The sequence below is a fragment of the Desulfovibrio sp. genome (genome assembly GCF_009712225.1).
GTDB lineage: Bacteria > Desulfobacterota > Desulfovibrionia > Desulfovibrionales > Desulfovibrionaceae > Desulfovibrio.
This window is the reverse complement of the sequence record NZ_WASP01000019.1, coordinates 1-41641: the sequence shown is the minus strand read 5'-3', so window position 1 is coordinate 41641 and position 41641 is coordinate 1. Positions and strand designations below refer to the sequence as shown.

Below are 41641 nucleotides of genomic sequence, written 5' to 3'. Positions count from 1 at the left end.
CCTCCACCCCCCCCCCCCCCCCCCCCCCCCCCCCCCGCCAGGCTACTTCAGGCTTTCGGCGTACAGCTCTATGGTGTGCTTGACACGCACAGAGTCATGGTTATGCGAAAGCACGTCTTCAAGCTGCATCATGCATGCGGGGCAACCAGCGGCCACAATCTTGGCGCCGGAAGCCACCACGTTGTTGCGCTTGCGCTGACCGATCTTACGCGAGAAGTCATAGTGGAAAAGGTTGAACGACCCGCCGCAACCACAGCAGCGGTCGGCTTCGGCCATTTCCGTAACCTTGTAGGCGGGGTTGGCCGCAATGATGGCGCGGGGCTGGCTGACCACACCCAGCGATTTCTTGAGGTGGCAAGAATCGTGGTAAGTCACGCTAACCGCGTTGTCCTGGGCCTGTTCGGCGGGCTGCACCTTAAGCACATCCACCAGGAAGGCATTGATATCCATCGCCTTGGCGGCAATTTCTTCAACCTTGCGCTTCTCAACAGAACCGAGGCGGTGCGCGTAGCGGGGCCACAGTTCCTTGACCGTAGAGGTGCAAGAACCGCAGGGGCTGAGGATGTAGTCGAAGTCGCCGTTTTTAAGGGCTTCCACGTTTACGCGCATCTGCTCCACCATGCCCTTGGCATCGCCGGACGAAAGGGCCGGAATACCACAGCAGGTGAGGTTTTTGGGCATAAACACGGCCACATTGTGGTGACGCAGCACCTTCATGCAGGCTTCGGCCATTTCAATATACATTTTGTCGCCCACGCAACCGGGGAAGAAAGCCACCTTGAGTCCGCCAGCGCGGCGGGGCTCGTCAAGCGCGCCATAGCGGGCGTGCAGCGGCGTTTTTGCCAGGGGGTGGATATGACGGTCGCCCAGCATAAAGTTGAGCAGGGGTGCGCACACGGTGCCCTGGGCGTCGTTGCTGGAGCCAAAGATCAGGCCCTGCATGGGTGCGCCCACGCGCATGGCAAAGTTGAACAGGCCGGGCTTGGTCAGAAGCGAACGGAAGATCATCTTCTTGACCGGGTGCAGTCCGACAAACTCGTTAACAATTTCGCGGGCTTCCATGAAGACGTCCATAATCTGGACGCCCGGAGGGCAGGATGCCTGACAGGAACCGCACAAAAGGCAGCGGCCCAGTTTTTCGGCAACAGCCTCGGGATCCTTGATCATCTCATGGGCCAGATTATCAATAAGGGCCAGTTTGCCGCGAGCCACGTCGGCTTCCATGCCGGTGGCACCGAACATGGGGCACACGGCCTGGCACATGCCGCATTTCATGCAGGCAGTGATCCTGTCGTCCAGGGCCATAAGGCGCTGGGCCAGTTCGTGCATAGTACTCATGAAACGCTCCTGGAGCGGTTGAATTTTTGCTCTTGCCCGGCAGCGCCAGCCCTGTGGCCGACCGCCGCCGGATGACACGGGGGCAGGCCCCCGAATCGCTGCAATGCCAGGCTGTGCCTAGATGCCCACCAGTTTGGTGGAGTTGAGCAGGCCCTTGGGATCAAGAGCGCGGCGCAACCGCTGCGAGAACAGAATGGTGCCGCGGGAGGTTTCCTTTTCCATCCACTTGGACTTGGCGGTGCCGATGCCGTGCTCGCCCGAAAGGGTGCCCTGCAGCTTGATGGCCGTATCGAACATTTCGTCGATGGCTTCTTCCACTCGCTTGAATTCGTCCGCGTCGCGCTTGTCGCACAGGAAGGTGGGGTGCAGGTTGCCGTCACCAGCATGACCAAAGGTACCCACTTCGAGGCGGTACTTGGCGGCGATGTCGTTAACAGCCTTGACCATGGCAGGAATCTGCGAACGCGGCACGGTGGCGTCTTCAAGCACAGTGGTGGGACGGGCACGAGCCAGCACGGGCAGGGCCATGCGGCGGGCTTCCCACAGCTTGAACTTTTCAGCGGCGTCCTTGGGCACGTGCACGGCGGTGGCGCGGTTGGCCTTCAGCACTTTTTCAACGGCTTCGGCGTCGTCGGCAACCTGTGCGGGGTGACCGTCCACTTCGATCAGCAGGATGGCGCCAGCTTCGCGCGGCAGGCCAGCCTTGGTGAAGTCGTCAACGCGCACGATGGTGTTGTTGTCGAGGAATTCGAGAGTACAGGGCACAACGTGGGCGGCAATGATGCCAGCAACGGCATCGGCGGCGTCCTGCACGTCGGAGAACACGGCCATCAGGGCCTTGGAGGCCTTGGGCGGCGGCACCAGCTTGAGGATGGCTTCAGAAATGATGCCCAGCGTGCCTTCAGACTGCACCATCATGCCGGCGAGGTTGTAACCGGTAACGCACTTGACCGTACGCGAGCCGGATTTGACCACTTCGCCCGTGGCGTCGAAAAATTCGATGCCCATGAGGTAATCCTTGGTAACGCCGTACTTGAGGCCGCGCAGGCCACCGGCGTTTTCAGCAATGTTACCGGCAAGGGTAGACACAGCCTGAGAGCCCGGATCGGGGGGGTAGAACAGATTTTTCTTGGCCACGGTGGCGGCAAATTCGGCGGTGATAACGCCGGGTTCAACCACGGCGTACAGGTCGTCGGAGTTGATTTCAAGGATGCGGTTGAGACCGGTGGTAAGAATAACCACGGTTTCAGACTTGTCGGGAATGGTGCCGCCGGAAAGATTGGTACCCGCGCCGCGCACGGTCATGGGAATGCCGTTGTCATACAGCTTTTTCACACACTGGCCGAGCTGTTCCTTGGTGGTGGGACGCACAACCAAAGAGGGCATGACCGGGGGCAGAACCGCCGAATCATACGAGTAGCTCATGCGGTCGGCTTCGGAACTGAAAACGTTTTCCTTGCCGATCATGTCTTCGAAATCTTTAATCAACGCCTGGCTTGCCATAAGGCCTCCTTAAAAGTCCGTCGTCAACGTCTTTATGGTAAGGCACAGACCGCGCGCCCCTTGCGCGGGCCTGATAGTTTCGATTCTCATACGGCTGTTTGAACAGTCGGTCAACTTTTTTACGAGAATGAAGACCTATAGCGTTGTTTGACAAGTTTGCAAAGGGCACAAGCCAAAAAACTTTGGTATCACAGTCTGACCTTTGCAAACCAGCATAACGCCCTGCGGCAGTTTACCTGCCGCTGCTGAAACCAACGCAACAAGGCAATCTGAATTGTTACAGAGAGTTAACAATGAGACAAGGAGAGTAAAAAAACAGAACGCCGGGGGTCTTCATACCCTGTAGCCGGAAAGAATATGTGAAAAAAAAGATGACAGCCATTGCCGCAACAAACAAATACCCGTTTGCCGTCTGGTTTTGCAGATCGTGCTTTAAAAGCCAACCCGCAAACAGCGCAGCCTTTTTGAGCGTCAGGCCAGGGCCCTTCACGCTGTCATCACCTCTGCGCCAGCATGCGGCCAAAACCCTGCCAGGCGGACGCATGCAGCACAAATTTTATCCGTGTGCCTGCTATTTTTTGGCTGCGGCTTTTTTCCAGAAGAAAAAATGCCCCATGGCCATACCGCCGTGCCCAACAGCATAGGCAACCAGCAGAAACACAAATATGCCGTGCATGGTAGCGGCAGCGTGCGATATTTCACCCATCTGCCACGAGCGGAAGAGCCACAGGCCGGAGATCATGCTCATGGCCAGCGCGCCCATGCCAAGACCCTGCACCACGCAGGCCAGCCCCTTGGGCCGGGGTGCGATGATGAGCTTGCCACTGCGAATGGCGGCCACATCTCTCTTCAGCTGATCCATGTCACCCCAGAGATAGGGATAGTAGTGGCGCGGCCCGCGCGTGCCCAGTCCAAGGGCTATGAGCCCCAGCCCCAGCATGCTGAGCACAAGACCCGAAATGGCGTGGGTCATGCTCATTCCCGCCAGTTGGGTCAGTACCTGCAACACCACCAGACCAACCACGCTTATATGCAGCAGGCGCAGCAAGGGCGGCTGAAAAAAGCCCAAAAACCGCCACAACAGAGCAAACTGAGATTTAAGCATTTCGATCGGACCCATGATGTCGCCTCCCTGTATTTTCTGCTCCGGGTGCTGGCAGCGCTCTCGCCTGCCACTCCTGCGGCTTGTCAAAAAAACAAGCGCCGCCCCGGATGGGGCGGCGCAACAGGTCTTAACGGTGGCACGAGCACGAAAGCATGTGTGCCATCTTTTCTTTTTTGGTTCGCAGGTAATTTTCGTTTTCGGGGCAGGCTTCCATTTCGATGGAAACCCGCTCCACAATCTCAATGCCGTAGCCCGAAAGCCCCACGATCTTTTTGGGGTTGTTGGTGAGCAGGCGGATTTTGTGAATGCCAAGGTCCACCAGCATCTGCGCGCCAGTACCGTAGTCGCGCAGATCCGGGGGGAAGCCCAGCTTGCGGTTGGCTTCCACGGTGTCGTAGCCCTGATCCTGCAGCGCGTAGGCCTTGATCTTGTTGGCAAGGCCGATGCCGCGCCCTTCCTGACGCATGTACAGCAACGCGCCGCGCCCTTCCTTTTCAATCTGGTGCAGGGCGGCACCCAACTGACCGCCGCAGTCGCAGCGCAGCGAGCCCAGCGCATCGCCCGTGAGGCATTCGCTGTGGATGCGGGTGAGCACCGGTTCAGGCGTGGAAAGATCGCCCTTGACCAGTGCCAGATGGGTTCCAGGTTCGTTTTCGCTTTCGTAGGCCATCACGGTAAAGTCACCAAAGCGGGTGGGCAGGTGGGCCTGGGCCACGCGACGCACGGAAACCTGACCACGGTCAAGGCGGTAGCGGATCAGGTCTTTGACTGCCGCAATCTTGAGGCCGTGCTCTTCTGCAAAAATTTCCAGATCGGGCATGCGGGCCATGGTGCCGTCGTCGCGCATGATCTCGCAGATGACCGACGCGGGTTTGAGACCCGCAAGACGGGAAAGGTCAACGCCGCCTTCGGTCTGCCCGGCGCGCGAAAGCACGCCGCCAGCCTTGGCGCGCAGCGGAAAGATATGGCCGGGGGTCACGATGTCGTCGGGGCGCACATTGTCGGCCACGGCAGCCAGAATGGTGGTGGCCCGGTCTGCCGCGGAAATACCCGTGGTAACGCCCTCACGCGCCTCAATGGAGATGGTGAAGTTGGTTCCAAAACGCGACCCGTTGCGCTGGGTCATGAGAGGCAGCTGCAGCTTGTCAATAATTTCGGGGGCCATGGGCAGGCAGATAAGGCCCCTGCCGTATTTGGCCATAAAATTGATGGCTTCCGGGGTCACATGCTCGGCGGCCATGGTAAGGTCGCCTTCGTTTTCGCGGCCTTCGTCATCCACCAGAATAATCATCTTGCCCTGCCGGATGTCGGCAATGGCCTCTTCAATGCTGCACAGTGGCATGTTGCTTCCTTCATTGCCCGCCGGGGGGCGTGAATTTTTTTACTTGAAGCAAAGTTAGGTACGCAGGCCAGTTCTGTCAACCACAGGCCTGCCAGACGATTCAGTATACTGCCGGTGAACGGCTGGCTGGCTATCGGCCTTGCGCGGGTTTGAGGCCCACCTCTGCCAGCAGGTCCCTGATGGAACGGCCCAGCAAAAAGGGCAATATGGTTGCGGGTATGCCACCCCGCTCGACACACAGTTCGCGAAAGGCGGCGTCCGTGCGGGCGGCTTCGCCCAGCTCGGCCACGGCCTGCTCGCGTTCGCTGCCTTCAAGCGGCGTTTCGTGCCCGGCGGTGCGCTCCACGGCAAGACCATGCCCCTGTGCGGGATAAAAGCCCAGCCGGTCGGCCAGCTCAAGGGTTTCACGCACTGAAACCTGTTCTTCGTGGGCACTCACAAGGTCGGGCAATATGGCGATAACCGAGGCGTTCAGATTGCTGAAACCGGGTACGCCGCCGCTCAAGACATTGAGTGCCGCAAAACGCCCCATGTGCCGCCCCTTGGCCAGCAGCACTTCCAGTGGCCCGGTATCCATGCAGAACAGGGCCTCGCACTGGGCAGGCCGCTGCTTGTAGATGCCGCAGCCCACGCCCTCGCGGTAATACAGGCAACGCCAGGGGTGCACCCTGCCCCCCGGCCCGGCTATCTTGATGCGCTCCCCTTCCAGGGGACGCAGGGCATTGCGCGAATCGTCGCGCGCCCACTCGCCCGCACGCAAGCACACCAGCGCGTCGAGAGTCAGTGTGCCGGAAACAAGCAGGGCCGTATCACTGACCATCAGTGTGGGCCCGCCCCGCAAACAGCACATGCCGCAACGCCTGCACGACGCGGATTCGCCGGGATCGGCAGGTGGGGGTGAAAAGGGCTGATGCTGCATGCTCATGAGGCCTCCAGAACCGGTCTAGTGAGAATTGGGGAGGGGCTGCCCCTTGTCGTCGCTCTCCTGCGCTTTCTGCTTGAAGCGCGTACCCCAAAGGCGTCCCAGCCTGCGGGAGAGTTTTTCCATATAATAATAGTACACGGGCGTGATGTAGAGCGTTACCAGCTGCGAAAAACACAGCCCGCCCACAACGGCCAGCCCCAGAGCCCGGCGGGCGTCCGCGCCAGCGCCAATGCCCACGGCAATGGGCAGCGCGCCCATAAGCGCGGCCACCGTGGTCATCATGATGGGTCGAAAACGTACATGGCAGCCCTGCGTGATGGCATCGAGGGGGTCAAGGGCGGGATTGTTCTTCTGCGCTTCAAGGGCAAAGTCGAGCATCATGATGGCGTTCTTTTTTACGATGCCCAGCAACATGATAATGCCAACAAATCCGTATAGATCAAGCTCCATCCCAAACAGCCACAGTGTCGCCAGCGCGCCAAAACCGGCCGAGGGCAGGCCCGAAAGAATGGTGAATGGATGGATGAAACTTTCGTACAAAATGCCCAGCACCAGATAGATGACCACAATGGCCAGCACCAGCAGCCAGCCCATACCTTTGAGCGAGCTCTGGAAGGCCTGGGCCGTGCCCTGCGATTCTGCGGTGACGGTATCGGGCAACAACGGACGCGCCGCCGTCTCCACCGCTCCCACGCCCTGACTGAGCGAAACGCCGGGCCGCAGATTGTACGAGATTGTCACCGACGGGAACTGACCGTTGTGGTTGACCGCAATGGGGCCAACGCCGGTCGAAAGCTGGGCCAGGGTGTCCAGCGGCACAAGATCGCCGCTCTTGGACCGTACATACAGCCGCGAAAGGGCCGAACGGTCTTTCTGGAAGGGCTTTTGCAATTCCACAAAGACCGAATAGTCGTCCGTGGGCGCGTAGATGGTCGAAACCTCGCGCGAGCCAAAAGCCGATTGCAGGGCCAGTTCGATCTGCTGCGGGGTAACACCAAGGGCTGCCGCACGGTTGCGGTCGATGGTAACACGCAGTTCGGGATTTTTGAGCTGCAGATCGCTGTTCACGTCCTGCAATTCTGGCAGCTTGCGCAGGGCTCCTTCGATACGCTGGGCACTTTCAAACAGCTGCCCCATGTCCGGCCCGAACAGCGTGTACTGATACAGGGCCTTGGACGCACGGCCACCAATGCTGATGGTGGGTGGTACGCGCACAAAAACACGCATGGACGGCGAGGTATTGAGATCCTTGCGCAGCTTCTGGGCCACAGCTTCGATGCCTGGGCGCTTGTCGTGCTCTGCCAGCCGCATGAGCAGGATGCCGTTGTTCATGCTCTGGCTGCCGCCCACAATACCCACAATGGAATTGTAGGCCGCCACATAGGTGGATGACTCCAACGCGGGATCAAGGCTGTGCTGCGCGCGCACCATGCCCTCGAACGATACCCCCTGCTCAGCCTCTGTGCTGGCCTGCAACAGCCCCATGTCTTCTGTGGGCAAAAAGCCCTTGGGCACAACCATGCCCAGCCATACCGTCAGCCCAAGCAAGGCCAGCGAGGCAAAGAGCGTAGCGCGCCGATGGCGCAAAACCACATCGAGCGAGCGGGAATACCGGTCTGCCAGCCAGTCAAAACATCGCTCCAGGGCACCGTACAGCCCGGCCGTGGCAACCTTGTGCCCGGCCATGTTGTGCGCCTGAGCCTTGAGAAAGTACGCGCAGAGCATGGGGGTAAGCGTGAGCGAGACCACGCCCGAGCTGAGAATGGCGGCGATGATCACCACGGCAAATTCGCGGAACAGCCGCCCCACGATACCGCCCATAAACAGCACGGGAATAAATACCGCCGCCAACGATAATGTCATGGAAACAATGGTAAAGCCGATTTCCGCCGAGCCGTCAAAGGCGGCGGTTTGCGGGTCTTTGCCCATTTCCTGATGGCGCACGATGTTTTCAAGCATGACGATGGCATCGTCTACCACAAAGCCCACGGCCAGGGTGAGGGCCATGAGCGAAAGGTTGTCGAGGCTGTAATTGAGCACCGACATGATGGCGAATGTCGAAATGACCGACATGGGCAGGGCAAGACTGGGAATGATGGTAGCGGGCAGATTGCGCAGAAAGATGAAGATAACCAGCACCACCAGAAAGACCGTGAGCACCAGGGTAAATTTAACGTCCGCCACCGATTCGCGGATGGATTCTGACCGGTCGTAAAAAATCTCGACCCTGGCTGAAGGCGGCAGCTGTTTTTCCAGCGCTGGCAAAAGCGCGCGGATGGAATCCACCACCTGCACAGTGTTGGTTCCCGGCTGGCGCTCCACGGCCAGCATGATGCTGGGCGCGCCGCCGTTGCTCCATGTCAGCTGCTTGTCCTGCTTGAAGCTGTCCACCACTTCGCCCAGATCGCGCAGCCGCACGGGCGCGCCGTTGCGGTAGGCCACCACCGTATCACGAAAGGCCCTGGCGTTCATGAGCTGGCCCGACGACTTGATGGAATCGGCGTGGTGTGTGCCCTCCAGCGAACCAGTGGGCAGCATGCTGTTTGCGGCGGCCACGGCGTCGGCCACCTCGTCAATGCCAAGACCGCGCGTTGCCAGTTCGTCCGGGTTCAGCTGCACGCGCACGGCGTACTGCTTCTGCCCGTAGATAACCACCTGGGCCACGCCGTCCACCATGGAAAGCCGCTGTCCTATGAGCGTGTCCGCATACTCGTTGAGCACATAGAGCGGCAGCGTGGCCGACGAAATACGCAGTTGCAGGATGGGCAGGTCGGCGGGGTTAACCTTGCGGAAACTGGGCGGCACGGTCATGTTGGAAGGCAAACGACGCTGGGCAAGGCCAATGGCCGACTGCACGTCGAGGGCCGCCGCGTCTATGTTGCGGTCGAGAGCAAACTGTATGGTTATGCGCGTACGGCCAGTGGAACTGACCGAAGAAATGGAATCAATGCCCGCGATGGTGAAGAATTCCTTTTCCAGGGGCGTGGCAACAGACGAAGCCATGGTTTCCGGGTCGGCCCCGGCCAGTTCGGCCTGCACCTGAATAGTGGGAAAATCGACCGTGGGCAGCTGGTTGACCGGCAGGTTGCGGTAGCCCGCAATGCCAAAAAACAGCATGCCCAGCATGATCAGCACGGTGGCCACAGGTCTGCGGATAAAAAGCGCGGCAATGTTCATGCGGCTCCCTCTGGGGGTGCACGGTAGGCACGGTTTTCTTGCAACAGGCAGGCGCAGAACTTTCCGGATCAGCCAGAAATCCCGCGAACCAGCAATACCAATCCCAACAGGCAGCACACGCCGCCGATCAACGTACGCAGGGTGGCAGTGGGCGTGCGCCGGGCAAGGGCCACGCCAAGACCAAAGCCTGCGGTTTCTAGCAGGCACAGCGCGGGCAGCAGCTCAAAATCCACATGCCCGGCCTGAATGTTGCCCACAGTTCCAAACAGGGCTGTAACCACCTGATACGGCATGGCAAGGCCCACCGCAGTCATGGGTGAAACCCCGGCGGCGATCATCCAGGGGATGGAAAGCACGGGCCCGCCCGCGCCTGTCATGCCCGCCAGAAAAGCCGTGGCAGCGCCGATAATAAAAAATCCCGTACGACTCTGCCAGAATACGCTGCCCCCGGCCTTTGGGGGCCGCAAAACACACACACCCGCAAACAGTATGATGCTTGCCAGCAGTATCACCAGCGGGCTCGCGTTGATGTGCGCATTGATCATGGCACCCGGCAACGCGGCAAGCCCGCCCATCATGTAGGGCACGGCCTGTGACCAGTCCACATGCCCCAGACGGCGGTACATGTAGGTTCCCACCAGCGCGATTGGAAAAAACGAGGCCAGCGCGGTACCCATGGCTTCGTGCGGTTCAAGACCGCTCAGCAGGATCAGGGCCGGGGGGATCAGAATACCGCCCACGCCCGTAAGCCCTACCAGCAGCCCCACCAAAAGGCCTGTCACACACAATACTGATAACAGCATGGCATCCTCAGAATAAGGGAACCCGGGCCACCATTGCGCACACCCAGAGGGCCAGCCCCCCACACAAGGCGCTATAGCGCAAGAGTTCGCAAAGAGCCAGCAGACGCGCATGGTCCCAGGGGGCAGCCTCGCCCTGCTCCGGCCCCAGCCAGGGCTTGGGGGTAAGCGTGCCAAAATAGACGGATGGCCCGCCCATGCGTGCGCCGCACAGCCACGCGCAAGCGGTCATGGACCAGCCTGAATTGGGGCTGGGCATGCCCACGGCCTGCCGGGCCACAACGCCAAGACCGGGCCAGCGGCCCTGCCATTTGTTTTTTGGCAGCAATCTGGAGGGCAAAAATCGCAGGTTGGCCACACACCTGTCTGCAAGCCATGCCGCACAGGCAGACAGTCGGGCAGGAACATAGGCCAGTGCGTCGTCTCCGCGCGCCCCGGCCCAACCCAGCCAGCGCCACTTTTCGGTCACATAGCCCCACATGGAATCAGTGGTGCTCACAGCCTTGTAGCACCACATGGCCACGGGGCCACCCACCAGCAGCCAGAAAAACGGGGCAATAAAGGCATCCGTAAGATTTTCAGAAAGCGTGTCGGCCAGCGTTTTGCGCATGAGAGGGCGATCCATGCCTGAGGTATCGCGACTGACCAGCCACGAGAGCGCCTCCCGGGCTTCAGCTTCTTCATAATTTTCCACCCGGCGCAGCACCTCTCGCCCGGTGCGCAGCAGGCTGCCCATGGCAAGCCCGGCCCATGCCAGATACAGAGCCAGCAACCCGCCCAGCACCGGCAGGGAAACCAGCCCCCAGGCCGCAAGACCCGTTAGCCCCACAAGCGCGGCCAGCGCCACGGCCCCGGCAAAACGCCCGCGCACCCGCTCGGCCTCTGCCCCGCCAGCGCCCATAAAATTACGGGCGGGAGTCTCCAGTTTGTCCAGCAGTTTGCCCACGGCGCACACGGGGTGCCGCCACGGCAGGTCGGGGTCTCCCAGCCAGATGTCGAGAATCAGGGCCGCAGGGGCAAGCCACCAGCATTCCCATACGGAATAGGGAAACAGCTGCGCCAGGCTCACTTCCAGTCCTCCATCAGTCCCGTGCGGGCAAGGGCCATGTACAGCACTATGCCCGCCGAGGTGGAGAGATTCAGGCTGCGCACACGGCCTTCGATCATGGGAATGCGGATGCGGTGGGGCGAAAGATCCAGAATTTCCTGCGGCAGGCCGCGCGTTTCTGGCCCGAACACAAGGCAGTCGTCCGGCTCAAAGGCAAACTGGTGGGCCGGGGCGCTCACCTGCCCCTTCTTGGCCGAGGTAAGCACGAGCCGTGCGCCCTGCTGCCCCTCCGCCGCAAATGCGGCCCAGTCAGGCCACACACGCAGGCGCACGTTGGGCCAGTAATCCAGCCCGGCACGCTTGAGGTAGCGGTCCTCAAGCTTGAAGCCCAAGGGCTCGATGAGGTTGAGCGTGGTGTCGGTGGCGGCGCACAGACGGGCGATATTGCCCGTGTTCGGGGGAATTTCCGGCTCGAAGAGAACTATCTGCATGATGAATATGGGTAATAATGTGTTGTTAGGCTATTATACGTCGCGTTGTCAGGATAAAAAATTCTGGTTTGTCTTGTGCCCAAGAAGCATCCTCATGCCACTGCGGTTGATCAAACCATGACGCCTTTCTTCTTCAAGAATATTGTGAAGAAACAGGGGCGAATTCGCTTCATCCAGGGCAACAAATCCCATTTTGCCATAAAAGGCTGCATTCCAGGGCACATGGGTAAATGTTGTGAGGTAGAGGGCTGGCACATTGCGCACCCGCAAGGCTTCGGCAATCTGCCCAACCAGCGCTGTGCCGATACCTCTGCGCATGTGGCCGGGGTGTACATCCATCTGCGCCAACAGGGCTACATTTTCAACCATTTGCACAAAGGCATAGCCCACAGGGGAGCCTTCATGGGCAAGTGCCACCCAGAGCAAACCTTTGTGAACAGCCTCAAACAGTTTGTCCACGGGTGTAAAATCGGTACGAATATGATCGGGTATGGAACCAGAGGGGAAAATACCCGCAGCGGCCACTTCTATGGCCGCCAGCAAGGGGACATGGACTTCCGTACCCTGCGTTATGTTGTATCCGTGGAGAATTTTCATATCAGTCTGCTGCGCAAAGCAACGTGCTTTTCTGCAACAAGTGGTTGCAGTTTTGATAACTTTTGTTTTCCAGCAAAATTGTCATCCATCCATGCTTCCGTAAGCGGGTGCGGTGTGCGACGGATTTTTTCTTTCGACAAGGAAACTCCGGTTTTCATGCAGGGAGTGTACATTGCCGAAAGGGAAAAGACACTCCCGCCGCACCCGATCACGCCAGATTCATGAAAGCGGAGAGACCGGGGACAACCTGACAGACAACCCGAATATCGCGACTGCCGTATCCGGCATCATCAAGCGTGGCAAAGATGTCGGCCTCGGTCACTTCCACCCGCGAGCCGCTTTCACCCGCAGCCTCCAGCCGCTCCCGCAGCAGGTCACAGGCGCGCTGACGGGCCTCGTTGAGGCTGTACGACTTGCCGATGCGCTCGGTTATGTCCAGCGCGGGTACGGTCAGCACGCAGCGCCCGGTATCGGCGTAAAGTTCAAGCGCGTCGGTGGGAAGGGTGAGGGCCGCGCCCACGGCATTGGCAACATCGGCGTGCGGAGGCGTTTGCACCTCCATGTCCAGCACCTGCGACAGGCGCTTGGCCACACAGCAGGCAGGGCCGCCCACCAGCCAGGCATGGGTGGGACGTGCCTCGCGCAGGGCCTTGAGCCCCGCCAGCGTATAGATGGGCCGCGCGTTGACGCCCTCGGTCAAGGCCCGGGCAGCGGAGGCCACCTGCTGCAGTGCGTCATCCACCGCCAGTTGAGCCAGTTCAATGGCCGACAGACCATGCCGGGCTGCCAGCGCGGCAATCCCCCTGGCCGAAGCGGGCACATCGCCCGCCACGGCATCTGCCAGAGCGTCGGGAAGACCATCTGGCAGTGTATTTGGGCCGCCTGCGCTTGCTGCACAAGAATTGAGCACGTTCAGGGCATCCAGCAGGGTGGGCTGCGCACCGCCAAAAGCCATGGCCGGGCCTTCGCGCAGGGGGCCGACCCTTACAGGGCTGGCTGCGCCCGAAGCCGTATCCACCGCAAGCAGCGAATCGCCGCCAACGCCAATGGATACAGTGGCCAGCGCGCGCACAAGGGTACGCCGACCTTCAAGCAGCATACCGTCCCTGTCCACCACGGGCGAGCCATTCACAAAAAGAGCCATGTCGGTGGTGGTGCCGCCCATGTCGAGCAGCAGCGAGCAGCCCTGCCGCATGACGTCGCTGCAGTGGCACAGGGCCAGCACGCCCATGACACTGGCCGCAGGGCCGGAAAGAATGGACTGCACCGGCTCGCGGCGCGAAAGCTCCAGCGGCACGGCCCCGCCGTCTGCCTTGAGCAGACGCACCGAGGCGCGAATGCCCGCCGCGGCCAGAGCGGCCTCCACGGCATCCAGAAATTCACCGTGCAGGCGAGCCACCGCAGCGTTGAAATAGGCAGTTGCCAGACGTCGGGGGAAGTTGAGCCTGCCCGAAAGCCTGTGCCCTTCGGTAACGGGCATGTTCGGCACGGCATCGCGCACGGCATCGGCCATGGTTTGCTCATGCGCGGCATTGCGGGGCGAAAATTTGCCCACGCAGGCTACTGCGGCCACACCCTCGCGCTGCCAGCTGGCGGCAGCCTCGCGCAGGGCATCCGTACGCAGAGGGCTGACTTCAACACCCCGGTGGTCGAGCCCGCCGGGTACAACGCACACATGCCTGCCAAGAATAAACCGGCGAGGATCAAGCCCCGGCCCGGCAGAAACAGCCAGGCCTACGCGGTCTGCCCTGTTTTGCACCAGAGCATTGACGGCAAGGGTTGCGCCAAGGGTCACGCGTGTTATGCGGCCAAAATCACTTTGGGGCGCTGCCTTGGCCAGAGCGGCCAGAACCCCGCGCACAGACCGCGGCAAATCTTCGTGCCTCGTGCGCACCTTGGCGCAGCCCAGCAGGCGGGCAGCAGGCCCGGCCGGTGCAGCCACGCCTTCAGCCGTGGCGGGGCAGGCAAGCAGCACGGCATCGGTATGCGTACCTCCGGCATCTATGCCCAGCACATATGTTTCGCTCATAATTTCGGCCTCATAATGCTTGTTTGCAGCTCTGAACATACGGCATCGCCAGCCGCAGGGCCAGCCCTTTGTTTCCCGTCCGGCTGCCCGGCCTTGCCCATTTCGCGCCCCCACCCTGCCCCTTGCCGTCCCAGACCCGCGCAATTGCGGATATTCTTTTCGGCCACAAGCCCAACTGCTTGCCATATGCGGCCATTTTCAGTAGATTTTTGCTCTTGCGGCAACCACCGGGACTGCCCCTGTGGACCGCGTCTCATACAGCAGGCTACTGCGGAGGAAAGCCATGCCGAACACAAAGTTTATCTGGTTTGACGGAAAAATGCTCCCTTCTGAACAAGCACAGGTCCATGTGCTGACCCACGCCCTGCACTATGGCAGCGCCGTATTTGAAGGCATTCGCGCGTACGCCTGCGCCGATGGCACCTCAGCCGTTTTTCGCCTGGAAGACCACTGCAAGCGCCTAATTAACTCCGCTAAGATTATGCGCCTTGAAGTACCCTTTACGGCTGACCAGCTGGTAACCGCCTGTGTTGAGACCCTCAAGGCCAACGAACTGCCCGAAGGCTACGTGCGCCCCCTCTCTTTTGTGGGCCACGGCGAAATGGGCGTCTACCCCGGCAACAACCCGGTGCAGACCATCATCGCCGCCTGGGCCTGGGGCGCTTACCTTGGTGCAGAAGCTCTTGAAAAGGGCATTCGCGTCAAGACCAGCAGCTTTGCCCGCAGCCATGTAAATACCAGCATGTCCAAATCCAAGGCCGCCGGTAACTACATCAATTCCATCCTTGCCAAGGTGGAAGCCAAGGAAGACGGCTACGACGAAGCAGTGATGCTCGACACCAACGGCTACGTTTCCGAAGCCACGGGCGAGAACATCTTTATCGTGCGCAACGGCGTGATCAAAACCACTCCGTGGACGTCCATTCTGGGCGGCCTTACGCGTGATTCCGTCATGACCCTGGCTCGCGACCTTGGCTACACCGTGGAAGAACAGCAGTTCACCCGCGACGAATTCTATATCGCTGACGAAGCTTTCTTCACCGGCACCGCGGCTGAAATCACCCCCATCCGCGAACTTGATCACCGCCAGATCGGCGCTGGTCACGCTGGCCCGGTGACCAAGCACCTGCAGAAGGAATACTTTGCCATCGTACGCGGCGAAAATCCCAAGTACGAAGGCTGGCTGCACCGCTTTAGCGTTAAAAAGTAGGCGGCGGGCCGCACGGCCTGCCCAGTTCAGATAGTTTCTGTTCTGTTTGGGCAGTTCCGCACCATGTGGAACTGCCCAATTCAACCACCAGCCTGCTCTGCCGCAGCATACCAAGCGTATCGGCGGCAAATCAGACAAACCGCCTTTTCTGCGGGTTCGCCACGGCGTAATCCGGGACTGCCCGACAGCCCGTTGGTCATCTTTCAAAGGCAACGAGCGCCATGAAACATCTCTCTCTCGCCGCACGATACAGGCCGCAAAACTTCGCTCAGGTAGCAGGTCAGGACATGGTCAAGGCCGTCCTTTCTCGCGCTGCGGCCGAAGACAGGCCCGCCGCCGCCTATCTTTTGAGCGGCACGCGCGGCGTTGGCAAAACCACCATTGCGCGTATTTTTGCCAAGGCGCTCAACTGCCAGCACGCACCGGGGCCAGAACCCTGCAACCAGTGCGAGCAGTGCCGCAAGATCACCCAGGGCGTACACGTGGACGTGACGGAAATCGACGGCGCTTCCAACAACAGCGTCGAAGATGCCCGTTCGCTGCGCGAAACCATCGGCTACGCGCCCATGGAAGGCCGCTACAAGATTTTTATCATAGACGAAGCCCACATGCTCACCCGCAACGCCTTCAACGCCCTGCTGAAGACGCTGGAAGAGCCGCCGGAGCGCGTGGTATTCATCTTTGCCACCACAGAGGCACACAAGTTTCCCATCACCATTGTGAGCCGTTGCCAGCACTTTGTGTTCCGCCACCTGAGCGAAGAAGCCCTGTACGCACACCTTACAGCCGTGCTGCGCAAGGAAAACGCTGCCTTTGAAGAAGGCGCGGTGCGTCTTATCGCCCGCCGCGCCGCAGGCAGCGTGCGCGACAGCATGTCGCTGCTCGACCAGACCCTTGCCCTGGGTGGCGAGGAGCTGACCGTGGCCGCCACACGTCAGGTGCTGGGCCTTGCCGGGCAGGAACTGTTTGCCGAGCTGTTTGCAGCTCTGCACGGGCAGGACTGCGCCGCGGTGGCAAACCTATGCGCACAGATACTGCAACAGGGCGTGGACATTGGCTTTTTCATGCGCGAGCTGGCGGGCAACCTGCGCAACCTGTTTTTGCTGCGCCAAGGCGGGCAGGCCATTGTGCCCAGCCTGCGCCTGCCAGCGGACGAAGCCGCCATGTGGCAGGAGATTGCGCCCCGTTTTTCGGCCCCGCACCTGCACGCTGCATGGCAGATGACCCTTGACGCGCAGCGCGGCATAGTGCAAAGCCCCGAACCGGCGGCAGCACTTGAGCTTCTGCTGCTCAACCTTGCCCTGCTGCCGCAGCTGCTGCCCGTGGGGCAGGCCACGCCCGGCCCCGCCAGCCAGGGCGGTTCGCAAGGTGGTGGTTCGCAGGGTGCAGGCCAAGGAACCGCACCACAGCAGGGTCAGCCCGTGCCTCCCGCCGCCCAGCGGATGGAAGGGCACATGGAAGGCAACACGGGCATGCCCGCGTCCAGCGCGCAGCCGGTGCAGTCGCGCCCCAGAGATACCGCCACCGCGCAGCATGCCGCCAATGATGCGGATGATGCAGAATCAGACGAGCCTGACGCGGTCACGGCAAGCCCGACATCGGCAAATCCTGCACCGTCGCACCGGCCCTGGCGGGCTGCGACACAGAACGGGGGCGGCGCACAGCCTGCCGACCATGCCGGTCAATACGATTCTGGCTCCGCTTCCGCCGGGCAGGACACACCGGATACAGCCAGCTTTCGCCAGACCAGCCAGAACCGGGGCGAAACCGCAGTTGGCAGTAGCACTGGGGCAGGTTCTGCGGTAATAACTCCTGCGGCTCCTGCTGAGCGGCTCGCGCAACGGACCGAGCCAGCCCCCCAGATGCAGGCCGCCTGCAACTGGGCCGCCTTTTGCGATTTTTGCTCCAGCAGGCAGGAGGCCGGGCGCGACATGCCGCGCCAGCATCTGCTGCGAGGTATCAGCGCAACATGGAAGGACGGCGTTTTACGCCTGGCACCCAAGGCCGAAACCCAGATGTTTCAGCTTGAGCGCGGGCGCGAAGAACTGCTTGCCGCTCTGGCCGCATACGGCGCCGGGGCAACCCGGCTTGAAATTGTGGCCCCCCGCCCTTACCGGCCAGAGGCGGAACTGATTGACGAATTCAGCCAGAAGCCCGAGTTGCAGCACTGCCTCGAAGTGCTGAACGCGCGCATCAAGGGCTGCCGCCCGGTTGACCAGTAAGGCCTGCCTGCGGCACACAACACGGCACAACTTTCCGCGCTCGCCCGGCCCAGCCGCCGAAACCGGAAGCATGCAACATACGCAAGGAGAAACACATGCGGAACATGAATGACATTCTGCGCCAGGCGCAGGTTATGCAAAACAAGATCGCCAAACTTCAGCAGGACCTGGGCGAACACAGCTACGAGGCCAGCAGCGGCGGCGGCATGGTCAAGGCCGAGGTTTCTGGCAAGCAGGAACTGCGCAAGCTTGTCATCGACCCCAAGGCTCTCGAAGGCAACGATGTTGAAATGCTTCAGGATCTCATTCTGGCTGCCGTCAATGAAGCTGGCCGCATCGCCCGCGAGACCATGGAACGCGAGATGAGCGCCATTTCTGGCGGCATCAAGCTGCCCGGCCTTTTCTAAGACCATGCACGAAAGAATTCCCGAACCGCTCAAGGCCCTGGTAGAACAGCTTTCGCGTCTGCCGGGCCTTGGCCCCAAATCTGCAATGCGCGCAGCCATGGCCCTGCTCAAGTGGCCAGAAGCAGAAACCCGCAGATTGGGGCGCGGCATTCACGACCTGCGCGACAACCTGCACCTGTGCTCTCGCTGCGGCGGTCTTTCGTCCACCGACCCTTGCGCGGTCTGCTCCGATACAGAACGCGCCCGCGACACCCTGTGCCTGGTGACAGAGTGGGACAGCATGCTCACACTGGACGAGGGCGGCTTTTACCACGGCCAGTACATGATTCTGGGCGGTCTGCTTGCGCCGCTCGAGCGCATGGATTCCGACAGCCTCGACATGGACAGGCTTGTAAAACGCCTTGCCGAAGGCGAGGTGCACGAGCTGATTCTTGCGCTCGGTGCAACGCTTGAGGCTGAAAATACGGCCTCGTTCATTCGCCAGATGGTTCGCAGGCAGTTTCCTGCCGTGCGCGTGTCGCGCCTGGCCCAGGGCATTCCTCTGGGAGCCGAGGTCAAATATATGGATAAGGAAACCCTGCGCCAGTCGCTGCAATTCAGGCAGGACCTGGCTTAAATCCCCACTTCCCAATCCCCACTCCACCACTCGTATTTTTTCACCCAGCCATAAACATATCGGCAATTCTGCCGTAAGAAGGGCAACGCGGAATTGCTCAGGCGGCGCCACACTAGCGCTCACGGGTGATTTTTACGAGCCTGTGACTTGTGCACATTTGCACAAACCCCTTGTTTTTTCGCGCGCACACATGTAATATTGGGTAGCTAATACATGGTGTGTATTGCCAAAGGCAGATGTATAAAAAATACAGAGATGTCGTTGTGATATTTTCTGTAGATACTCTGTCATTGTGCGGCACAGCCAACTGACAGCGCGCAAGTGACTTGGTATTTTCCAGAAAAATCATGGGCGCAGGATGAGGTTGCATTTCATGAATATGACTTTGGCTTTCCGCATCATCTTTGTCTTCGTTGCAAGTCTTGTTGTTTCCTGTATTTCCATGTTTATCGGGTTTAATATAACCATCGGCAACGCCCTTACAGGCTCCGCAATGCTACAGGCCCTGCTTATCGGCGGCGGCATTACAGTTCTGGTGGCTGTAGCAGGCTCTTTCTACATCTGCAGCAGGCTCTGCCCCATACGCAAGATTGTGCAATATGTCCAAGCAGTGGCTGCAGGCGATGCCAAAGCAAAACTGGATATTGACCGCGCCGACTGCCTTGGTCACATGGCTCAGGCCGTGCGCGAAATGGTTACCAAGCTTGAGGGGCAAGCCCACTGGTACGAAAGCATACTTGACACTCTACCCCTCTCCATTTCCGTCACAGACAACGACATGGTGTGGACCTTCTGCAACAAGGTCGCTCTTACCAGCATGAGCAAGACGTGTCCGGAAGACGTGCTTGGCAAACACTGCTCGGAAAAGCAGGGCAACATCTGCAACACGCCCCAGTGCGGCATTGAACAGCTGCGCCAGGGCAACAAGCAGGTGATCAACCACATGCCCAACGGCAAAACCATGCAAATCATGCTCGATTTTCTTAAAGACCGCCACGGCAACACGGTTGGTCATGTAGAAATCGGCGAGGACATTACCCAGCGCATCGAGCTTGAAAAGAAAGCCAACGAGGCCGCCCACAAGGCCCGCATGGATACCGTAAACCAACTCGAAGGCGTGGTGGAAACCCTGCAGCATGCCGCCAACACCCTCGACACGTCGCTCAACGATGTGCGCGAAAAATCCGGCACGGTGGCCGACCGCATGGCCGAAACCGCCACTGCCATGGACGAAATGAATTCTACAGTGCTTGAAGTGGCCCACAATGCCGACGGTGCGGCCGAAGCGGCCACCTCGGTACAGGGGCACGCGCAAGAAGGCACGGGCATTGTGCTGCGCACCATCAAGAACATGCAGGATGTGCAGGAGCGGGCCTCTGGCCTCAAGGGCGAGATGGGCACGCTGGACAAGCAGGCCCGCGACATCGGCGCGGTGCTTACCCTTATCCGCGACATCGCCGACCAGACCAACCTGCTGGCCCTCAACGCCGCCATCGAAGCCGCACGGGCCGGTGATGCCGGACGCGGTTTTGCCGTAGTGGCCGACGAAGTGCGCAAACTGGCCGAAAAAACCATGAGCGCCACCAGCGAAGTTGAAAAAGCCATTGCCGCCATTCAGGAAGGCACCAACAAAAGCTCCACCACTGTTGACCATACGGTCAATTCCATTGAAGAAGTGGGCCGCATGGCGCAGGAATCGGGCCATTCGCTCGAGCTTATATCCAACCTTGCGGGTGATTCCAGCAGCCGGGTTTCGGCCATCGCCACTGCCGCCACCCAGCAGTCTGCCGCTTCAGAAGAAATCAATCGCAACATCGCCGAGGTCAACACGCTGAGCGCCCGCATCGCAGAGGCAACCAACGCTGCCGCGGGCCAGGTGCGCGATCTTGCGACTCAGGTCAATATTGTTACCAGCATTCTCGACGGCATACGCAAAAGCGATGTTCAGGCCGCCAGCTAGGCCACATGCCGCCCTGACACAGGGAATATCAAAACCGCCGGGAGCGATTCCGGCGGTTTTGGCGTTTATTTGGCAAAAAAGCCTGTCGTTCAGTGCGCAAACAACGGCATTAGCAAGTTTTTTGAATTTTTTTGCCCGACCGCTCTGGACGATGCGGGAGAAGGACTTACATATTGTTCGCACCTGACCAAAGGTGCTGATTTTTCCGCGCACGCCGCCGATTGCGGCCCCCCTGAGGTCTCTCGGAGGTAGCAGCGCGAAGCCAGAAAGAAGTTTTCCTGAGGAGGATTCAGATATGTCCAAGATCATAGGCATCGACCTGGGTACTACCAACTCCTGCGTCTACGTCATGGAGGGCAAGGACCCCAAATGCATCACCAATCCTGAAGGCGGCCGCACCACTCCTTCAGTGGTAGCCTTTACAGATAAGGAACGTCTGGTTGGCGACATCGCCAAGCGCCAGGCAGTTACCAACCCCAAGCGCACCGTTTTCGCCATCAAGCGACTCATGGGCCGCAAGTTTGACAGCCCCGAAGTTGGCCGCTGGAAAGAGCATTCGCCCTACGCCATCGTAAAGGCTGCCAATGAAGACGCCGGTGTGGAAGTTGACGGCCGCACCTACAGCGCGCCCGAAGTTTCGGCCATGATTCTGGCCAAGCTGAAGGCCGACGCTGAAGCCTACCTTGGCGAAACCGTTACCGAAGCGGTCATCACAGTGCCCGCTTACTTTAATGACGCCCAGCGTCAGGCCACCAAGGACGCGGGCCGTATTGCCGGCCTTGACGTCAAGCGTATCATCAACGAACCCACCGCGGCTTCGCTGGCCTACGGTGCGGACAAAAAAGCCAACGAAAAGATCGCCGTGTTCGACCTCGGCGGCGGCACGTTCGATATCTCCATTCTTGAAGTGGGCGATAACGTTGTTGAAGTGCGCGCCACCAACGGCGATACCTTCCTCGGTGGCGAAGATTTTGACCAGCGCGTGATCAACTTCCTTGTGGAAGAATTCAAGCGCGACAACGGCATTGACCTTTCCAAGGACAGCATGGCCCTGCAGCGCCTGAAAGAAGCCGCTGAAAAGGCCAAGAAAGACCTTTCCACCTCCATGGAGGCCGAGGTCAACCTGCCCTTTATCACTGCCGACCAGAACGGCCCCAAGCACATGCTCATCAAGATTGGCCGCGCCAAGCTTGAATCGCTGGTCAGCGACCTTGTTGACCGCACCATCGAGCCCTGCAAAAAGGCCCTGGCCGATGCTGGCATGAGCGCCTCGCAGATTGACGAAGTCATTCTCGTGGGCGGCATGACCCGCATGCCCCTGGTGCAGGCCGTTGTGGGCAAGTTCTTTGGCAAGGAACCCAACCGTTCGGTGAACCCCGACGAAGTTGTGGCTATGGGCGCTGCCATTCAGGGCGGCATCCTCACCGGCGACGTCAAGGACGTGCTGCTGCTCGACGTGACCCCGCTCTCCCTTGGTATCGAAACCATGGGCGGCGTGTTTACCAAACTGATTGACCGCAACACCACCATCCCCACGCGTAAAAGCCAGGTGTTCACCACGGCCTCTGACAATCAGCCCTCGGTGTCCATCCACGTGCTTCAGGGTGAGCGCCCCATGGCTCCCGACAATATGACGCTGGCCCGCTTTGACCTGGCTGGCATTCCCCCGGCGCCCCGCGGCGTGCCGCAGATCGAGGTGTCTTTCGACATCGACGCCAACGGCATCGTAAACGTGTCCGCCAAGGACATGGGCACCGGCAAGGAACAGTCCATCAAGATCACGGCTTCTTCCGGCCTGTCGGAAGACGACATCCAGCGCCTTGTGCGCGAGGCTGAAACCCATGCCTCGGACGACAAGAAAAAGCAGGAAGTGATCGAAGCCCGCAACCATGCCGACAGCCTGATCTACGGCACGGAAAAGTCGCTGACCGACCTGGGCGACAAGGCCGACGCCGCTCTCAAGAGCGACATCGAAGGCAAAATCACAGCCCTGCGCAAGCTGATGGAAGGTGAAGACGCGGCTGCCATCAAGGCTGCCACCGAAGACCTGGCCAAGACCTCACACAAGCTGGCCGAGCAGCTCTACCAGCAGCAGGCCCAGCAGGCTGGCGGACAGCCCGGCGCAGATGCCGGTGCCGCTGGCGCAGGCCATCAGCAGAACCACGCCGGCGACGACGTGGTGGACGCAGACTACACTGAAGTGAAGAAATAAGAGCTGGAGCAGCTCGGCGGCACCAGCCCCGAACTTGCAACCACGCCTCCCCTGTACTAAAAAGGTCTGGTTCACCGAACCAGACCTTTTTTTGCGGCCCGCGCACGGCGGGCCCGCCGGTACTACAAACAGGATACCGCCATGACCATACGCCGCTCATTCGCCGTGCTGGCACGCAATATTTCGCTGCTGGCACTCCTTGGCTGCCTTGCCGCGTGTCAGATGCCTTTTGGCATGGGGCAGAGAGCCCCCGAGCCAAAACCCCAGCCCGTAGCGCCCGCGCCCGCCGTAGGCCCCTGCGTGGTGCTTGCCCTGCCTTCTTCCGGCCAGTATGCGGCCATCGCTGGCAAGGTGCGCCACGGTGCGCAGATGGCCCAGCACGAGCTGGCCTCAAACGGCATCAAGCTGCGCGTGGAAACCATCAATACCGAAGCTCCCGACTGGCTGCAGCGTCTTGACGCCCTGCCCCAGTCCTGCGCTGTTGTGGGCGGCCCGCTTCAGGCCCGCAACTACGCCCAGGCCCGCGAGCACGGCGCTCTGGAAAAAAGGGCTTTCTTCACCTTTGTGCCTTCTCTTGAGCAGGGCGACGAAGGCGCGCGGGCATGGCGCTTTTTCCCCAGCCCGCAAGACCAGATTGATACCCTCATCGGTTTTGCCACCACGGGCCTGAACATCCGCACCTACGGCGCGTTCTATCCCACCGACGCCTACGGCGTACGCATGACCGGCCTCATGGAACAGAGCCTTGCCAGCCAGAACATGCTGCTGCAAAAGGCCTCGTACAATCCCGCCGAGCCCGCTTCGTGGAGCGATGCGGTTGCGCCCCTCATCAGGGCTCAAACGCCTCAGGGTAGCAAAACCCCTGTGCCGCAAACTTCCTTTGAGGCGCTCTTTTTGCCCGACTCGTGGAAAAGCATGGAAATGCTGACCACAAGCCTGCTGTACAACGGCGAGGATCGTCTGGTGCTGCTGGGTACAACCCTGTGGGAACAGAGCCTCTCTGGCAAGACCGTGACCAACGCCGACAAATACACGCTGGCGGTGTTTCCCGGTGCATGGAACCAGCCGCAGGCCCCCCGGGCGCTTCAGGTTCCCGGCACAGACTTCTGGAATGCCCTGGGCTACGACTTTGTGCGCTTCGCTGCCTCCATGGGGCTTGATTCGCGCCTGACCACGCCGCAAATCACCGCCCGCGCCCAGCGCGCCTCCAAGATGATCTGGGGCATGGCCCCCATTTCGTGGGACAATGCCGGTGTTGCGCACCAAAAGCTCTTTTTGTTTGGCGTGACGGCCAACGGCATGACGCCTGTTGATGCCGAAGCCTTCCAGCAGGCGCGCGCACGCGTGCTGCAACAGGCCGCGCTGCGCATGCAGGGTCTACCGCCCGTGGACGCCACCGGCGCTCCCCTTACGGCTCCGGCCGCAGGGGCGGAAGCAACCCCGGCCATGCAGGCTGGCCAGCCCCAGCCCAGCGCGCCCATCATGAGCAACACGCCCCGCCCCTCGTACAAACTCAGCCTGCCCGCTGCGCGCTGACCGCGCCCGCAGGCATTGCCTTAAAAGGATTGCACATGGCCGACAACAAAACCATCAACCTCGAGGAAGTGAGCCACATGGCCTCGCTTTCGCGGTTGAGTGTAAGTGAAGAAGAGCAGGCCCTGTTTGCCCGTCAGATGGGTGACATTCTGGCATATATGGACGTGCTTGCACGGGTGGACACCAGCGATGTTGAACCGCTGTACAGCCCGGCCCAGCACCCCGGCCCCCAGCGCGAAGACGTATCGGCCCGCAGGCGTGAGCGCAGCGAAGTGCTTGCCAATGCGCCCGAAGCCGACGGCGAGTACTTTATCGTACCCCGCATAGTCTAGCCTGGCCCGGGCTGGCTATCCCGCGCCGCTCAGCGGCAGGGCTGCCACCCGCACATGCACGCACAGCACAGGGCGGCACAGCCGCAGTGCAGAACATATTTGAGAACACCATGACCGACATTTGTTCCCTCTCGCTTACACAAGCGGCCCAGGCCTTGCAAAAAAAGGAATTGAGCGCCCATGAAGCCGTGACGGCCTGCCTTGCGCGCATGGATGCCACCGAGCCAGGCATTGCCGCCATGCTCACCGTGGACAAGGAAGGAGCGCTTGCCGCTGCCACCGCGCTGGACAAGCAGGGCCCTGATCCGGCCAAACCCCTGTGGGGCGTACCGGTTACGGTCAAGGACGCGCTGTCCACCAAGGGGCTGCGCACCACGGCCGGTTCGCGTATTCTCGAAAACTACACTCCCTTTTATGATGCCTATGCCGTGCAGCAGTTGCGCGAGGCAGGGGCTGTCATTCTTGGCAAAAACAACATGGACGAGTTTGCCATGGGCTCCACCACGGAAAACTCATCCTATCAGACCACGCGCAACCCCCGTGATACCAGCAAGGTTCCCGGCGGCTCCAGTGGCGGTTCTGCCGCTTCGGTCACGGCCGGTCAGTGCTTTGCCTCGCTTGGCACAGACACGGGCGGCTCCATTCGCCAGCCCGCATCGCTCTGCGGCTGCGTTGGCCTCAAGCCTACTTACGGGCGCGTTTCACGCTACGGTGTCATTGCCTATGGTTCGTCGCTCGATCAGGTGGGCCCGCTGACCCGCTCGGTGGAAGACTGCGCCCGTGTGCTCGGCGTGATCGCCGGTCATGACCAGCGCGACGGCACGTGCGCCCCGCGCCCTGTGGAGGACTACGTTACCGCTCTGGGCGGCAAGGGTCTTAAGGGTGCGCGGCTGGGCATACCCAAGGAGTTCTTTGGCGAGGGCCTTGCCCCCGAAGTTCGCGCCGTATGCGACAAAGCCATGGGCATTGCCCAGGCCCAGGGCGCGGAACTGGTGGAAGTGAGCCTGCCGCACACCGATGCGGCCATTGCCACCTACTATATCATCGCCATGGCCGAGGCCAGCTCCAACCTTGCACGCTTTGACGGCGTACGCTATGGCCGCCGCGCCACCGACATCAAGAACCTTGAAGACCTCTACGTGCGTTCCCGCACCGAGGGATTCGGACAGGAAGTGAAGCGCCGCATCATGCTTGGTGCCTATGTGCTTTCATCCGGCTATTACGATGCCTATTATCGCAAGGCCGCGCAGGTGCGCCGCCTTATCCGCGACGAGTATCTTGCTGCGCTCGACAAGTGCGATGCGCTGTGGGCACCGGTTTCGCCTGTCACCGCGTGGAACGTGGGCAGCCTGACCGCCGACCCGCTGCAGATGTATCTAATGGATGCCTACACGCTTTCGCTCAATCTGGCTGGGCTGCCCGGCCTTTCCATGCCTGTGGGGCTCGGCGCGGAAAGTGGCATGCCCGTGGGCATGCAGCTGTTTGGCAAGGCTTTCGCCGAGGGTGAGCTGCTTTCACTTGGCTATGCCCTTGAGCAGGCTCTGCCGGGGGTTGGAGCGCCAGCGCTGTAGAACTGTTTTGCTAAATTGATACATGGGGAGCAGGCCGAAAGGCTTGCTCCCTTTTTTGCTGGATTTTATGCCCTTAGGACACGGCGTTTTGCCTTCCGGCGACGGGGAGACGCCTGTACGGCGCGAGACAATGGGAGGCGGTGAACGAATTCGCGAAATACGCATTTTCTGGCCTGACAACGAAAAGCCCCGTTTTTAAGCGCAACGTACTCAGGTACGTGAGCATTAAAAACAGGGCCATGACATCATCAGGTCTAAAAAGACAGGCTGCGAAATCAGTCTGGCAGGCACTGCCCACCACTAATCCAAAGCGTGCCCAAACATCTTATTCCAGAATATAGCGCATGGGATCGACCGGCACGCCGTTGAGGCGCACTTCGTAGTGCAGATGCGGCCCGGTGGTGCGCCCGCTCATGCCCACATACCCCACGATCTCGCCGCGCTTGACCCACTGGCCTTCCTGCACGGCGCACCGCTGCATATGCCCGTATTTGGTGACAATGCCGCTGCCGTGGTTGATCTCGACACTGAAGCCATACGCGCCGTCGCGCCCCGAAAGGGTCACGATGCCCTGAGCGGGCACAATGATGGGCGTGCCGATGCGGTTGGTAATGTCGAGCCCCTTGTGGAACTGCCCCCGGCCCCCAAACGGCCCGGAACGCCAGCCAAAGCTGGACGAAACAAAACCCACCACCGGCCAGATTGTCGGCATGGAGGAAAGAGCATCGCGATTTTCGCGCAGGGCCAGCAGCAGATCCTGCTGGCGCACTTCTTCGAGCTTTACGGATTCGGAAAGCCGGGTGAGAAATTCAAGCATCTTGCGGGCGGCAAGCTCCTGCCGGTGCAGCGGCAGATAGGTGCGCGAAAAGTCTCCTGGTTTATCACCGGCAGCGCCAGTTTCGGCGGGATCCTTTTCCATGTTCATCATGATGCGCAGCTTGGAGTCGAAACTCTGCACCCGCTCAAGATCGCGGCCCACAACAGATATGCGTTCAACCAGATTCACCAGCTGACGACGCTGCTCTTCAATGGTTTTATCCGCATTGCGCAGGTCGTCGCCCAGATGGCGGGTTTCAAGCCAGTTGCGCACCAGCCACACGTTGCAGGCCACAAGAGCCAGCACAAGCAGACACGCAATGATGCCGAACCAGCCGCGCATGCGCACATTGCGGCTGCCGCTACGACCTTCGGTGAAGATGACTATGTGATATTTGCCGAACAGCATTGAGCGAGTACTTTAGGGCCGGAAAGCAACCCGTGTCAATCTGCGGTCAAATCAGCCCCTTCGCCATCAGGCAAAGGCACTTCCAGCGACAAGTCGGTGGACGCGCTGTTTTTTTCAAGCTGCCAGCGGGTCAATCCGTTAAAAATGCAGCGGCGCGAATCTTTTGACACGGCATAAAGATGCTCGAGCGTCTCGCTCATGGAGCTGCGCGCCGTATTGCCTGCCGAAGGGCAGGCATTGGCCCAGATGGGCAGCTCCCACTGCTTGGCGGCCTTGAGAATGAACTTTTTTTCCACCAGCAAAAGCGGGCGTATCAACTGCAGGCCCCCGCCAAAAAACGACTCGTTCATGCTCATGCCGTCAACGCGGCCATTGCGGCTCAAATTCATGAAAAACGTCTGCACCAGGTCATCGGCATTATGCCCAAGAGCAAGATGGGTTATACCGTACTGCCCGCACAGCTCAAAAAGCCGCTTGCGGCGCAGCCACGAACAGCGAAAGCAGGCCGACCGGCGCAGGTTTTTTTCTGAATGCGCATCCGGCCCGTATGTGGTCATTTCAATATGGCCGGGTATGCCCTTTCTGGCCAGCCAGGGCAACAGGGCCGCATGGCTTTTTTCGTCAAAACCGGGGTTAAGGTGAATCGCCATAATTTCAAAGTGAAAAGGTACGATTCCTTGACGAATTTTAAGGCTTTGCAGCAACACAAAACTGTCTACCCCGCCAGAAACAGCCACCGCAACGCGGCAGCCCGGCCAGAGCATGCCGGTTTTCTGCATGGCCTTGCCAGCGCTTTTTACGCAGGTTTCCTGGGCGAACGATCTTTTTTCTCTACTCATAATTTTTTCGCATATCCTGTTGGCCGGCGAGGGGCTAAATCCTGACCATGCCTGTAGAGCCATACTGGCCGCCATTTTATCAGCCTATTGACAGCGCAGCAGACGACATATATCAATTCTTATTTCAGCAGGGTAAACCTGCGCGAAGGTGTTTGCACACGCCCGGCCTTTACAAATGGTTGGGCGGTATTATTTATCAACCGGGTTGCCTGTGGTGGCCCGGAATGCGGCGTTTAAGCCGCTAATTACGGAGGCAGCATGGCCCGTATTACCGTTGAAGATTGCCAGGAACGCGTGGACAACCGTTTTCTGCTGGTGCAGATGGCTATCAAGCGCGTGCATCAGTACCGCGAAGGCTACGAACCCCTGGTGGAATCGCGCAACAAAGAGGCCGTGACCGCCCTGCGCGAAATCGCCGCAGGAAAGGTTCTGCCTGATGATGTCAGTCTTTACAACCCCCTGCCCGGCCAGGAAGTGGCCGCCGCAGAGGAATAGCCCTCTGGCACAGCCTGTCCGTGCGGCGGCTTCCCCAGGGAGGCCGCCGCGCTTATGTACAACCTTTAACACAGGCGCACAAGCCGCACAGTGACCGGAACTACGATGGAGCTCGATTACTACGAAGTGCTGGGCGTAAGCCGCAGCGCCGAAGACGACGAAATTAAACGGGCCTACCGTAAGCTGGCCTTAAAGTATCACCCCGACCACAACCCCGACAATGCCGAGGCCGAGCAGAAGTTCAAGGAAGCCGCCGAGGCCTACGATGTGCTGCGCGACCCCGAAAAACGCGCGCGCTACGACCGCTTTGGCCGCGCAGGCGTGCAGGGCGGTGCTGGTGGTTTTGGCAGCAATGATGATATCTTTGCGCATTTCAGCGATATTTTCGGCGATCTTTTTGGCTTTTCCACCGCCACCCGTGGTCCCCGCCCCATGGCCGGGGCAGACCTGCGCTACAACCTGACCATCACGTTTGCCCAGGCAGCCAAGGGCGACGAGATCAGCATTTCCCTGCCCAAGCACGTGACCTGTTCCGAATGCAACGGCAGCGGCGCGGCTCCGGGCAGCAAGGCAGAAACCTGCCGCCAGTGCAATGGCTCTGGTCAGGTTCGCCGCTCGCAAGGATTCTTTCAGATTGCCATGCCCTGCCCTTCGTGTCAGGGCACGGGCCGAGTGATCACCAAGCCCTGCCCCAAGTGCAAGGGCGAGGGCATCACCACCGACACCCGCGAACTGGTAGTGCGTGTGCCAGCCGGTGTGGACAGCGGCACCCGCCTGCGCGTGCGCGGCGAGGGCGAACCCGGTGTGCACGGCGGCCCTGCGGGCGACCTGTACGTGGTGCTTACCGTAGAGCAGGACAAACGCTGGCAGCGCCAGGGCCAGGACCTCATCTACACGCTCGAAATCAACTTTGTGCAGGCGGCACTGGGGCACCGGGCCGAAGTTCCCGGCCTCGACGGCAACCTGCCCCTTGAAATTCCCAAGGGCATCCAGAGCGGCACCCTGCTGCGCATGACGGGCGAAGGCATGCCCTACCCTGGCCGCCGTTCACGTGGCGACCTGCTGGTAGAGGTCAAGGTGCTCACCCCCACGCGTCTTTCTTCCAAGCAGGAAGATCTGCTGCGCGAATTTGAGGCCGCGGCTGAAAAAAGCCCGCTGGAGAAAGTAAAGAAGGCTGCCAAAAAAATCAGCAAAGCCATGGGCATTGACTAGAATTTTCAGACAGACCGCATCTGCAGACAAATATAAAAAAGCCGGGTTTATCCCGGCTTTTTTTGTTCTTCTGGTGTGCAAGAATGGAATCAAACCGGATTTCCCCACCCCCACACGATTATTCCCATTCCTGCAAGTGCCACCAGTCCGCCCAGAATGTCGGTGTTTGCCAGAGCAACGCCGTCCACAATCCGTAGCCAAAGCAGGGCAGTAACCACGTACACGCAGCCGTAGGCCGCGTACACCCTGCCGCTTGCCGCCGGATGCAGGGTAAGCAACCACGCAAAAAGAGCCAGGCTCAGACAGGCGGGAACAAGCAGCCATGCCGATCCCCCTCTGCGCAGCCAAAGCCACGGCAGATAACACCCTGTAATCTCAGCCAGTGCCGTAGCAACAAAGAGCGCAAATGTCTTAATCATCGGCCTGCATATCCTTTTTGCCGCGCAGCAAGGCACTGCTGGCCACTTTAATACAAAAAAACGGAAGCCCCCGCCAGCATTGCCCATACCTGCCACAAGGCCAAAAGGCAACACGCGCATCCGCACCGTGGCAGGGCAAAAAACATGGAATTAACAGAAAAGAAAGCATGACGCAGCTGGCATGAGCCAACGTTTGCACGTAGCTGCCAGACTGATGACGAGCTGCTGAAGGACAGAATAAATACTTGGCCCGGCGGCATCTGTGGTATGCCGCCGGGCCAACATTGTCCTTATGGCCGTTCCAGCCAGGCGTGGAAGAACGGCGCGGACGCAGAGGCAGGCAAACAGCTCCGCTAAAGGGGCAGCGGATACACAGAAGGGGCTGTGCGTTTGCCGAGGGTTGCCGTCTGTAATTTTTACACTATGAGAACGTTGTTCTCATAAAATTTCTTTTTATCCAGGGGAATTATCCACTGTTTGTGCGCTCAATCTAGCACCACAATTCCTGTTATGCAAGTTATTTATTTCACCACCGAAAAAATAGTTAGCATGTGGCCTGCCACTATTCAACAGAATATTTACTGCAATAACAAATTGTTAGCTATGCAATTAGGTACACAACCAGTCTGGAGCTGTGCAGCATCCGGTTCTTCTGGCGATCAAAAAAAATGAACCCGGCCTCATAACAAGCCGGGTTCATTGCCTAAACTGACAAATAAAAATTATTTTTGCGGCGCAGCCTCACCAGAGGCAGGCCCACCCCCCAGCCCTTCGCCTTCTACCGGCTGAAGCGTATGCATGTTTACCTGCTGCGGCCCATCGGCACATTGTGGAACCTGCAAGCCCATGCGCGCCTCATAATTGATGACAATGGGCCCCGTAAGGTTGAGCACGGCCTTTTCGGGCGCGCCAGCGGGGATGGAAACCGTCACCAGCAGGGCCGCCTGCTCAAGGCTTTCAATGTTCAGCAGCTGCTTTTCTGCGTCTCCCACTTGCGGCGCGTAGGATTTGTCAAAAAAGCTGTAAGGATCAGCAACCAGCAGTCCAACAACCGGTGTACTCACGCTTTGCAGGATGAGCAGCGGTGCTTCTGGCCTGATCTGCAGCAGGACAAAGTCCCGCTCGTTTTCAAAACCAGCCAGACCGCGGGGAAAGTGGATAACCTTGTCCGCATCGATACAGCGACGTCCAAGACGGGTGTCGATTTCTATTTCTTTGTTTCGTGCCATAGTTCAGCAGCCACCATGAGGTCGTTAGTACTGGTTTCAAGGGCGCGACGGTTTTCTTCAACAACCCGCTTGTACACTTCTTCGCGATAAATCGTGGTGTCATCGGGCACTTCCAGGCCTAGCTTGACCTGTTTGCCCTGCATGCCCAGGATAGTTATGCGTATATTTTCGCCCAGATAAAGGCTTTCTCCTGGGCGTCGCGTCAATATGAGCATAGGTGCTTCCGTTATTATATCGTTGCTTGAACCGAACCGGGCAGCCACTAACGCGACTCCGGGGTAGTCTGGCGGCCACTTCTGCCGTCATTCGACATCAGAGATAACTGGACAGGCTCATCTGCATGATCTTTGAAGAAGACTGAAGCACTGTCTGATATGTCAACTGCTGCCGTGTAAGTTTTGTCAGCAACTCGGTCAGGTCTATGTCTTCAGTATAACTCAAACGTTCCTGCTGGTCTACCTTTTGAAAGCTGAGCATGTCACTGGCGGTCGTAACCCGGTTTTCCAGTCCGCCCACGCGGGCAGTCTGCGTAAGAACATTCTGCTGCACACTGGCGATTCTGGTAAGGGTTTGCTGGCAGCCTTCCTGATTGTTGTTTTCGCAATAGCTGACAAAATCACCAACCATGTCAAACAGGTTAGTGGAAGAATCAAGAGCCGGTTTACCCTCGTAATAACCGCCAAAAACATCCTTGCCCACATTGTTTACGGAAACATATGAGTCTTTCATTATTTCCAGGTTCAGATCAGCGCGGTTGGGGTGCACCAGAATCTGCGTTCCTGCGGTAACGGTATTGCCCGCCACTGTTGTTGCATCCAAATCCACATAACCGCTGGGAACCAGCAGGCGCATATTGTTTGAGCCGTTGGTGGTGGCTGTGGCCGAAATCCAGGTTGAACCGCTGTCGGTACTGTACGAATAATTGACCGTTGTACCAGACGAGGCAAGGTTGGCCGCGCTGTCCATACGCACCAGAACGTTGCCGCCAAAAGCGCCAGAAGCTGACGTGACCAGGTTCGCAGGCCCGCCCATGACCGTCATGGTGGGCGGCGGATCGTTGTCGTCACCCTGGTACACGGCGGTGGGCCTGATATACACAAGGGTACCGTTGTGCGAGCCGGCGCCAGCGGTAACATCGGCCGCGGTAACGGCCATGTCGCTGTTCATCGTTACAGTCACGCCGTTCAGCGTCATGGTTCTGCCAGCAGTGGTTCCCGTATTCCAGGTTGTACCGCCGTCCTCAGACCAGCGAAAGGTCTGGGGGCCACCGTCCAGCGTGCCGGTGCTGGTAAACTGCACCATCATCGAGGTTTTGGCTGCCCCCTGAATGGAGTAGCCGCCAGCCTGAATGGCCGTATTCCAGTTGGTGTCGGCGCTGGTCAGGGCCAGCCCCTCCTGAAAGGCGCTGCGATCATAACGCTGGCCGCCAAAAATGCTGTTGCCCTCGTACTGGGTGTTGGAGAGATTGAGAATCTGTCCAAAAATCTGCCGGGCCTGGTAGGCAATCTGCTGGCGGTTCGCCGCAGTGTAGGTTCCCGTAGCGGCCTGCTCTGCCAAGCTCTTCAGGCTTGTAAGCGCGGTACTGAGCTGGGTTCCAAGCACGTTGTCAGTCAGCGTAAGCCAGCCCTTGGCCGTATCAACGTTGCTCTGATACTGATTGGTCGCCTCAATATCGTTACGCGTGGTGAGAACGCGATAGGTTCCGGCAGGATCGTCCGAAGGGCGGTTGATCTTTTTCTGGGTTGAGCCCTGTTCGTTGCTTTCCATGTACGCAGACAGATTCTTCTGCATCTGGCTCGTCAGGGTGTCATACATTCTGCTTTGTGTAACGCGAATACCCATAATCGTCTCCTATTGCTTAAGCCCAAGAAGGGTTTGCAGCATCTGGTCGGCGGTGGTGATAAGTTTGGCCGCTGCCGTGTAGGAGTGCTGAAATTTTATGAGGTTGGCCATTTCTTCGTCCAGGTTTACCCCGGAGGCAGAGCTTACCTGCGTATCAAGATCGCTGGTGAGCGTTTTGTGATACTCAGAGTTGGTTTTTGCCAGACGGGTGTCTGCGCCAACCGTGGTAACAAGGCTGGCGTAGTACTGCGCCATGGTCTGGTTGGTGGTGGTTTTCCACACCGTGGAGATGGTCACGTTGGTGTCGGCCAGCTTGCCAATGGCCGAGGCATTGACATTGTCACCCTTGTTGACCTGCTGCTGACCGTTTACCTGCCCCGCCGCGATGTAGTTCACATTGCCGTGCAGCTGGCTGTTCACAGCTATGGTGCTGGCGTCCGTGCCGGTAAAAAACGTGTTTACCCCAAGGGCCGCCATCATGCCGGTGCTGTCCGTACCCAGGGCAAACTGCAGGTTGCTGCCCGCAGCCGAGCTTATCACCAGCTTGCCGTCCTGAATGGTGGCGGCGAGCTGGGTGGGAAACGTATTGTTGATGGCGGCGGCCACATCGTCCAGTGAATGCACCGTGGGGTCAAAGTTCTGCACGCCAGCGGTGGCTGTGTCAAAATCCAGCTGACCAGATGATACATAGTTGCCCGTGGTCTTGTCGTAAAAGTAGAAATTGACGTTGCCTGCCTGAATCTTGCCGGAATCGGGCAGAACTGTCTGGGCAGAACCCAGGGGCACGGTGGTATTGAGCACAGTCTGCTGACCCTGTGCGTAGTCGAGCAGCGAGGTTCCCGCGCCCTGGCTGTGGATGCGGTTCACTTCCCAGATAAGCGACTTGGCCGTGGCATCCAGCTCGTCCATATACCGGCCGCAGTTGTCGTCGCGAATGCTGAAATAGGTGGTCAGCTTGCCGCCAGACACACGGCTCTGGTTTTCCGTGCCGTCAAAAAAGGTCTGCGGCGTAACATTCTGCGGGCCACGGGTGGGTTCGTTCCAGTAGAGCCCGGTTTTGGGCATGATGTCGAACTTGTCGCCAGCCGTAAAATTGCTGAGAGAGCTGAAGGAAATCTTGAGGTTCTTTACCTGCACCGGATCAACGGTGGTACCGTTGGAGCTTATCTCGTAATGCAGTTCAGCGCCGTTTTCGTCGCGCAGCCAGGTCTTGCCGCCATCGAGCGAAACCCGAAACGTGGGGTTGCCGCTGGTACCAGCAGCAACAGCATTGCCACCCGAAAGAATCTCGACCGTGTATTCGTGGCTGTCGGAGCCATCAAACTGCACCTTGCCCCCGTAGGACGAACCTACGGAGAGCCGGTTTTCTGCACGGGCCGAGAGAACTTCGAGCGAATTGGTGTTAATACCCTGCACAAGGGGCTGCCCGGTGGCCAGCGAAACCGTAAAGTCGCCGTTGCCCTTGTCCACAGTGGAAACGTTGACGTAGGTGGCCATCTCGCGCACGAGCATGTCACGCTGGTCGAGCAGGGCATTGGGGTTGCTGACACCGTCAATGGTATTGGCGTTGATCTGCTTGTTGAGCGAGGCAATGCTCTTGGCCAGCTCGTTTACGCGGTCCACCCCCTGCCCGATGGACACGTCCATCTGGCTTTGCAGAGCCTTTACGCTGTCAGACGTGCTGCCAAGCATGTCGCTGAGGTTGTCGGCATACGAAAGCAGAGATTCACGCGATGCAGTGTCGCCGGGGCGCTGGGCAAGATCCTTCCAGGCAGTGAAAAATTTGTTCATGGCGGCGCTTACGCCTGTACGGTTTGCCTCGTTGAACAGGCTTTCAACCGAACCCATGATGTTTTCCTGCTCGCTCCAGCGCGAGGAATTGCTCGACTGGGTCACGTAGGAACTTTCGAGAAAAGAGTTGAAATAGCGCAGAATCTGCTGCGCGTTAACGCCCAGCCCCTCGCCGCCCGGTTTGGTGGTGAGGGTTCCCGCATCGCGCTGATCCACATACCGGCGGGTGTAGCCTTCGGTATCGGCATTGGCGATATTGCTGCCAGTGACCGAAATCCAGGCTTGCGCGGCGTTGAGGGCGGTTTGCCCTACATTAAAAAGACCGCTGAGCATGACTACAGCCTCCCGGAGATCAGCGCTGCCTGGGGATGCTGGGTGCGCATGCCGCCACGGCGGCCGTAGGTTTCCGCCTTGGGCGGCATGGCCTGACTTGTAAGGGCCTGAAGGGTGCGACTGCTCTGGTCAAGCAGGGCCAGCGAAAGCGTGGTATTGCGCGAGGCCTGCCGCGCCACGCTCTGCTCGCTCGTATCTATGCTGCGCAAGGTCGCCAGCATGGCCGCCCCAAGATCTTCGGGGAGCACGCCAGCATATTCCGCCACGCGCATGCCACCAAGCAGCTTGATGACAAAGGTCTTTTCAACCGCCAGATGGCGGATCAGTTCCTGAATGGAAAATTCCAGAGACACCACGGTATCTGTATCGCGGCTGAGAAGGCTGCTGTATTCTTCTTCAAGAAGATCGCGCAACAGGCACAGGGCCTTATCCTGACGCGAAAGCGATTCATGAATGATGTTTTGCATGTGTGCCTCCAAGGAACTTTTGCTCCCAACCGCGCATTTATGCGGCCCGGCGGGGATGCAGAAACTGCCGCCCCGCCCCAATTCAAGCAAATTTCGTGCCTGAAAAATTATTCCCTATGCGCGGCACTGGCGCAAAAAGCCCGACACTGCAGGGCTGCGGAACTACGTGCAGAGACCCGCTGTCAGCTACTGTCTGCCACCGTACACGTCGGTTGCTGTAAGCGGCGGTATTCCCGATGCGGTCGCGTTGCGGCTGTCCGCATTCTTGCCGCTCTGCCGCACCGATATCTGTCCACCGGTGAGTGGCACGGGGCTGACCATGCCCGGCGCAGTGGCAGGCGTTCCACCCTGGGCTGGCATTGGCGTGCCCGTGGTAATCACCGGGCTGGCAGCCGGAGCCGAGGACGGGTTCACTCCCATGGCCGCTGGAGAACCTGCTGGCCCCATAGGCAGCGGGCTGACCTGAGCCGCTGGCTGTGCACCGCCAGCCTGAGCCGCCTGCGCAGGCTGCATGCCGCCGGGCTGCCCCTGTTGGGCCTGCTGGGCGTGATAGGCAGCAATGCCCGCGCCAGCATGGCTATTGGGGCCAGAACCATCAGTATTCAGTGTACGGATAAGCCCCTGCTTGCCGCCGCGGCCTGCGGGCGGCACGTTGGTGGTAAAGCGTACTTTCTGCGGCTGCTGCGGCGGCTGCAACTGACCGGGCTGCCCTTGCGCGGGGCGCATTGCGGCCTGCATGGACGCCTGTGTGCCAGCTTGCGCGGGCTGCCCACCAGCCTGCGTTTCAAAAGCACTGGCTGTGAGCGGGGGAATATCCATGTTGGGCATTTCCATGGGCGCAAATCCCTGCTCCATGCCCGCGCCGCCAGCAGATTGCCCGGAGACTGCTCCGGGCTGCTGAACACGGTTCTGGGGCTGAGCCATGCCCATCATCTGTTGCATGGACGGTCGCACGGTATTGGCCCCAAGCTTGCTGCCCGCCTCAAACTGCGCCATGCGGGCCAGATTGAGACCGGAATTCATGTTGGGAACATTGGAAGTGCGCACGACCTTGTGCCGCTCTGGCTGTGCAGATGCCTGCATGGCCTGCTGGGCAAGACGGGCGGCTTCTTCGGGATTCTGCCCATCGGCAGATGCCTGATCTCCGGTGAGGGTGCCGGCTGCCGCAGAGCCGTTGGCCACGTGCCCCGCATCCTGAGTGGGCAGAACGCCGCCATAAATCGATGCCGCCTGACCGGACGCGCGCCTGTGGCCGTCAGAGGAGGCGGAACCGCCTTCGTAGTCGCCTTCGGGCGAGTTGGTACGCGTGAGCATGGGCGCGGCTTCGGGCGTAAAGGCTGGCTGGCTCATGCCCGAGGCGTCTGTTGCTGTGGTTCGGCTGGCAGAAACCAGCCCTCGCGAAAGTTGGGCGTACATCATGTCGGCCAGACCAATACCGCCAGCCGATGTCATTTTTTTGGCCAGTTCCTGATCGTACATACCCTGCCAGAACTGCTCCTCCTTGCCGTGCAGCAAGGTGGATTTGGGCAGGGTTTTGCGCATTTCTTCCCACATTTTCTGGATAAATATGGATTCAAACCCCTCGCACGATTCGCGCAGTTTCTTTTCTTTTTGCGCGGGGTCCATCTTTTTGCTGCCCAGGCTGCCAAGGCCCGCCAGGCGCGACTGCATTTCGTTGCGGGCAATTTCTCCCGCTCCGGCCTCAGGAGGAATAAGCGCGGTTGACATGGGCGTGGTCATTTAGATTACCTCCAGATCCGCGTGCAATGAACCCGAAGCCTGCATGGTCCGCAAAATGGATATGAGGTCGCGGGGGGTTGCCCCGATGGCGTTGAGGCCGTCCACCAGTTCCTGAAGGGTTGCGCCTTCCACCATCATGAGGTGGCGCGCTTCTTCGCGCACGTTTGTTTCTGTCTGCGGGGTTACCACGGTCTGCCCCTGCGAGAAGGGGCCGGGCTGCGAAACCTGCTCGCTTTCCTGCACTGTTATCTGCAGGTTGCCGTGGGCCACCGCCGCGCGCGAAATGCGCACATCGCGCCCAAGCACAACCGTACCGGTCTTTTCGTCCACCACCACCTTTGCGGCGGTATCGGGGCTCACATCAAGGTTTTCCACCGAGGCCATGAGCGGCACGAGGTTGTTGCGGTACTGCGGCGGCACGTCCATGGTCACGCTGGTGGCATCCACGGCACGGGCATAACGCCCGCCCATGGCACCGTTCAGGCGTTCCGCAATCTGCTGCGCCGTGGAAAAATCGCCCACGCGCAGGTTGAGCGTGAGCTTGTCCTGCTGGTTGAACTCAAAGGGAATGCCCCTTTCAACAATGCCGCCGCCGGGAATGATGCCGACGGTGGTGATGTTCTTGGTGGTGCTGGCCGCCTTGCCCGATGCGGAAAAACCGCCAACAGTCAACGCGCCCTGCGCCAGGGAGTATACCTTGCCATCCACGCCCTTGAGGGCGGTTTGCAGCAGCACGCCACCCAAGAGGGACGAGGCGTCGCCCACGGAAGAGACCGTTACGTCGAGCCGTGTGCCCGGCTTGGCCGAAACAGGCATGCGGGCTGTTACCATGACCGAGGCCACGTTCTTGATCTTCAGGGCCGAGGCGTCTACGCCAACGCCCATGCGGTCCATCATGTTTTTCATGGAGCTCAGGGTAAAGACGGAGTCCTTCTTGTCGCCGGTTCCCCCCAGGCCCACAACCAGCCCATACCCGATGAGCTGGTTGTCGCGCACGCCCGAAAACGTGGCGATATCCTTGATGCGCACGGCCTGCGCGGGCAGGGCCCAGCAAACCAGCAGTGCGGCGGTGGTAATCCAGAAGATGGGATGGCGCAGTATCGTCAATTTCATGGCGCAGACTCCTTGCCGGAATACCGGCACAGAGGAGATTGCAGAAAGCATGCCGAACTGTTTTTCGGCGCCGTGCCGCCATTTGGTGCGCCGCTGTATGGGCAACTGCCGCGCCCCCAGGCTGAAGGCATAAAAAAAGAGCGGTCATGGAATTACCCATGACCGCTCGGCATGTTTATGTCAGCCCGGCGCTACCGGAACAGGCCCGGTTCTTCGCGCACAAGGTTGGCGGCTATAAGCTTGCTGTCAGGTTTGTAGGTTCCGTTAGAAACCTGAATGCGCAGGGCCTCCACCTTTTCGGCCCGCACGTCAGGCGTGTTCTGGGCCGTGCGGCGAGCTTCGGTCAACAGCAGTGCATCTTGCGATACACTTACAGTGTCCCCCTGCGCAGCATCAGAGGTGGTGGAGCTGGCCCGGTTCTTCAGCTTGGCTTCGCCGCTTTTGTCAAGACTCGATGCCGTACCGTAAGGATCGAGAAAATTATTGATCTTTCCCTGAATTTCCATAGTGCTCTCCGCCTGCGTCGCCTGCCATCCGGTTACCCGGCCTCAGGCTCGTCAAGCATGCTTTCGTCAACCTTTTTTCGCGTGACGCGCCACAGGGCGTTGCGCGATGCACGCAGTGTTTCGTCAGACAAGGGCTCAAGGCCTTCTGGCCCCTGGCCCACAATACGCAATCTGCCGCCGGGAGGATAGGTGAATTGCACCTCCTGCCCTACTTCTCGCCCAAGTTCCTGGCGAATGTCTTCGACCACGGGATTGTCGCTGCCAGTGTAGAGCAGTGCTTCGTAAAGCTCACGCGCCACCTTTTCAACCATCAGGTGACGCCTTGTTGCGGGGTCGGGATCGTTGGGATCATCACCTGCCGCCATTCTACGTCGCATTCTCAGCCGTGCAAGGCGTCGGGCTGCCAGCAGCTGCTGTTCATACCCCTGAAGCATCATGCGCAGTTGCGCGGCGGTTGCATCGGCCATGGTGTTTCCCGTCCTGCCGTTCTTTTCGGCAGGATCAAAAAAAACTTTAGACATGCCCCAAAAAGCTTTTATTCTGCAACATCAGCGCATTGCAGAAAAAACCTGTTTATTGACGATTGCGGGCAAGGGCGCAGCCCACTGCCAGTATGTTGAGCAGGCCAAAAACTATCAGGTCCACACGCATGGCCCCCATAAACGCATCAATATTGTGCGCCCCCGCAGGTTCGCTGCCAAGGTAAAAGCCCAGCGTCAGAGTTATCACAGCCATATTGAACAGTTGCCCACCAGTGCGCACGGCCCCGGTCAGGCCTGCCGCCTGTCCCACGCGGTCGCGCCCCGCACTTTCAAGAATGATGGAGGTGTTGGGCAGTGCAAACAGGCTTATGCCCATGCCCAGCAGACACTGTGCCGAAACCAGCACATACATGGGCGAATCTACCCGCAACAGCCCGCACACCACAAGCCCCAGACCGCACAGGGCTATGCCCGTGGCGCTGACCTTCCCCGGATCAATGCTGCCACACAGCCGCGCCGCCACTGGCGTGGTCATGACCTGCACCACAGATTGCAAAGCCAGAAACAGCCCGGCCTGCTGCACGGTCATGCCGCGCCCATACTGCAGATACAGGCTGAAGAAAAATACTATGCCAAAAAAGGACGTATAATTGATGAACGCCGCCAGCGATGACAGGGCAAAGACCCTGTTGCGCGCAAGCAGCCGCAGATCAAGCAGAGGGTAATCGCTTTTGAGCTCCTTGGCGCAAAAAACGATCATCAGAACCACAAAGGCCCCCAGCAAACCGCCAGCCATAGCTGGGGCCGACGCCAGCTCGGAAGACCCGAAGGTCAGGCAGGTCATGGCCACGGCGTAAACAAGGCAGCCCTTCCAGTCAAAGGGTTTGCCCTTGGCCATGCGCCACTCGAGCTTGACGCGGTATTTCATGAGAAGCAGCACGGCCACAGAGGCCAGGGCACTGCCCCAAAACAGCCACTGCCAGCCGAAGCAGCCCGCCACAAAGCCCGCCACGGGCGGCCCGCAGGCAATACCCGCGTAAACGGAAGACCCGCTATACCCGAGGTATGAGGCGCGTCGCCCCTCTGGCGCGGCAGAGGCCAGCAGGGCAAGACCGCAGGCGTTGAACATGGCCCCGCCCACACCCTGCACAAAACGCAGCAGCAAAAAGAACGGCACGGAATGAACAAAGCCCAGCAGGGCCCCCGCCACGGCAAACAGGGCAATGCCCCACAAAAAAACGCGCCGGTAGCCCCAGATATCGCCCATGCTGCCGCTGGCCAGCTGAAAAACAGCCAGCCCCATGGAGTAAAATGCTCCCATAAGGCCCAGCTCACGCGCACTGGCGTTGAGGCTTTGCCCCAGCGGCGGCAGCACGGCGTTTACGCCAGCCATCATGAACGGCATGAAAAACAGGGAGGTGCATACGGCCACCAGCAGCCAGCCGTGACCTTTTTCGATGGATGAGCTCATGCCGTCAGAATAGCGCCGGGGATGCGGCACGGTCAATACGCCCCACCCCCCCGACC

Annotated in this window: 36 protein-coding genes; 11 read left to right on the top strand and 25 right to left on the bottom strand. The window is 59.6% G+C overall.

Features of this window, described 5'->3' with window-relative positions; all coding sequences use genetic code 11:
- Positions 1 to 42: 42 nt before the first annotated feature.
- From F8N36_RS15745 to F8N36_RS15690, 12 genes are all read right to left on the bottom strand, one after another.
- Positions 43 to 1338 (bottom strand): (Fe-S)-binding protein, encoded by a 1296-nt coding sequence (locus F8N36_RS15745; protein WP_291333971.1) that lies wholly within the window; start codon positions 1336 to 1338, stop codon positions 43 to 45.
- Between the two features lie 117 nt (positions 1339 to 1455).
- Positions 1456 to 2841 (bottom strand): FAD-linked oxidase C-terminal domain-containing protein, encoded by a 1386-nt coding sequence (locus F8N36_RS15740; protein ID WP_291333969.1) that lies wholly within the window; start codon positions 2839 to 2841, stop codon positions 1456 to 1458.
- Between the two features lie 571 nt (positions 2842 to 3412).
- Positions 3413 to 3961: a cytochrome b/b6 domain-containing protein gene (locus tag F8N36_RS15735; RefSeq protein ID WP_291333967.1), complete on the bottom strand. Its 549-nt coding sequence runs from the start codon at positions 3959 to 3961 to the stop codon at positions 3413 to 3415.
- A gap of 112 nt (positions 3962 to 4073) precedes the next feature.
- Entirely contained in the window at positions 4074 to 5288 is a 1215-nt protein-coding gene (locus F8N36_RS15730; protein WP_291333966.1) for a bifunctional 3,4-dihydroxy-2-butanone-4-phosphate synthase/GTP cyclohydrolase II, read from the bottom strand.
- Between the two features lie 130 nt (positions 5289 to 5418).
- Entirely contained in the window at positions 5419 to 6213 is a 795-nt protein-coding gene (locus F8N36_RS15725) for a YkgJ family cysteine cluster protein (protein WP_291333965.1), read from the bottom strand.
- An 18-nt stretch (positions 6214 to 6231) separates the two neighbouring features.
- A complete protein-coding gene (locus F8N36_RS15720; RefSeq protein WP_291333963.1) occupies positions 6232 to 9390 on the bottom strand; it encodes an efflux RND transporter permease subunit in 3159 nt (1052 codons plus the stop codon).
- A gap of 68 nt (positions 9391 to 9458) precedes the next feature.
- Complete coding sequence (locus tag F8N36_RS15715) at positions 9459 to 10172, bottom strand: sulfite exporter TauE/SafE family protein (RefSeq protein ID WP_291333961.1); 714 nt, start codon at positions 10170 to 10172, stop codon at positions 9459 to 9461.
- A gap of 28 nt (positions 10173 to 10200) precedes the next feature.
- Complete coding sequence (locus F8N36_RS15710) at positions 10201 to 11259, bottom strand: CobD/CbiB family cobalamin biosynthesis protein (RefSeq protein WP_291333959.1); 1059 nt, start codon at positions 11257 to 11259, stop codon at positions 10201 to 10203.
- Complete coding sequence (locus F8N36_RS15705) at positions 11256 to 11729, bottom strand: tRNA (cytidine(34)-2'-O)-methyltransferase (RefSeq protein WP_291333958.1); 474 nt, start codon at positions 11727 to 11729, stop codon at positions 11256 to 11258. Before F8N36_RS15705 ends, F8N36_RS15710 begins: the two co-directional genes overlap by 4 nt.
- A 48-nt stretch (positions 11730 to 11777) precedes the next feature.
- The gene (locus F8N36_RS15700; protein ID WP_291333957.1) at positions 11778 to 12326 is read right to left on the bottom strand and encodes a GNAT family N-acetyltransferase; all 549 of its coding nucleotides are present in this window, start codon (positions 12324 to 12326) and stop codon (positions 11778 to 11780) included.
- A complete protein-coding gene (locus F8N36_RS15695; protein WP_291333956.1) occupies positions 12323 to 12484 on the bottom strand; it encodes a hypothetical protein in 162 nt (53 codons plus the stop codon). Before F8N36_RS15695 ends, F8N36_RS15700 begins: the two co-directional genes overlap by 4 nt.
- A 50-nt stretch (positions 12485 to 12534) precedes the next feature.
- Positions 12535 to 14355 (bottom strand): hydantoinase/oxoprolinase family protein, encoded by a 1821-nt coding sequence (locus F8N36_RS15690; protein ID WP_291333955.1) that lies wholly within the window; start codon positions 14353 to 14355, stop codon positions 12535 to 12537.
- A 283-nt stretch (positions 14356 to 14638) separates the two neighbouring features.
- On the opposite strand from F8N36_RS15690, the gene F8N36_RS15685 reads away from it, so the two are divergent.
- From F8N36_RS15685 to gatA, 9 genes are all read left to right on the top strand, one after another.
- A complete protein-coding gene (locus F8N36_RS15685) occupies positions 14639 to 15565 on the top strand; it encodes a branched-chain amino acid transaminase (protein WP_291333953.1) in 927 nt (308 codons plus the stop codon).
- A gap of 221 nt (positions 15566 to 15786) precedes the next feature.
- Positions 15787 to 17787 (top strand): DNA polymerase III subunit gamma/tau, encoded by a 2001-nt coding sequence (dnaX, locus tag F8N36_RS15680; RefSeq protein WP_291333951.1) that lies wholly within the window; start codon positions 15787 to 15789, stop codon positions 17785 to 17787.
- Positions 17788 to 17882: 95 nt separating this feature from the next.
- Positions 17883 to 18194 (top strand): YbaB/EbfC family nucleoid-associated protein, encoded by a 312-nt coding sequence (locus tag F8N36_RS15675; protein ID WP_136400558.1) that lies wholly within the window; start codon positions 17883 to 17885, stop codon positions 18192 to 18194.
- A 4-nt stretch (positions 18195 to 18198) separates the two neighbouring features.
- Positions 18199 to 18810, top strand: coding sequence for a recombination mediator RecR (recR, locus tag F8N36_RS15670; protein ID WP_291333948.1), 612 nt, complete (start codon positions 18199 to 18201; stop codon positions 18808 to 18810).
- A gap of 373 nt (positions 18811 to 19183) precedes the next feature.
- Positions 19184 to 20770, top strand: coding sequence for a methyl-accepting chemotaxis protein (locus tag F8N36_RS15665; RefSeq protein WP_291333946.1), 1587 nt, complete (start codon positions 19184 to 19186; stop codon positions 20768 to 20770).
- A gap of 295 nt (positions 20771 to 21065) precedes the next feature.
- On the top strand, positions 21066 to 22982 hold the full coding sequence (dnaK, locus tag F8N36_RS15660) for a molecular chaperone DnaK (RefSeq protein WP_291333944.1): 1917 nt from the start codon (positions 21066 to 21068) through the stop codon (positions 22980 to 22982).
- A gap of 141 nt (positions 22983 to 23123) precedes the next feature.
- Positions 23124 to 24518: a hypothetical protein gene (locus F8N36_RS15655; RefSeq protein ID WP_291333943.1), complete on the top strand. Its 1395-nt coding sequence runs from the start codon at positions 23124 to 23126 to the stop codon at positions 24516 to 24518.
- 35 nt (positions 24519 to 24553) lie between these two features.
- Positions 24554 to 24850, top strand: coding sequence for an Asp-tRNA(Asn)/Glu-tRNA(Gln) amidotransferase subunit GatC (gatC, locus tag F8N36_RS15650; RefSeq protein WP_291333942.1), 297 nt, complete (start codon positions 24554 to 24556; stop codon positions 24848 to 24850).
- A gap of 110 nt (positions 24851 to 24960) precedes the next feature.
- Positions 24961 to 26421, top strand: coding sequence for an Asp-tRNA(Asn)/Glu-tRNA(Gln) amidotransferase subunit GatA (gene gatA, locus F8N36_RS15645; RefSeq protein ID WP_291333940.1), 1461 nt, complete (start codon positions 24961 to 24963; stop codon positions 26419 to 26421).
- Positions 26422 to 26746: 325 nt separating this feature from the next.
- Here gatA and F8N36_RS15640 read toward each other — a convergent pair whose 3' ends face one another.
- Positions 26747 to 27646, bottom strand: a complete 900-nt coding sequence (locus F8N36_RS15640) for a M23 family metallopeptidase (protein WP_291333938.1) — start codon at positions 27644 to 27646, stop codon at positions 26747 to 26749.
- A gap of 35 nt (positions 27647 to 27681) precedes the next feature.
- Positions 27682 to 28485, bottom strand: a complete 804-nt coding sequence (locus F8N36_RS15635; RefSeq protein ID WP_291333936.1) for a tRNA 2-thiocytidine biosynthesis TtcA family protein — start codon at positions 28483 to 28485, stop codon at positions 27682 to 27684.
- A gap of 258 nt (positions 28486 to 28743) precedes the next feature.
- Here F8N36_RS15635 and rpoZ point away from each other — a divergent pair, with 258 nt between their 5' ends.
- Positions 28744 to 28980, top strand: a complete 237-nt coding sequence (rpoZ, locus tag F8N36_RS15630) for a DNA-directed RNA polymerase subunit omega (RefSeq protein ID WP_291333934.1) — start codon at positions 28744 to 28746, stop codon at positions 28978 to 28980.
- 105 nt (positions 28981 to 29085) lie between these two features.
- The gene (gene dnaJ, locus F8N36_RS15625; protein WP_291334097.1) at positions 29086 to 30192 is read left to right on the top strand and encodes a molecular chaperone DnaJ; all 1107 of its coding nucleotides are present in this window, start codon (positions 29086 to 29088) and stop codon (positions 30190 to 30192) included.
- A gap of 89 nt (positions 30193 to 30281) precedes the next feature.
- Here the strand turns inward: dnaJ and F8N36_RS15620 are convergent, their stop codons facing one another.
- From F8N36_RS15620 to F8N36_RS15570, 11 genes are all read right to left on the bottom strand, one after another.
- Complete coding sequence (locus F8N36_RS15620) at positions 30282 to 30611, bottom strand: YnfA family protein (RefSeq protein ID WP_291333932.1); 330 nt, start codon at positions 30609 to 30611, stop codon at positions 30282 to 30284.
- 722 nt (positions 30612 to 31333) lie between these two features.
- Positions 31334 to 31840, bottom strand: a complete 507-nt coding sequence (fliW, locus tag F8N36_RS15615; RefSeq protein WP_291333930.1) for a flagellar assembly protein FliW — start codon at positions 31838 to 31840, stop codon at positions 31334 to 31336.
- Positions 31819 to 32055, bottom strand: coding sequence for a carbon storage regulator CsrA (gene csrA / locus F8N36_RS15610; protein ID WP_136400569.1), 237 nt, complete (start codon positions 32053 to 32055; stop codon positions 31819 to 31821). The genes fliW and csrA overlap by 22 nt, the downstream gene beginning before the upstream one ends.
- A gap of 97 nt (positions 32056 to 32152) precedes the next feature.
- Complete coding sequence (locus F8N36_RS15605) at positions 32153 to 33682, bottom strand: flagellar hook protein (RefSeq protein ID WP_291333927.1); 1530 nt, start codon at positions 33680 to 33682, stop codon at positions 32153 to 32155.
- 9 nt (positions 33683 to 33691) lie between these two features.
- A complete protein-coding gene (flgK, locus tag F8N36_RS15600; protein WP_291333925.1) occupies positions 33692 to 35806 on the bottom strand; it encodes a flagellar hook-associated protein FlgK in 2115 nt (704 codons plus the stop codon).
- A gap of 2 nt (positions 35807 to 35808) precedes the next feature.
- Positions 35809 to 36273 carry a flagellar protein FlgN gene (locus F8N36_RS15595; RefSeq protein ID WP_291333924.1) on the bottom strand — a complete coding sequence of 155 codons (465 nt, stop codon included), beginning with the start codon at positions 36271 to 36273 and terminating at the stop codon, positions 35809 to 35811.
- Between the two features lie 186 nt (positions 36274 to 36459).
- Positions 36460 to 38013, bottom strand: coding sequence for a rod-binding protein (locus F8N36_RS15590; RefSeq protein ID WP_291333923.1), 1554 nt, complete (start codon positions 38011 to 38013; stop codon positions 36460 to 36462).
- Positions 38014 to 39126 (bottom strand): flagellar basal body P-ring protein FlgI, encoded by a 1113-nt coding sequence (locus tag F8N36_RS15585; protein WP_291333922.1) that lies wholly within the window; start codon positions 39124 to 39126, stop codon positions 38014 to 38016. It abuts the gene before it with no gap.
- 191 nt (positions 39127 to 39317) lie between these two features.
- Positions 39318 to 39632, bottom strand: coding sequence for a flagellar biosynthesis anti-sigma factor FlgM (gene flgM, locus F8N36_RS15580; RefSeq protein ID WP_291333920.1), 315 nt, complete (start codon positions 39630 to 39632; stop codon positions 39318 to 39320).
- 32 nt (positions 39633 to 39664) lie between these two features.
- Positions 39665 to 40099 carry a DVU0524 family FlgM-associated protein gene (locus F8N36_RS15575; RefSeq protein ID WP_291333918.1) on the bottom strand — a complete coding sequence of 145 codons (435 nt, stop codon included), beginning with the start codon at positions 40097 to 40099 and terminating at the stop codon, positions 39665 to 39667.
- Between the two features lie 106 nt (positions 40100 to 40205).
- Positions 40206 to 41519 carry an MFS transporter gene (locus F8N36_RS15570; protein ID WP_291334095.1) on the bottom strand — a complete coding sequence of 438 codons (1314 nt, stop codon included), beginning with the start codon at positions 41517 to 41519 and terminating at the stop codon, positions 40206 to 40208.
- Positions 41520 to 41641: the final 122 nt, after the last annotated feature.

What these genes read in the sequence shown, in the direction of transcription:
- F8N36_RS15705 (WP_291333958.1), bottom strand. Translation starts at nt 11,729, where the DNA reads ATGCAGATAGTTCTCTTCGAGCCGGAAATTCCCCCGAACACGGGCAAT.
- F8N36_RS15635 (WP_291333936.1), bottom strand. Translation starts at nt 28,485, where the DNA reads ATGAGTAGAGAAAAAAGATCGTTCGCCCAGGAAACCTGCGTAAAAAGC.
- fliW (WP_291333930.1), bottom strand. Translation starts at nt 31,840, where the DNA reads ATGGCACGAAACAAAGAAATAGAAATCGACACCCGTCTTGGACGTCGC.
- F8N36_RS15570 (WP_291334095.1), bottom strand. Translation starts at nt 41,519, where the DNA reads ATGCCGTTCATGATGGCTGGCGTAAACGCCGTGCTGCCGCCGCTGGGG.
- dnaX (WP_291333951.1), top strand. Translation starts at nt 15,787, where the DNA reads ATGAAACATCTCTCTCTCGCCGCACGATACAGGCCGCAAAACTTCGCT.
- F8N36_RS15700 (WP_291333957.1), bottom strand. Translation starts at nt 12,326, where the DNA reads ATGAAAATTCTCCACGGATACAACATAACGCAGGGTACGGAAGTCCAT.
- F8N36_RS15690 (WP_291333955.1), bottom strand. Translation starts at nt 14,355, where the DNA reads ATGAGCGAAACATATGTGCTGGGCATAGATGCCGGAGGTACGCATACC.
- F8N36_RS15725 (WP_291333965.1), bottom strand. Translation starts at nt 6,213, where the DNA reads ATGAGCATGCAGCATCAGCCCTTTTCACCCCCACCTGCCGATCCCGGC.
- F8N36_RS15685 (WP_291333953.1), top strand. Translation starts at nt 14,639, where the DNA reads ATGCCGAACACAAAGTTTATCTGGTTTGACGGAAAAATGCTCCCTTCT.
- F8N36_RS15735 (WP_291333967.1), bottom strand. Translation starts at nt 3,961, where the DNA reads ATGGGTCCGATCGAAATGCTTAAATCTCAGTTTGCTCTGTTGTGGCGG.
- F8N36_RS15595 (WP_291333924.1), bottom strand. Translation starts at nt 36,273, where the DNA reads ATGCAAAACATCATTCATGAATCGCTTTCGCGTCAGGATAAGGCCCTG.
- csrA (WP_136400569.1), bottom strand. Translation starts at nt 32,055, where the DNA reads ATGCTCATATTGACGCGACGCCCAGGAGAAAGCCTTTATCTGGGCGAA.
- recR (WP_291333948.1), top strand. Translation starts at nt 18,199, where the DNA reads ATGCACGAAAGAATTCCCGAACCGCTCAAGGCCCTGGTAGAACAGCTT.
- F8N36_RS15675 (WP_136400558.1), top strand. Translation starts at nt 17,883, where the DNA reads ATGCGGAACATGAATGACATTCTGCGCCAGGCGCAGGTTATGCAAAAC.
- F8N36_RS15695 (WP_291333956.1), bottom strand. Translation starts at nt 12,484, where the DNA reads ATGAAAACCGGAGTTTCCTTGTCGAAAGAAAAAATCCGTCGCACACCG.
- F8N36_RS15720 (WP_291333963.1), bottom strand. Translation starts at nt 9,390, where the DNA reads ATGAACATTGCCGCGCTTTTTATCCGCAGACCTGTGGCCACCGTGCTG.
- flgK (WP_291333925.1), bottom strand. Translation starts at nt 35,806, where the DNA reads ATGCTCAGCGGTCTTTTTAATGTAGGGCAAACCGCCCTCAACGCCGCG.
- F8N36_RS15605 (WP_291333927.1), bottom strand. Translation starts at nt 33,682, where the DNA reads ATGGGTATTCGCGTTACACAAAGCAGAATGTATGACACCCTGACGAGC.
- F8N36_RS15665 (WP_291333946.1), top strand. Translation starts at nt 19,184, where the DNA reads ATGAATATGACTTTGGCTTTCCGCATCATCTTTGTCTTCGTTGCAAGT.
- F8N36_RS15745 (WP_291333971.1), bottom strand. Translation starts at nt 1,338, where the DNA reads ATGAGTACTATGCACGAACTGGCCCAGCGCCTTATGGCCCTGGACGAC.
- F8N36_RS15585 (WP_291333922.1), bottom strand. Translation starts at nt 39,126, where the DNA reads ATGAAATTGACGATACTGCGCCATCCCATCTTCTGGATTACCACCGCC.
- flgM (WP_291333920.1), bottom strand. Translation starts at nt 39,632, where the DNA reads ATGGAAATTCAGGGAAAGATCAATAATTTTCTCGATCCTTACGGTACG.
- F8N36_RS15640 (WP_291333938.1), bottom strand. Translation starts at nt 27,646, where the DNA reads ATGCTGTTCGGCAAATATCACATAGTCATCTTCACCGAAGGTCGTAGC.
- F8N36_RS15575 (WP_291333918.1), bottom strand. Translation starts at nt 40,099, where the DNA reads ATGGCCGATGCAACCGCCGCGCAACTGCGCATGATGCTTCAGGGGTAT.
- rpoZ (WP_291333934.1), top strand. Translation starts at nt 28,744, where the DNA reads ATGGCCCGTATTACCGTTGAAGATTGCCAGGAACGCGTGGACAACCGT.
- gatC (WP_291333942.1), top strand. Translation starts at nt 24,554, where the DNA reads ATGGCCGACAACAAAACCATCAACCTCGAGGAAGTGAGCCACATGGCC.
- F8N36_RS15590 (WP_291333923.1), bottom strand. Translation starts at nt 38,013, where the DNA reads ATGACCACGCCCATGTCAACCGCGCTTATTCCTCCTGAGGCCGGAGCG.
- F8N36_RS15655 (WP_291333943.1), top strand. Translation starts at nt 23,124, where the DNA reads ATGACCATACGCCGCTCATTCGCCGTGCTGGCACGCAATATTTCGCTG.
- F8N36_RS15620 (WP_291333932.1), bottom strand. Translation starts at nt 30,611, where the DNA reads ATGATTAAGACATTTGCGCTCTTTGTTGCTACGGCACTGGCTGAGATT.
- gatA (WP_291333940.1), top strand. Translation starts at nt 24,961, where the DNA reads ATGACCGACATTTGTTCCCTCTCGCTTACACAAGCGGCCCAGGCCTTG.
- F8N36_RS15730 (WP_291333966.1), bottom strand. Translation starts at nt 5,288, where the DNA reads ATGCCACTGTGCAGCATTGAAGAGGCCATTGCCGACATCCGGCAGGGC.
- dnaK (WP_291333944.1), top strand. Translation starts at nt 21,066, where the DNA reads ATGTCCAAGATCATAGGCATCGACCTGGGTACTACCAACTCCTGCGTC.
- dnaJ (WP_291334097.1), top strand. Translation starts at nt 29,086, where the DNA reads ATGGAGCTCGATTACTACGAAGTGCTGGGCGTAAGCCGCAGCGCCGAA.
- F8N36_RS15740 (WP_291333969.1), bottom strand. Translation starts at nt 2,841, where the DNA reads ATGGCAAGCCAGGCGTTGATTAAAGATTTCGAAGACATGATCGGCAAG.